At 58.7% G+C, this 57,671-nt stretch carries 47 protein-coding genes and 1 pseudogene (2 of these 48 cut by a window edge); 22 read left to right on the top strand and 26 right to left on the bottom strand.

Going from position 1 to position 57,671, the window contains the following annotated elements; all coding sequences use genetic code 11:
• Nucleotides 1-240, bottom strand: partial view of a purine-nucleoside phosphorylase gene (locus VK574_RS03840; RefSeq protein ID WP_472798486.1) — the 5' portion only. 627 nt of this gene lie to the left of the window's left edge; 240 of the gene's 867 nt are visible here — the first part of the coding sequence; its start codon is at nt 238-240; its stop codon lies beyond the left edge, outside the window.
• 111 nt (nt 241-351) lie between these two features.
• On the opposite strand from VK574_RS03840, the gene VK574_RS03835 reads away from it, so the two are divergent.
• The 3 genes from VK574_RS03835 to VK574_RS03825 all read left to right on the top strand — a co-directional run bounded on the left by VK574_RS03835 (nt 352) and on the right by VK574_RS03825 (nt 1,826).
• Nucleotides 352-633: a DUF2277 domain-containing protein gene (locus VK574_RS03835; RefSeq protein WP_472798485.1), complete on the top strand. Its 282-nt coding sequence runs from the start codon at nt 352-354 to the stop codon at nt 631-633.
• Nucleotides 630-911 carry a hypothetical protein gene (locus tag VK574_RS03830; RefSeq protein WP_472798484.1) on the top strand — a complete coding sequence of 94 codons (282 nt, stop codon included), beginning with the start codon at nt 630-632 and terminating at the stop codon, nt 909-911. Before VK574_RS03835 ends, VK574_RS03830 begins: the two co-directional genes overlap by 4 nt.
• 84 nt (nt 912-995) lie before the next feature.
• Nucleotides 996-1,826, top strand: coding sequence for a hypothetical protein (locus VK574_RS03825; RefSeq protein WP_472798483.1), 831 nt, complete (start codon nt 996-998; stop codon nt 1,824-1,826).
• A gap of 24 nt (nt 1,827-1,850) precedes the next feature.
• Here VK574_RS03825 and VK574_RS03820 read toward each other — a convergent pair whose 3' ends face one another.
• The 6 genes from VK574_RS03820 to cdd all read right to left on the bottom strand — a co-directional run bounded on the left by VK574_RS03820 (nt 1,851) and on the right by cdd (nt 8,351).
• Nucleotides 1,851-2,645 (bottom strand): hypothetical protein, encoded by a 795-nt coding sequence (locus VK574_RS03820; RefSeq protein WP_472798482.1) that lies wholly within the window; start codon nt 2,643-2,645, stop codon nt 1,851-1,853.
• Between the two features lie 116 nt (nt 2,646-2,761).
• Entirely contained in the window at nt 2,762-4,399 is a 1,638-nt protein-coding gene (locus tag VK574_RS03815; protein WP_472798481.1) for an AsmA family protein, read from the bottom strand.
• 203 nt (nt 4,400-4,602) lie between these two features.
• Entirely contained in the window at nt 4,603-5,835 is a 1,233-nt protein-coding gene (locus tag VK574_RS03810) for a NupC/NupG family nucleoside CNT transporter (RefSeq protein WP_472798480.1), read from the bottom strand.
• Nucleotides 5,836-5,995: 160 nt separating this feature from the next.
• Nucleotides 5,996-7,378, bottom strand: coding sequence for a thymidine phosphorylase (locus VK574_RS03805; RefSeq protein ID WP_472798479.1), 1,383 nt, complete (start codon nt 7,376-7,378; stop codon nt 5,996-5,998).
• Between the two features lie 74 nt (nt 7,379-7,452).
• Nucleotides 7,453-7,851, bottom strand: coding sequence for a hypothetical protein (locus VK574_RS03800; protein WP_472798478.1), 399 nt, complete (start codon nt 7,849-7,851; stop codon nt 7,453-7,455).
• A gap of 62 nt (nt 7,852-7,913) precedes the next feature.
• Complete coding sequence (gene cdd / locus VK574_RS03795) at nt 7,914-8,351, bottom strand: cytidine deaminase (RefSeq protein ID WP_472798477.1); 438 nt, start codon at nt 8,349-8,351, stop codon at nt 7,914-7,916.
• 135 nt (nt 8,352-8,486) lie between these two features.
• On the opposite strand from cdd, the gene VK574_RS03790 reads away from it, so the two are divergent.
• The 8 genes from VK574_RS03790 to VK574_RS03755 all read left to right on the top strand — a co-directional run bounded on the left by VK574_RS03790 (nt 8,487) and on the right by VK574_RS03755 (nt 15,995).
• On the top strand, nt 8,487-9,344 hold the full coding sequence (locus tag VK574_RS03790; protein WP_472798476.1) for a TIGR03435 family protein: 858 nt from the start codon (nt 8,487-8,489) through the stop codon (nt 9,342-9,344).
• Nucleotides 9,345-9,996: 652 nt separating this feature from the next.
• On the top strand, nt 9,997-10,755 hold the full coding sequence (locus VK574_RS03785; RefSeq protein WP_472798475.1) for a hypothetical protein: 759 nt from the start codon (nt 9,997-9,999) through the stop codon (nt 10,753-10,755).
• A complete protein-coding gene (locus tag VK574_RS03780) occupies nt 10,752-11,198 on the top strand; it encodes a hypothetical protein (RefSeq protein ID WP_472798474.1) in 447 nt (148 codons plus the stop codon). Before VK574_RS03785 ends, VK574_RS03780 begins: the two co-directional genes overlap by 4 nt.
• Nucleotides 11,198-11,998, top strand: a complete 801-nt coding sequence (locus VK574_RS03775) for a RecB family exonuclease (protein ID WP_472798473.1) — start codon at nt 11,198-11,200, stop codon at nt 11,996-11,998. Before VK574_RS03780 ends, VK574_RS03775 begins: the two co-directional genes overlap by 1 nt.
• Nucleotides 11,979-12,707, top strand: a complete 729-nt coding sequence (locus VK574_RS03770) for a hypothetical protein (RefSeq protein WP_472798472.1) — start codon at nt 11,979-11,981, stop codon at nt 12,705-12,707. The genes VK574_RS03775 and VK574_RS03770 overlap by 20 nt, the downstream gene beginning before the upstream one ends.
• The gene (locus VK574_RS03765; RefSeq protein WP_472798471.1) at nt 12,704-12,937 is read left to right on the top strand and encodes an HNH endonuclease; all 234 of its coding nucleotides are present in this window, start codon (nt 12,704-12,706) and stop codon (nt 12,935-12,937) included. Before VK574_RS03770 ends, VK574_RS03765 begins: the two co-directional genes overlap by 4 nt.
• A 162-nt stretch (nt 12,938-13,099) precedes the next feature.
• On the top strand, nt 13,100-13,507 hold the full coding sequence (locus tag VK574_RS03760) for a hypothetical protein (protein WP_472798470.1): 408 nt from the start codon (nt 13,100-13,102) through the stop codon (nt 13,505-13,507).
• Nucleotides 13,508-14,393: 886 nt separating this feature from the next.
• Nucleotides 14,394-15,995, top strand: a complete 1,602-nt coding sequence (locus VK574_RS03755; protein WP_472798469.1) for a hypothetical protein — start codon at nt 14,394-14,396, stop codon at nt 15,993-15,995.
• A gap of 251 nt (nt 15,996-16,246) precedes the next feature.
• On the opposite strand, the gene VK574_RS03750 is transcribed toward VK574_RS03755, so the two are convergent.
• On the bottom strand, nt 16,247-16,525 hold the full coding sequence (locus VK574_RS03750; RefSeq protein WP_472798468.1) for a hypothetical protein: 279 nt from the start codon (nt 16,523-16,525) through the stop codon (nt 16,247-16,249).
• Between the two features lie 275 nt (nt 16,526-16,800).
• Here VK574_RS03750 and VK574_RS03745 point away from each other — a divergent pair, with 275 nt between their 5' ends.
• The 3 genes from VK574_RS03745 to VK574_RS03735 all read left to right on the top strand — a co-directional run bounded on the left by VK574_RS03745 (nt 16,801) and on the right by VK574_RS03735 (nt 19,459).
• The gene (locus VK574_RS03745; RefSeq protein WP_472798467.1) at nt 16,801-17,871 is read left to right on the top strand and encodes an Abi-alpha family protein; all 1,071 of its coding nucleotides are present in this window, start codon (nt 16,801-16,803) and stop codon (nt 17,869-17,871) included.
• A gap of 109 nt (nt 17,872-17,980) precedes the next feature.
• Entirely contained in the window at nt 17,981-18,148 is a 168-nt protein-coding gene (locus VK574_RS03740) for a hypothetical protein (protein ID WP_472798466.1), read from the top strand.
• Between the two features lie 219 nt (nt 18,149-18,367).
• Nucleotides 18,368-19,459, top strand: coding sequence for an Abi-alpha family protein (locus VK574_RS03735; protein WP_472798465.1), 1,092 nt, complete (start codon nt 18,368-18,370; stop codon nt 19,457-19,459).
• 7 nt (nt 19,460-19,466) lie between these two features.
• On the opposite strand, the gene VK574_RS03730 is transcribed toward VK574_RS03735, so the two are convergent.
• Entirely contained in the window at nt 19,467-22,301 is a 2,835-nt protein-coding gene (locus VK574_RS03730) for an AMP-binding protein (RefSeq protein ID WP_472798464.1), read from the bottom strand.
• Between the two features lie 140 nt (nt 22,302-22,441).
• On the opposite strand from VK574_RS03730, the gene VK574_RS03725 reads away from it, so the two are divergent.
• Entirely contained in the window at nt 22,442-27,436 is a 4,995-nt protein-coding gene (locus VK574_RS03725) for an Lhr family helicase (protein ID WP_472798463.1), read from the top strand.
• Nucleotides 27,437-27,439: 3 nt separating this feature from the next.
• The gene (locus VK574_RS03720; RefSeq protein WP_472798462.1) at nt 27,440-28,306 is read left to right on the top strand and encodes a DNA-formamidopyrimidine glycosylase family protein; all 867 of its coding nucleotides are present in this window, start codon (nt 27,440-27,442) and stop codon (nt 28,304-28,306) included.
• An 11-nt stretch (nt 28,307-28,317) separates the two neighbouring features.
• Here VK574_RS03720 and VK574_RS03715 read toward each other — a convergent pair whose 3' ends face one another.
• The 4 genes from VK574_RS03715 to VK574_RS03700 form a co-directional block, all read right to left on the bottom strand.
• Nucleotides 28,318-30,771, bottom strand: a complete 2,454-nt coding sequence (locus VK574_RS03715) for a transglycosylase domain-containing protein (RefSeq protein ID WP_472798461.1) — start codon at nt 30,769-30,771, stop codon at nt 28,318-28,320.
• A gap of 134 nt (nt 30,772-30,905) precedes the next feature.
• Nucleotides 30,906-32,696, bottom strand: a complete 1,791-nt coding sequence (locus VK574_RS03710) for a proline--tRNA ligase (RefSeq protein ID WP_472798460.1) — start codon at nt 32,694-32,696, stop codon at nt 30,906-30,908.
• A 343-nt stretch (nt 32,697-33,039) separates the two neighbouring features.
• Nucleotides 33,040-33,888 (bottom strand): SDR family oxidoreductase, encoded by an 849-nt coding sequence (locus VK574_RS03705; protein WP_472798459.1) that lies wholly within the window; start codon nt 33,886-33,888, stop codon nt 33,040-33,042.
• 95 nt (nt 33,889-33,983) lie between these two features.
• A complete protein-coding gene (locus tag VK574_RS03700) occupies nt 33,984-34,979 on the bottom strand; it encodes a KpsF/GutQ family sugar-phosphate isomerase (RefSeq protein ID WP_472798458.1) in 996 nt (331 codons plus the stop codon).
• Nucleotides 34,980-35,211: 232 nt separating this feature from the next.
• Between VK574_RS03700 and VK574_RS03695 the strand changes: the two genes are divergently transcribed.
• The 3 genes from VK574_RS03695 (at nt 35,212) to VK574_RS03685 (ending at nt 37,773) form a co-directional block, all read left to right on the top strand.
• Entirely contained in the window at nt 35,212-35,853 is a 642-nt protein-coding gene (locus VK574_RS03695) for a TlpA family protein disulfide reductase (protein ID WP_472798457.1), read from the top strand.
• Between the two features lie 11 nt (nt 35,854-35,864).
• Nucleotides 35,865-36,380, top strand: coding sequence for a disulfide bond formation protein DsbC (locus VK574_RS03690; protein WP_472798456.1), 516 nt, complete (start codon nt 35,865-35,867; stop codon nt 36,378-36,380).
• A gap of 163 nt (nt 36,381-36,543) precedes the next feature.
• The gene (locus VK574_RS03685) at nt 36,544-37,773 is read left to right on the top strand and encodes a caspase family protein (RefSeq protein ID WP_472798455.1); all 1,230 of its coding nucleotides are present in this window, start codon (nt 36,544-36,546) and stop codon (nt 37,771-37,773) included.
• Between the two features lie 8 nt (nt 37,774-37,781).
• Here VK574_RS03685 and VK574_RS03680 read toward each other — a convergent pair whose 3' ends face one another.
• The 7 genes and pseudogenes from VK574_RS03680 to ispD form a co-directional block, all read right to left on the bottom strand.
• Nucleotides 37,782-39,494 (bottom strand): glutamine--tRNA ligase/YqeY domain fusion protein, encoded by a 1,713-nt coding sequence (locus VK574_RS03680; RefSeq protein WP_472798454.1) that lies wholly within the window; start codon nt 39,492-39,494, stop codon nt 37,782-37,784.
• A gap of 62 nt (nt 39,495-39,556) precedes the next feature.
• A pseudogene (gene rnhA / locus VK574_RS03675) lies at nt 39,557-39,985 on the bottom strand (ribonuclease HI); the annotation flags it as partial.
• 28 nt (nt 39,986-40,013) lie between these two features.
• Complete coding sequence (gltX, locus tag VK574_RS03670; protein WP_472798453.1) at nt 40,014-41,507, bottom strand: glutamate--tRNA ligase; 1,494 nt, start codon at nt 41,505-41,507, stop codon at nt 40,014-40,016.
• Between the two features lie 63 nt (nt 41,508-41,570).
• On the bottom strand, nt 41,571-41,891 hold the full coding sequence (locus VK574_RS03665; protein WP_472798452.1) for a hypothetical protein: 321 nt from the start codon (nt 41,889-41,891) through the stop codon (nt 41,571-41,573).
• Nucleotides 41,892-42,121: 230 nt separating this feature from the next.
• Complete coding sequence (locus VK574_RS03660; RefSeq protein WP_472798451.1) at nt 42,122-44,266, bottom strand: PP2C family protein-serine/threonine phosphatase; 2,145 nt, start codon at nt 44,264-44,266, stop codon at nt 42,122-42,124.
• 156 nt (nt 44,267-44,422) lie between these two features.
• A complete protein-coding gene (gene ispF / locus VK574_RS03655; RefSeq protein WP_472798450.1) occupies nt 44,423-45,040 on the bottom strand; it encodes a 2-C-methyl-D-erythritol 2,4-cyclodiphosphate synthase in 618 nt (205 codons plus the stop codon).
• A 32-nt stretch (nt 45,041-45,072) separates the two neighbouring features.
• On the bottom strand, nt 45,073-45,774 hold the full coding sequence (ispD, locus tag VK574_RS03650) for a 2-C-methyl-D-erythritol 4-phosphate cytidylyltransferase (RefSeq protein WP_472798763.1): 702 nt from the start codon (nt 45,772-45,774) through the stop codon (nt 45,073-45,075).
• A 145-nt stretch (nt 45,775-45,919) separates the two neighbouring features.
• On the opposite strand from ispD, the gene VK574_RS03645 reads away from it, so the two are divergent.
• Nucleotides 45,920-47,578 carry a tannase/feruloyl esterase family alpha/beta hydrolase gene (locus tag VK574_RS03645; protein WP_472798449.1) on the top strand — a complete coding sequence of 553 codons (1,659 nt, stop codon included), beginning with the start codon at nt 45,920-45,922 and terminating at the stop codon, nt 47,576-47,578.
• Between the two features lie 21 nt (nt 47,579-47,599).
• Here the strand turns inward: VK574_RS03645 and VK574_RS03640 are convergent, their stop codons facing one another.
• Complete coding sequence (locus VK574_RS03640; protein ID WP_472798448.1) at nt 47,600-48,070, bottom strand: GNAT family N-acetyltransferase; 471 nt, start codon at nt 48,068-48,070, stop codon at nt 47,600-47,602.
• A 142-nt stretch (nt 48,071-48,212) separates the two neighbouring features.
• Here VK574_RS03640 and tilS point away from each other — a divergent pair, with 142 nt between their 5' ends.
• Nucleotides 48,213-49,592, top strand: a complete 1,380-nt coding sequence (gene tilS / locus VK574_RS03635) for a tRNA lysidine(34) synthetase TilS (protein WP_472798447.1) — start codon at nt 48,213-48,215, stop codon at nt 49,590-49,592.
• Nucleotides 49,593-49,860: 268 nt separating this feature from the next.
• On the top strand, nt 49,861-51,783 hold the full coding sequence (gene ftsH, locus VK574_RS03630) for an ATP-dependent zinc metalloprotease FtsH (RefSeq protein ID WP_472798446.1): 1,923 nt from the start codon (nt 49,861-49,863) through the stop codon (nt 51,781-51,783).
• A gap of 587 nt (nt 51,784-52,370) precedes the next feature.
• On the opposite strand, the gene VK574_RS03625 is transcribed toward ftsH, so the two are convergent.
• From VK574_RS03625 to VK574_RS03605, 5 genes are all read right to left on the bottom strand, one after another.
• Complete coding sequence (locus VK574_RS03625) at nt 52,371-53,564, bottom strand: serine hydrolase (protein WP_472798445.1); 1,194 nt, start codon at nt 53,562-53,564, stop codon at nt 52,371-52,373.
• A gap of 59 nt (nt 53,565-53,623) precedes the next feature.
• Nucleotides 53,624-54,325, bottom strand: a complete 702-nt coding sequence (locus tag VK574_RS03620; RefSeq protein WP_472798444.1) for a methyltransferase family protein — start codon at nt 54,323-54,325, stop codon at nt 53,624-53,626.
• Between the two features lie 104 nt (nt 54,326-54,429).
• The gene (locus tag VK574_RS03615) at nt 54,430-54,999 is read right to left on the bottom strand and encodes an outer membrane beta-barrel protein (protein ID WP_472798443.1); all 570 of its coding nucleotides are present in this window, start codon (nt 54,997-54,999) and stop codon (nt 54,430-54,432) included.
• A 128-nt stretch (nt 55,000-55,127) separates the two neighbouring features.
• Entirely contained in the window at nt 55,128-57,038 is a 1,911-nt protein-coding gene (locus VK574_RS03610; RefSeq protein ID WP_472798442.1) for a hypothetical protein, read from the bottom strand.
• 99 nt (nt 57,039-57,137) lie between these two features.
• Nucleotides 57,138-57,671: the 3' portion of an energy transducer TonB gene (locus tag VK574_RS03605; protein WP_472798441.1), read on the bottom strand. Its footprint extends 519 nt past the window's final position; only the last 534 of its 1,053 coding nucleotides appear in the window; the start codon falls outside the window, past its right edge; it ends in the stop codon at nt 57,138-57,140.

Raw genomic sequence — 57,671 nt, 5'->3', positions numbered from 1 at the left:
CTGCATGACCAAAACGGGGGCACCGCCGAGTGTGCCGGCGACGAGGCGGCCGGAGTGCCCCTCCACGGTCGATTTTGGAAAATGGGGAATGTCGTCGTAGGGCACAATCATCCGGTCGTGAACGACATCCGCGGCAGCGCCCAGTCCGGAACCCAGCACGATACCCAGGCGTGGCTTGAGATTGCCCAGTTTCGCGCGCACGAAGTGCGCGGCTTCAGAAACTTCGTCAAAGTAGCTCATGGCTTGTATCGATAAGTCCGTTCCTGCGATTCTACAACTGCGCTTGTTCCCGGTCTGGTATGCGATTCGGGGTTGAAGCGCTGGCGAAGCCTTCGCCCGAGGCAGCATCCCATGTGCCGCAATATCAAAACGCTTTTCAACTTTGATCCTCCGGTCGCTCCGGACGAGATTCGCGCCGCGTCGCTGCAGTTTGTACGGAAGATCAGCGGCTTTGCAAAACCTTCGAAAGCCAACGAGGCCGCGTTCCTCGCTGCTGTTGACGAAGTGACCCAAGTTTCAACGCGGCTGTTGAAGTCACTCGAAACCAATGCACCGGCTCGGACGCGCGAGGAGGAGGCCGCCAAAGCGCGTCTCCGCAACGCTCAGAGATTTCCCGAAAGAATTACGCCATGAAAGAGATCGTCGCTGTCATCTTCGGACTCGGTCTCTTGTGCAATGCCTTGCTGTTTGTGCCACAGGTGCTGGCTGTGTGGCGCAAGAAGACCGATGAAGGAATCTCTCTCATCACCTTCGGCGGGTTCAGCATTCTGCAGGTGATTGGGGTGGTGCATGGGATATATCAGCGGGATCCGTCACTGATCCTCGGCATGGCGGCGAGCTTCGCGAGCTGCGGAACGGTGACTGCCCTGACATGGTTCTATCGGCTCCGGCGCTTGAGAACGCTCAACTGAGGCGGCATCCCGATCGAAAATCGCTGTCCGCTCGAAGTTAGCATCTAATCCATTGTTGGAGGGTCGCTCGACCGGAGGTCCTCTGTGCTCAGGGCTCGGTTATTCACACTCGTAACTCTTGTGGCCACAACTCTTGCCGTTTCCGCGCAATCTCCGCGCGACATTGTCGGGCAGGCCGTTCAAACTGAACTGGCCGCCAGCCGCAACGACCACTCCCACTGGCTCTATTTCGAAATTGACCGGCAGCCCGGCAAGACAGTCAAGCAGTGGGTTGCGCAAGCGCGATCCGTAAGTCTCAACCGCGTGGTCGAGCGGAATGGACAGACTCTTCCGGAAAATGCGCAGCGCCAGGAGATGAACGCCTTCATGAATAACGAAGGGGCGCAAACGAAGCAGCGCAAGAGCGGCCAGCACGATGACGAGCAGGCAGCGGAGCTCCTGCAAATGCTTCCCAATGCCTTCGTTTGGACCGTTGCAAGCGAAAAGGGAGGTGAGATCGTGCTGCACTTCAGACCCGATTCGAAGTTTCGGCCACCGGATCTCGAGGCTCGCGTCTTTGCCGCCATGGAGGGCGATATGGCAATCGACCGCGATCAGCATCGTATCGCCAGTCTCAAAGGGCGACTGATCCACGATGTCAAGATTGCCTATGGCTTGCTCGGGAACCTCGAAGCCGGCGGCACATTTGATGTCGAACGCCGCGAGCTTCGGCCCCATGTATGGCAGATCACCGAAACGCATGTCCACATCCATGGCCATGCCCTCATCTTCAAGAACATCTCGGAGGAAGAGGACGACGTGAAGATGCACTTCGAGCAGATTGCAGATTCAACGACATTGCAACAGGCACAGGCAGAGTTGTTCCATCGAAGTCCCGATCCTGCACAGGACCAGGCGCTACATCAGCCGCGGTGAGCCCGTCGATGAGCTGGCGAGATCTCAGCGTGAACCGATCCTTGTCGAGGATGCGCCCCCTTCAATCGCGCGTTCTGGAACGCGTCGAATCTCGCAAGCAGAAGGAACATTGGCCATTTGTTTGAGAAACACCTTGTATCCAGGCCAACCAGGGCGAAGCGTTGACCAGTAACTTGACGTGGTGATCAAGGGCTTCTTGTGAACGACCAGCTGGCTCTCCAGGATGTTCACGCCACAAAGCAAATTGTTCTCGGGTTGCAGAATCGTTTTGTTCGGATCGTGTTCCTGAAGATTCCTGTCAGCATTCCAGTCGAAGGAGCATCCGTAGCGTTTTGAGTCTTCATAGGTCAGTTGCAGCAGGCCTTCGCTGCGCACCATGCGGTGACTCACTTGATCGGCTACCGCGACTTGAGGCTCAGTATGCTGCACATCGGAGGTGGGTTTGAGGCCTGCCTCTGCACCGGAGAGGGCCTGGAAGAAGTAGGCCCAGAACGCTCGCCGATCCGGTTCGCTCATCGACCGGAACCGCGGACAGAACTGCTGAACGGTTCTTCCCATTTTTGGCTCGAGCAGAACCGCAGGCAATGCCTTCTCGATCGCTGCGTCCCACTCGGGGCGCCAGGTTTCGTCATCGCCGAGTTTGGCCTTCTCTTCCGCGATGGGGGTCGAAGGAGCCGGCTTCAACTCCGGCCCGGGTGGCGGAGAAGCAACGACCGCCGCTCCGGCTCCGGAAGGCTCCCCCGCAATGCGCAACGCCAGCAGCCCTGCTGGAAGCCCGAGGGCGAGCAGGGTTATTGCAATCCGCAGTGTTCTAGGCATCTCCAGGGTGAAAAGCTCCAGCCCAGTGAGATGCACGATCAGCAGGGGACGGTTTGTCCCGCGGCTCCTTCAATCCATAAGCCATTGAGATTCAGTTTGATACATTGCGCGAATATTTATTTGTTGTGCGTAATATCCTGCGTGACGCCATAGTGTCCGGGGGTTCCGGTGACCGCGATCGGGACCACTGCACCGACGTTCTTTTTCCGGAAGAACGGGGCGAGCGGCTTCAGCAAAAGGGATTTGAAACCGGTCGCAGTGTGCGAAATGTCCTTATCCATTTTCAGATCGCCCGTAAGATGCGCGACCTCCCCGTGGAAACGGAATGTTCCCGCAAGCGTAGCCTGCGCCCCGGTGATTTCGAAGATAAGGCGCGATGAAGATGCGACTCCATTCTCGACTTTGACAGGACCCCGGATCGACGACAAAACATCCTTTGACGCGTCAGCTGGCTTATCGTCGGAGTCGACGCCGGTATTGGGCTTGCGATCGCCGCTTGCGCGCTCGCTGAAGGCGGAAAGGTTCTTTTCTGTCTCCTTGTCCGTCAACTTTTCCTTCGGCACATCAAAAGAGCCGGTCACGCGCAAGCGCGCCATGAATCCATCGCCCGGAGGCCCAACATAGGCATGGCTCTTGAGCCACACCGGTCCGGTGACGGGAACTTCACTCTTAACGAAGGGCTGCATGACGTCCTGGGCGCGACCGTTGTCCACGCTGATATCGAAGTTTGTGAGCTTGGGAGCGCCCTTGATGCTGCCCACAGCGTGAATATTTGTTGCTCTGATCTTCACGTCGATGGCTTGTATGTCCATGTCGCCGTTGTCGCCGGAGAGAGTGCTCTGCATCGAAGCGCTGATCGGCGTTGGTTTGCCGTCGTCGACAGCAAAGTCCTTGGACTCCGCGGAAGTCTCGACCTCCATCGACCGCAAACTGCCTTTGAAAACGCCCCGCGCATCGAGGATGCCGCTGATGTCGCCAACATCGTGCAGGTTCACCCCCGTCAAGGCAAAGTTCCCGCTTACCGGCGTGGACAGGAAGTCTTTGCCCACCATCGGTCCCATGCTGCCATGCGCAAGGATGCGCCCGGCAGGTACGGCATTCTGCATATCAACGGCGTAGGTCAATGCCTCGCCCTTGTGCAGGTTCCTGATCTCGAGTTGCTTGATGGGGAAGGAGAGTGGCTTCCCATCCTTGCGGAGGATTTCGAGCAGGCTCTTGTGGACTACGAATCGTTCGATCATTGTTTCTGGACCTTCAAAATCGCTGGCGCTGCCGGGAGGAAAATCTTCGTGGTTTTCCTTGCTGCCGATCGGCGGCACAGCGACGTGCAGTCCGGTGATATCGACCAGTTCAACACGCTGACGCAGCATGACGAGGTCGGACCAGGTGCCCTGCACGATCATGGTGTCCACATGGCCCAGGGGCGGAAGGTCGGGCGCTGACTTGCGGCGCAGGGTGATTCCAGTCGCGACGAATCCGGGTCGGGGAAAGTAAATGCGGTGATAGCCGGTGAACGTCACGTCGCAGGCCAGCACATCCTCAAGCATCGGTGCGATCTTGCGGTGACGGTAGGGCCAGTTGGCGCTAATGATGACGACAGCCGCTGCCAGCACAGCACCCGCTGCGACGATAACGACGTGGACCCACATGGGAGCCTCGTGCCAGATGCTGCGCACTTCACGCCGGATATGGCCCCTTTGATGTGTCGAAGCGTTCTTGCCGGATGGGGGTGGCGAGATAGAAGGATGAGCCATAACCTATGCCTTTGAAGCAGCCTGGAACCTGGGCGCCGTATGTCGAACTGAGGATCATGCGATGCTATATCGCCGCAGAGCCGCGCGAATCTGTCCAGACTGATCGATCAACGCACCGGCGTTTGGGCCCGTGATGCCTGCCTTTTGGAGTGCAGTGTGCCTCTGGAGCGTTGCCCCATGAAGACGTCGAGTTTTGTCGGCGATTATCCGAGGAAAATGCCGGCGATCGACGCTGAAATCAAGTTGGCCATCGTTCCGGCAAGCATTGCACGAACCCCCAGCTTTGCAAGGTCATTGCGGCGTTCGGGGACCAGAGCCCCGATTCCACCGATCTGCATGCCGATCGATCCGAGATTGGCGAAACCGCACAAAGCAAAGGTCGCGATGGTAAAGGCCCTTGGCGTGATCATGGCCTTGTGTGCGCCGAGACCAATGTAGGCGATGACTTCGTTGAGAGCCATGCGGGTGCCAAGCAGGTTGCCGATAAGGCTGCAGTCCTGGGCAGGCACGCCGATGAGCCACGCCACCGGCCAGAAGACATAGCCGAGAATCTCGCCGAGGCTGCCCGGTACCCAGTGGAACCCGGCGTGGATGTGGACCCAACTCAACAGCATGTCGAGCAACGCGACGAGGGCAAGAAAGCTGATGAGCATGATGGCTACATTGAGGGCGAGCTTGCCACCATCGATGGTGCCGCGCGCAATGGCGCCAATGAGGTTTTCGTCTTTGTGTTGTTCATCTTTGGGGATGACGACTTTGCCTTCGGTGGCAGGCACTTCGGTTTCGGGCACCAGCATCTTCGCCATCACGATCGTTCCCGGCGAAGTCATAATTACCGCCGAAAGCAAATGCCGCGCCTCAATGCCCTGTGAAATGTACATGGCCATGATGCCGCCGGAGACGTGCGCCATGCCGCTGGTCATGATCGTCATCAACTCGCTGCGCGTGGCCTTGGAAAGAAATGGCCGAATGGTCAGCGGTGCTTCGGTCTGCCCCATGAAAATGGAGGCTGCAACGTTCATACTCTCTGCGCCAGAGATGCGCATCGTCTTCAGCATCACCCATGCAAGCCCGCGAATGATGATCTGCATGACCCCGATGTGATAGAGCACAGCAAAGAATGCCGAGATGAAGATGATGGTGGGCAGCACCTGGAAGGCAAAGATCGATCCCAACGAGGTGTCTGGCGTGCCAAGCTTACCGAACAGGACCGAGGTTCCTGCCGTCGTGGCGCTCAGCATCTTGGTTACGACGCCACCGGCCCAGAACATGGCTCTCTGTCCGAAGTCGAAACGCAGCACGAGGAATGCGAACACGATTTGGAGGCTTAGGCCCCACCCCACCGTGCGCCAGCGGATGTGTTTTCGATCCGTTGAGCCAAGCCATGCCGCCAGCAAAACGGCCAGTATTCCCAGCACACCCGTAAATCGTCCCAAAGCCTTGCTCCTTCAAAGACAGCTTCTGGCCGTAAGCTCCTAGCTTTGTCTATTGCTTTCGGCTGCGGCTTTGCGGCGTAAATGCGTTTCCACTTTTCGGTACCAACAGGCTAACAGCAGTCGCGGCAAATTGAGGCTGGAAATAGCTGGAGGTTAGAAGCTAGGAACTGGAAGCTGTCTCTCGCAGATATCTCTCAGCGTTTTCGCGTGCAAAAATGTGGCTCACCAGGGGCACCTCATCCGGCGGCTCATTGCTAAATGTGATCGCTCGCTTGATGCGCTCCAACGGTTCGGCCAGCATCGTCTCATTGGTGGCATAGAGGGTGGCAAAGGGCTGCCCTCTTTCCACCTGCGCGCCGCGCCGGGCATGAAACTCGATGCCGGCGTGTGGATCAACGGGCTCTCCGGCTCGCTCGCGGCCAGCTCCCAGGCGCTGTACCGCCCATCCCAGCTCCATCGTGTCGAGTTCGGCAACGTATCCGTTTCTCCACGCCTCCAACACCAACGTTGCGCCGGGCTTGTGTGAAGCTTTCAGGTCATCGAAGACCGCAAGATCGCCGCCCTGCGCTTTTATCATTTCGAAGAAAATCTTCAGTCCTGTACCATCCGCAAGCGCACCGGTCGCAGCCCAATAGCCCTGCTCCGCGGTCTCGGTTTTGCCACCCAGATGAATCATCCAGCCGGCCAGGCGCAAGGAGAGCTCCCGAAGGTCCTCATTTCCTGCCGGGGAGCCGCCACGCAGCAGTTCAACACACTCGGCTACCTCGATCCAGTTGCCGGCAGTGCAGCCGAGGGGCTGACTCATGTCGGTCATCAGAGCCACAGTTCGTGTTCCGGCAGCCTCGGCGGTCGCCACCATCAACGCTCCGAGGAACTCAGCATCGGCGCGCTTGCGCAGGAAGGCACCCGAGCCCGTTTTTACATCCAGCACCAAAGCATTCAACCCGGCTGCCAGCTTCTTGCTCAAGATCGAGGCGCAGATCAGTCCGGGGCTCTCCACGGTTCCGGTACGATCGCGCAGGGCGTACAGGACACGATCGGCAGGAACCAGAGTCGGTGTCTGGCTGACGATGGCAGCGCCGCACTGCTCGAGCACCTCTTCGAATTCGCCAAGCGTCAGCGCCGATCGGAATCCGGGAATCGAATCCAGCTTGTCGAGCGTCCCACCGGTGTGGCCGAGCGCTCGCCCGCTGATCATGGGCACCGCAACGCCGCACGCGGCTGCGAGGGGAGCGACGAGAAAACTGGTCTTGTCGCCCACTCCACCGGTCGAGTGCTTGTCCACAGCTTGCTTGCCCAGTCGCGAAGGATTGAACTTCTCACCTGAATCGCGCATCGCTATCGCCAGCGCTCGGGTTTCTTCGATCGTGAGGCCATTCAGCCATGCTGCCATCAGCCATGCCGATAATTGCTCCAGGGGAATCGTCTCGCTTGCGGTGCCTGCCACGATGAACCCGATATCGCGCGCATCGAGGACGCCGCCATCGCGCTTCCTTCGAATCAGATCAATCATGTGCGGCACTGGAGCGGCTTTTTCAGACATGGGGGGTTCAACCTCAATTCCCGGAACAGAAGAGATTATCGCAGGGAGCGGCGGCGTGGGTTTTGTCTCAGGGATCAGAGACAGGATCCGTTTTGAAACAGGTCGATCTGCTTCAGCGTGTCTCCCGGGGCTGCAACAGCTTGATTCCCATCCACGCCTGCGAACTTGAATTCAACGTAGACATCCCAGTTTCGGCAGACCCATCCCGGCGCTTCGTGCCCTATCCTGGCGCGGTCAGAGAAGACGCCGGCCTCGCAGCAGCTTCTCTGATACTGTGCGCCCGTCTGGCGCAGATACGCTTCCACTTTTTCGCGGCTGATTCCAGGCTTCAGGATGGAACGGTAGACGTCCACCTTCGCACGATAGGTCGCCTGTCGCTGCTGCTCCTTCTGCTTTGCACGCATGAACGAATGAATGTTGCCCAGCGCCAGCACAATCACGATCCCCCATCCAACTACAAGCCAAGGCTTCATTTTCGTGCTCTTTCAGGATTGAAGAAAATCAATTCGAAGAACTGTGCAATACCGCATCTCTGTTATTCCGTGTCTTCTGTCTTCTTCAATCTCATGTCGAAGCCGTGGGGCAGAATCTCTTCGAACGGCATCGTCCTTGTTCCCCCCGCCGCAGGGAAGACGATCGGCGCATCTGGAGCAGCAAACTCAGCGAGCATCTGGCGGCATGCGCCACATGGAGGGCTGGCGGCGTTGTTCAGATTTGCCACGGCTACGGCCTCGATGCGAATGCCGGGGCCAAATTGGCTCACTGCACGAACCAGCGCCGAGCGCTCGGCGCAGATCGTGAGCCCGAAGCTTACGTTTTCCACATTGGTGCCGGTGACTACGGCGCCGTTGTTCAAGCGCAGAGCCGCGCCCACTTTGAATCCCGAATACGGCGAATAGGAGTTCTCCGCCGCTTTGGTTGCCTCTTCCACAAGACTGTCGAGCGCGGCCTGGGCTAAGCTCGTCTTCATCATCGCGTCCTCATCTGCACGCAGGCTGAACCTTGAGGCTAATGCATGACTGCTCCCCATGTACAACGCCAAACTGAGGTGAGGCGGGTTACATTCCGCTTGTGTGTGCGGAGGTTTGCGGCCATTGCAACATTCTGCTTGACCCCATTCGCCATGCCGATTTCGGCGCAGACGCGCACCATGCCGCCTGCAACCGCACCGCAATCCGCGACCACGCAGCAGGCCGATGCCCAGTCCGCGACACTGCCGCCAACGCCAGCCTTCGATGTCGCTTCCATCCACCCCAACAACTCCGTCCACACCGCTCGCACTCATATCTATTCCTACGCGAACCAGGGCCATTTCATCGCCATCAATGCAACGCCCATGCAACTGCTGCAATACGCCTACAATTTGCCCGGCTCGCGCATCCTCGGTTTATCGGGCTGGGCTACGTCAGCCAAATACGACATTGAAGCCAAGTCTGGTCAAGCGCTTGTCGACAGGCTTGCGGTTCTTCCGTATCCCGATGCCAAAGATCAGCTTTTGAAGATGGTCCAGTTGCTGCTCGCCGACCGGTTCCATCTCGCCGCACATCGCGAGTCGCGGGAACTTCCGGTTTATGAACTAGTCGTTGCCAAGGGCGGCGTAAAGTTCTCACCCGTCAAGGACGGACCCAAACACGTCGTCGATTCCAATTCCCGCGCAGGCAATGTATCGATGAGCATTACGAGCAGTTCTCACGCCATGAACGACCTTGCCGAGATGCTCTACCGCTACACTGGACGTGTTGTCTTCGACAGGACTGGACTGACTGGCATCTACACCATCAGCCTCACCTTCACCCCGGACGATTCCCGATCCGCGGTTCCAGACACAGAGACAACCTCCTCGGTCGACGCCAGCCCCTCCATCTTCACTGCCTTGAAAGAGCAGCTCGGCCTTGAACTCAAATCCAGCAAAGGCCCCGTCGATGTTCTGGTTGTGGATCATATCGATCCGCCCACGGAAAACTGACGCGCCACTTTTCTCTCCCCAAGTCTCCGGCTGCGAGTCCGATAAATCCCTTGTGACCCCGCACCGACCTCCATCCGGTGCGGCAGGAAGCATGCGCGACGGACGAATTGGCTCGCGAGTTTCTAATCGAGAGCCAAGAAGGGCTCGATCGCATGGAACGGTGCCTTACTGATCTTGAAAGACGTCCGGATGGGCAGCTGCGTATTGAACGTGAGATTTAGAGTTTAGAACCTCAAGGAAGGCCGATTGGGATGGCCGACCCGGCGGATAAGGTCTTTCTTTTGTTATAGCAAAATTCGACATGAGAGCGTGGGCAGGTGAGGAATCGGTCAATCAGCGTCCAATCTTTTCTCGTTCCGCTTTTTTTTTGCGGTGATCAGTTCCTGTTCATCCCAGAGCTTAGTGAGAATAGTTTCCAAATAGTTTGTGAGTGACCGCCGTTCTTTTTCCGCTTGTTCGATCAGCCTTCGTTTGAATTCTGCAGAAACTCGAAAGTTTAAAGTCTCCTTCTTTTTCATGAGATTAAGTAAAAGCCTCGGCGAGATGCTACCGAAGGCCCCGACGAATGGTCAAGGGGCTGCCCATTTCTTGCTTGACATATGTAATGCATATAGCATCATATATGCATTACATATATCGCCGGAGGAATCACTTGACAGCTTCCACGGATTGCTTATTCCGCCGTAACCGAAGACTTGCACGCCAGAGGTGGGGGCCAGCAATCAATCTCGATCTCCTAGAAACCCTGAAGTCCTTTTCTAAAGAGTTCTGCTTTTCGATCTCCTCTGGGGACCTGCTATTGCTGGACAAGCGCTGGTACGTGACCCATGTCGGCCTCATAAGGCTTGCTCGCCGCAACCGGTGCCATGGAGTCCTAGCGGAGCCCGCGCAAGAGTTTTGTGATCCCAAAGTGGGGCGTTGGGTTTTTCGGGCCACAGTATACAAGTCTAGGACCTGCGGCGGTTTCGTTGGATATGGCGATGCCGACCCCTCCAACGTATCCTCGCTGGTCCACGGCGCCGAAATGCGGATTGCCGAGACCCGAGCCGTCAACCGTGCCCTGCGCAAGGCCTACGGCATCGGCATCTGCTCGGTTGAGGAAATCGGAACCATCCCAATTTCGATTCCGACGGAAAAGTTTCCTCCCGCAAAGGCGAATGGAAGCAGCAACGGCACTGGCCCCAAAGTCCGCGACCGTCTGTGCCAGATCATCCGCCAGCACCAGCTCAACCCCGAGCTGGTGAAGGCCTATGCCATCGACTTCTGCGGCACGAAGACGCTCCGAGAGGCTAGCAGGGAACAAGTTAAGAACTTCGTCTTGCAACTGGCCAAGCGAGCCGAAAGTGACCGAAACGGTCTGCTCGGCAAGCTCAATACCTACACGCACCCGAAGCAGGAGGGTGCCGCATGAACCGCAAAGTCCCAGGCCTCGCCGAAACGGCCCACGATTCTCGTCCGAAGATCCCCGACGGTATCTATCTTGTGCGCGTCGATGGTGCCCAGTTCCGCTGGCATGCCCGCAAGCCGTTCTACGTTCTCCGGCTCTCGGTTATCGAGCCCCGGACACTGGCCGGGCAGCCCATTGTCGGCCGGCTCTACTGTACGCAAAGAGCAATGTGGAAGCTGGGCTGGTTCCTGCGGGATTTTCTCTATGATCCTGAACTTTTGGCCCACGAACAGGTCGATGAGAAGGCTTTGCCCGGACTCCGTGGTGTCGTCAAGATCAGCCATAGCGTGGTGAACGGCATTTCGCTCATCAACCTCGACGGCTTTGCCCCCGCCAGCCAGTGGGAAGAACTCTCCGCGGCGCCGGCATCGAGTGCTTCTCTCTCTAACAATGCGGAGGCGTCCTGATGACCTACTCCTACACACAGATCAGTCAGTATCTGAGCTGTCCGCGCCGTTACCGGCATCGCTACCTCGACGGGTGGCAAGAGAAAGACACGCGCGCTGCCATGTTCTTTGGTCGAGCCTTCGAACAGGCCGTTGCCGCCCTTTTCCGCCGTCAAGACCCGGCGGCTGCGTTGTGCGAGCAGTGGAGCCTGTGCAAGGACATGGGATTAACCTACCCCGGCAACGACACTTGGGACCGGATGCTGCAACAAGGCGTCCAGTTGCTGGAGCGCTTCGTTCAGGACGACCGCGTTTGTATTCGGCGCCCTCATTCAAGCCAGCAGATTCAGTTCAATCGGGTACTTGGTTCGGGCAACAATTTCGTCTCCTACGTCGATGCCATTGGGGAACTGGACGATACGCCCTGCGTTCTGGAATGGAAGACTAGCTCCGCGCGATATCCAGAAACACCGGCCGGCATTTCCGGACTGGACCCGCAACTGGTCTGCTATTCGTGGATGACCGGCATCCAGGAAGTCGCCCAAATTGTTTTCGTGCGCAAGCGACTGGTCGAAGTTCAATACCTTCGGGCCACCATTTCTGAGGAACAGTGGCAGGAGTTCGCAACCCTGGTCGATGACACAGTCCGACGGATCGAGTCCGGATTGTTCCTGCCGCATAGCGGCATCCGCTTTCCACAGAATCCTTGCACAACGTGCCCCTTTATCGGGCTCTGCCTCGATAGGCCTGACTTGGTCGAAACTGCACTTGTGCGCAAGCCCGGAGTAGACCTTGGTCTGTTTGACGAACTTTCGTTTTAGGCCGATGCCGATGGCGCCCAAGCTCAACCACAAGCGTGCTCTCTTTGTTCTGACCAAGATCGACGAGATCCTGGCGTGGGAAAAGCGGAGAGAAGAGGAGCGCGACGTTCGCTTCGTCGATCTGGGCAGGTATTTGTGCGAAGTGCGGGCGGGTCAGTACTGGCGGCTCGAGAACTTGAAATCCTTCGATGAATTTCTGCTAAGGCGTTTTCCCGATTCGCGCCGCACTGCCTACTATCTGATGTCCATTCACGAACACTTGCCGCCCCAGATCCGGCGGGAGTTGAAACAGGTGGGCTGGACCAAGGCGGCGGTGTTGACCAAGGTCGCGCGTTCGGACGGGAAGGATTTCGATTGTGCAGCATGGATGCACAAAGGTCGTTCCTTACCCCGGGATCAGTTCAAACGCGCAGTGGACCAACACCTCACCGGCAAGGATACCGAACCGACCGAGATCATTTACTTCAAGTTTTACAAGAGCCAGATCCCTGTGATTGAGCAGGCAATCGAGACGGCGGCGCTGATGCTGGGCACGGACAAATCCCGCGGCTATTGTCTGGAGATGATCTGCGCGGATTTCCTGGCGGGAGCCAACCTCGACGGCGGACAACCAGACGTGCTTTTGTCCTCGATGGCACGATTTTTCCAGTTCCTGCCTGGCGAACAGCGGCAGGCGTTTGTCGAGCAGATCACCGAGAAAGCGTCATGAACCGGATTCCCGTAAAGAGTTCTCGCCTACGCCTCGCTCCCAAATTGTATGAAGATCTGCGGCAGCAGGTTTTACGCCGGGACGGATGGAGGTGCCAGAGTTGCGGAGCAATGTCGAATCTCGAGGTTCATCATCGAGAATTTCGCAGCCAGTCTGGGGATGATTCAGAGCAAAATCTCATTACACTTTGCACTGCATGCCACTCAATTGTGCATAAGGGAACTGATTGAAGACTGTTTTGCCGATGGGGCCTGGTGCCACTGGTTTATGTACTGCCGAAATGCTGTGCAGTCGATCGAGCTCTCAATCCGACAAAGTACGCGAACTCCACCACCTTCCTCAGGACATGACATTCAACGAGTTGCTAACGGCATTCATGAGAAAGAGCGAAGATGCTTGGCAAACAAATAAATCAGGGACAATCGTTGGTTGGGATTTTCTGGTTGATCGGAGATCGGCTGATCCTCGACACCAGCCCGCTCAGTGAAGCGGAGCCTTATGGCGATTGTTTAGGCCACCGGACGAGTCATATTGACTACTGGACGGCGCAGCAGGGTCTCGGGACCGTGTCGCGCGAAATTGAATACGAAGAGCCTCCACGCGGCCGGGTAGTCTTTAACACAAGAACCCAACGGTTCGCCCTGTACGCCGATCGCTGCATTCTGAAGAGGCAGGCAGTGGTCGAGCGCATTATGGACACGATGCATCTTCCAACCAGCCATACCAACATCGGCACGGACGGCCACTACAAGTGTTCAAAGTGCTTGGAGAGTTCTTGCGCCTGTAAAGATGATTTCTGAGACTGAATTCTCCGCCTTTCCCGGGTTTTTTCAAGAGAAATGAATCATGGTCCGAAATCTGAAATCGCCCGCGAGGCATCAGCCCGATCACTTCGAAATCGCGATGATTTCTGACGCCAACGAACTGTTTCGGGTGGTCGTCGATCTGGATGGCGGTCACGCCAGCTTCCAGCGTTTCGAAAGAAATCGATCCCGGGGACTTTGCAAGTGATTTGAATAGGTCGAACGCTCTTCCGGTGCAGGCTGATTGAACACCCACTCGGCGTCCTGGGGGAATCAGAGGCCCTGGCATCCGGTTAAGCCCTCTACCATCGTGTGGGCCGACAAGGCTGCGTACAGACGGCGACCGGTCGAGGTCCTCGAAACTCAGCACAAAACCCTGCAAGCGCCAGTCGAACCCGTCAGCGAAGCCTTATGACGGAGGGCGGGCCGCAGTGGTGGTCCCAACGGCTTGGCGTCAGGGTCCACTGCCAGATCAAGCCGCGCCCGCTGATCTGATCCCTCCTGGACGACTTCCCCGGGGACCGAGCAAACCGGAATTCAACCCTAGCCTCCGAAAACCCCTTTAAAACAGGCAAATCTGAGTTGAGCGGTTGACGGGCGGCGCAAAAGCGCGCCTCAGTTCGCGGGGTTTTGGTCGGCAAAGATCCAGAATCTTGACCCAAATCGATAATGAAAGTTTTTCCCCGATTACCGAATCCAAGGTAGTTGCCGGAGAACTCAGGTTTTGGTAAATCGTTTTGCTAAATCGATTCATGGAGACAGCAAGAGATGGCTTACCGAGCCGAGTGCCGGCTTGTGAAACAGACCTTGCGCGGAGGACACAAGCTTGCCAACCCGTTCTTGCAGCCACGTTTTCAACCCACGATCTACGGAGGATAATTAGATGCCAAAGCAGAAAAATGAAAGTGCCCCAACTCCCGTGAAATCAGGGATTCCGGAACCAGCTCCAGACGCGGCCCAAGCCTCAGTATCGAAGGATGCGGCCGGCGCAGAAAGCCAAGCTGCGCCCACTGCATCCGACACACTCGAAGATACGGCTCCCACAACACCCGGAACCGCGGCACCAACATCGCCTCATGACGATAAGTCTGAAGCTGGGGCAACGAAGGATGATGCCGGTGCAGAAAGCCAAGTTCACGCAGCCCAGTCCAATATCCCCGAAAACAGCCTCCCGCCGATTGCCGAACCAACTTCTAAGCTCGTTGTCGGCGAATGCGGCGAATGCTTTCAAGCCGTTGTGGCTCCAGCACCGACCCCCAAGCCCAAAACACCCTCCTACATTGCTGCATTCGAACGGTACTGCCGCCAGCTTGGCGGCGGTACCACCTCTACTCATGCCGGTACGGAGACCGGGCTTTCGGCTCCCGCGGAAGACGGAAGCACAGGCAATGCTGAAATGAAACAGCCCCACGAGATTCTCACCGCGCCACTTCCGCCACCTCGGGTCGCCACGGGAGTTGAGCTCTTCACGTGGATCAAGCAGATCATTTTGGCGCAGACGCGCTTACCGGAGGATGCGGCCGAGTTGGGCACTTTCTTTGCGATCTCGACCTGGTTTCAGGACGTGTTGACCATCCTTCCGTGCCTGGTAATCACCGGCCCCGCCCATGACGCAAGAGTCGTTTTGCACGTGCTCCGCCACTTCTGCCGGCAGCCTGCTCTGCTGGCCGGATTCCAGCGAAGCCACCTTTCCGTGCTCCACCGGAACTGTAAGACCATCTTGGCTTCGGAGCCAGACCTCGGCAAGCGGACAGCCGACTTGTTATGCAATCTGACAGATCGGAACTTCTTGGTCGTGGAAGGGGGTTCGTTGGCCTGTTACTCCAAGTCGACGGCGATCTATGCCGGCGAGAATCCACTATCACACAAGATCCAGAACTCCATCCACATCGACATCAGCCCCGCAAACGCAGCACCACCTGCCACTCCGCAAGGGCTGCAAAAAATGATTGCGAGCATCCCGGTTCACTTGGATCAATACCGCAACAAGAACCTCAGTTATGTACACCGCTGTACGTGGGTTCCCTCCGGCTTGTCTTCCGAGACGGAGGCGATTGCGACGTCACTCGGACGTTGCATCGTGGACGCACCCGAACTCCGGCAGAAGCTCGTGGCCCTGCTGAAGACCCAGGATCAGCAGCGTCTCTATGAAATGTCGAATACCACCAAGGCCATCGTCGTAGAAGCGATTTGGGCGTTCATTCGTGAAGGGCGGAAATACGCCTATGCGGGGGAAATCGCGACCAAGGCCAACCGTCTGCGGGAAGCTCGCGGTGAAACGGCACGGCTGGGCCCCGAGAACGTAGGCCACGAGCTGAAGAGCCTTGGTCTGCCTACTCACCGGATATCACAAGCCGGCAATGGTCTGACGTTCGATCCGCCCACCGTCGCCAAAATTCAGCAGCTTGCCGCGATGTACGTGATGGAGGATACGCCAGCGGAGAGCGAGAACCTCCATGGCTCGCAAACTACAGACAATAATTAGATCGAGGAGGTTATGGAGGTTATGGAGGTTTTTGAGCGAAGAGGAGACATAGCCACCGTGGGGTGTCAGCTTTCACCCTCTGCGATACCCCACACGGATCTGCCGAACAGCCTCCGGACCGCTCTCTTTGGACAACCGTTTTTGCGGGCGGTACTTGTCACTCCGGCCGCGGCGCCCTGCTTGAATCTTCTGATCCCCGAGCGTCGTAGGATATCCGGCGCAGGACTTCCGTCACCGTCCGGAAGCCGGATTTACATACCCTGCGTCACACGATGAATAACGATCAGCCCAGCAATGCAGCTTCCCAGCAGGAACGACGACGCTACGAAAGCCGTACGCAGCGGGCTCCCGGGATGGAATCGGCGATGGCTGCGAAAAATGACCGCGATATCTCTCTGCAGCGGGGCGGCCTTCCAACCGCTCAAGCTGCGCCGGATCTCCAGAATCATCGCGACCTCAAGGAGGCAGCAGCACCCCGCGGCGGCCACGCTGCCCGCAGCAAAAACCTCCGACATTAGCAATAAAGACACAGCAACCTCGCAGCAATTCGCCGTATGGTCCGACGGTCAGGTTCTACGGTAAGGAAGTTTCTTGTTATCCAGCTTACCGCAATTCGTCTACCCCCAAAAACCGGCAATGGGTGCCCAAAGTAATGCCCGCCAATCCCACAAAAGTGGGATATAGGGGAGTAAGATTGTGAGTTGTAAGACGCCAGGGCGCTTTCGGGACACAGGCTCGGAACCGGACAACATCTCTTCCCTCCCGACGGAACGCTCGCGCCGAACAGTTATCATCCGAGGGCTGCATGAATCCAACGACTTTCCATTCTGAAGGTTCCCTCACGGCAGAGCGCCGCCGGGCCGAACGGCGGATTTCGCCGTCACTTGCCGCCTATCATTGGAAGGGCGCTATTCCGCGTCAAAACAGTGTCCGCGACATCAGCGCGACTGGTGCGTTCCTCGTAACGCAGGAGCGTTGGGAACCGGGCGAAGTGATCGCTCTGACCCTTCAGCGCAGCGGCCCGCTGGAAAAAGAGAACAGCTTTCTCGTGCAAGCGAAAGCGGTTCGATGGGACGATCATGGTGTGGCCATCTCCTTCGTTCTCCCTCCCGGCGCCGACCTTCGTCTCTGGCAGAGCCCACTGAAGAGTGCGGCCGAGCAGAATGAGCCCGAAGACATTCTGCGCGAATTTCGCGTTGCGCAGGCCATCTCCTTCCTTTCGCGCATTTCGGCTGAGACCAAGGACTCGGTCTGCAGGCTGCTTCATGAAGAATTGAGCAACTACCGTCTTGAAAATGCAGTTGAAATTGCCCTCAAGGCGGAAAAGATGCTGGGAGCATCGGTGGAAGGCGATCACTTGCATGCGCTTCCTCACGTGGCAATGCGCATCGTTGAGGGAGGGTCCTGGTCCTCAGATGACAGGTGGATGCTTCAATTCTGGGCGGGCCTTCTGGCCGCGTCCTGCACCACAGCGGGCGGCGACGAGTCGAGCCTTCTTTTTGTGGACCTGCTCAGCCAACTTAAGGCTCTTCATCTACGCATCCTCGCCGCAGCGTGCACCAAGTCCACCAAGCTTGTTACCGGGCCGGGCATGATGTCTACGCGTCCACTGAACTGGAAAGCAGCGGACCTCATGAAGTATTCAGGTTCCCACGACCTCATCAAGCTGGATCGCGAGCTGAATTACATGGCCGACGTTGGAGTGATCGCATCCCGGGAGCAGTCAGCATTCTTCCAGCAAATGACCGATACAACGGTTGCGCCCACCGGTCTCGGCCTGGAACTGTACGCCCGCTGTAATGGCCATCGCGGCACAGCGCAAAAGTTCTACGGCGTTGGAGTGACCCCTGCCGGCGCCCTTGCTCTCGAGTTGTAACGCCCGCCCATCCTGATCGGAAACGCGACCAGGATGGGTGCGACTCGCCCTTTCAATGCCTGCACTGAGATTCTCTTCCTGCTCCTAATTCCTCATTAGAAATTTCTCTGTGAGCCGTGACCCTCGACACAATCTCCTGCTTTCGCTTCTTGACCAGGCTGTGATTACCCCAACAGAACTGGCGCTCGAACTCTATGCGCGTTGCCACGGTCATCGCCGGCTCGCAGAAGAGTTCTACGCGACTTGCCCCGGTGCGGAGACGGTTGCCGTTGGCTGAGGCCGCGAACCGGAGATGCTTGCGGGACCCCAAGGTTCCCTGTCTATAGAGCTCTCAGGTCCCTCGAATGCCTACTGCCTAAGTAATTACCTCCCCATTACGAAGTGGCAATTGCGGTAGTAGGATGCACTCAGTAACAATTCTCCGTTGGGTCGTGTTCGCGGGCCCTCAGGACCCGCCAGCTCTATCCCGCAGCGGCCGCAATGCAAGGAGGACAGAGTGAAGACTCTGAGGAGCTGGTTTGAAAAGACGTTCCCGCAAACGGAGCCCCAGCGGTCCCGCGCCGAGCGGCGCCCCGTACCCGGCCTCGAAGCCATTCACTGGACCGGAACCTCTCCCGGCCTCGACATCGTAAGGAACATCAGCGCGACGGGCATGTATCTGGTAACGCGTGAACGATGGCCACAGGGCGAGGTGAATCCTGTTCGTCTCGTCTATCCGGAACTGGCCGACGACAGCCCTGATCGCCATGTCACCCTGCAGACAAAGGCGGTACGCTGGGGCGAGGACGGCATGGGCCTCACCTTTCTTCTTCCGGAATGCATGGACCTGTGGCTTTGGAAGACCGACGACCTCATCAAGCCGGAAGATATTCTGAGCGAATTTCGCCTTGCCAGGTCTCTTGCTTTTCTGCGACGTATCTGTCCTTCTGCGACGCAGGAATTGAAGCTCCTGTTTCGCGAAGGGCTTAGCAATATTCGCATAGCAAACGCCATCGGAATCACCCAGCGCGCCGAAGCAATGCTCGCCGCCGAGCGCGATTTCGACAGGCTGCGTGCCCCACAAAATGTTGTCATGCGTGTCGTCCAGGAAGGCTCGTGGGCTGAAGACGGCATCACCCAACAACTTTGGGCAGGCATCCTCTCAACCTCCTGCACTCTCATGGGTGACGACGAATCAAATCTCCCTTATATTGACCTTCTTGCCGAACTCGCGGCCATCGATGGACGTCTCTTTACAACGGCCTGTACGAAGTCCCCAAAAGTGTTTGCAACTTCCGGCGCTGTGTCAGCCCAGGCGGTTATGTGCACGCCGCAGGAACTGATTGACATTGCGGGCGCGCACGATTTGATGAAGATCGATCGAAACATCTTCCAACTTGCCAACCTCGGCCTCCTCGAGCCTAGGTTGAAATCGAAATACTTCAACTTCGAACAGGATGCGAACCTGACGCCTACGGCACTCGGGTTGGAATTGTTTGCCCGTTGCCAGGGCCACCGCGGTGCCCCACATGACTATTACGCTTCCGCCCAAGGCGCGGGCGCTTCCCGTGAGAAGCCGCAGCCACCTTCTCAAGCCGCAGATCACTGAACACTTTTTACTGAATCCTGTTTACGGTTGACGGCTTCGTTTCCATCAATTCGGCCACCGTCGCATGCAAGGTGTCAGTGATGGCCGCCTCGCTGTCGGTCGGATCGAAACGCACCAGCTCTCCCACGCGTATGTGAATCTTTCCTGATCGGAACCATCCGCGGCCCCTCTCCTTTAATTCGCCTAGTCCCAAAATCGCGATGGGCAGCACCGGCGCATGAGTCTGTTTCACCAGCAGTCCGATTCCGGGCCTGAACGGGGCAAGTTGTCCCGCATCCGATCGTGTGCCTTCAGGGAACACGAGCACGTTGTAACCGCGGTCCATTGCCTCGCCCGCGTGGGCAAAGCTCCGCTGAAATCCGCGCCGGCGCGGCAGCGGGAAGACGTTGTAGAGTGCGGTCAGCAGCCAATACGCGGCAGGGCCAAACAGCATAAAACGCCGCGTATCCGGATCGCGGAAATGCCGGAAGTCCTCCAGCATTTCGCCCAACATCGCTGCAGCAACCCAACGTCGCATGCGTCCTGGAAGAGCGTACTCGACGAGCGCGCCATCATAGGCAGTGACGTGGTTGCAGATGATCAGCACGGGCTCGTCGATTCCCAGGTCACGCGGCAGTGAAACTCGCGGTGCTCCAAGAAACCAGACAAACGGTTGTGCAACCAATTCAAGAAACGCAGCCCGCAACCACCGCATAGGCCGCCACCACGGCCACAACGGATATTTGAATTCCGGCTGGGGTTGCGAGCTGGTCGCGGTTGTCGTACTTGCCACTGCCTTGTCAACACGAACCAACTCCGCTTGCTGTGTTGGGAAGGTGCGTGCATCTGCATTTCGATCCTCAGTATCGAATTCTTCCTCCTGATTCGCGTGCCCTTCGGTTGGATTCCGCCTCGTAAGCTCAGAACTGCGGACACCACCGGCGATCCGCCTCAAATCTCCCAGGGTCTTCGCCGCATCGACCACGCCTTCTCTGGGAGAATCGGTCAGCCGCTCTTCCAAAGCTACCGCAACTTGCACGCGACCCAGGCTGTCAAGATGAAAGTCTTCGCTCAGTCGCAATTCGTCTTCTCCCGGCGGACGCTCGCCGGAAATCTCCGCTACCAGCGCATACAGCCAATCTCCGCTGCGCTCGCTCTGCAGTGTTGTCGCACTGTTTCCGCGGTCCGCAGCAGTTTCAGCCAAATGTTTTGCGACCCACTCGGCAACCGGTTTTCTCCGCACTTTGCCCGTCGACGTTCTGGGCAGATCTGGTTCCGGCCACAATATCCAGCGCTGGATGTGCTGAAACTCCGCAAGGCGCGTATTGGCCCGTTCCACTGCTTCAGCCGCCTGCTTTTGACCACCGCGTACAACGAGTACCGCGCAAGGCTCCGGCCCCGACGCCGTTTCTAAGGCGACCACCGCACTTGCCGCTATTTCGTGCTGCTCTTCAAGTGCGGCTTCGAGGTCCTCAGGATGCACATTCACTCCCGCAGCGGTAACGATGGTCTCGCTCTTGCGGCCCATGAAGCGCAACTCACCGGTTGCCTGTTCTTCTGCCAGGTCCCCCGTAGCCAGCCACTCATTTTCGCGCTGGCGAAGCTCGCCGCCGCTCCAGGTTGCGGTCGAAATCATCGGTCCCCTCACCAGCACTTCGCCATCCGGACCGATCTTCACATCCCGCCCCGGCAGAGGCTTTCCAATCGTTCCGCTCGCTACGTGAAACGGATGATTGAGAGTGATCAGCGCGGTGGTTTCCGTCATGCCGTATCCCTGTACTACGACAAACCCGAGCGCGTTCCAGAACTGCTCCAGCGTCCCCACGAGCGCGCCGCCCCCCGAAATCAAAGCCCAGAACTTGAAACCAAGGGTGTGATGAACATCGCGAAAAACCCACCACCTCTTCCACGCGGAGATGCCCTTTGAAGCCGTCACACGCTCGACCAGCCCGGGAACTGTGTTCTCAAGGTGAGCCTTCAGCAGTTCCATGACGCGCGGCACCGCGGCCAGCACCGAAATGCGCTCCCGCTTGACCGTTTCCACTAGCTTCGGCGCCACGAGGCGCGTTTCAAAGTGCACCTCCGCCATGAAGATGGGCGGAATCCATATCCCCATGGTCTGTCCGAATACGTGACTCAAGGGCAGCGTGTGCAGAAATCGCAGCGGATGGAAGAATTTCTCATACCGCAGATATCCCTGAGCGGCGTGCTCAATGGGCCCCACACTCGCCAGCACGTTGCCGTGCGTGTGCACGATGCCTTTCGGATCGCCCGTTGTCCCCGAAGTAAATAGAATTTGCAGGGGCGTTTCATGCGACAGTCCCGGCGCCGGCCCCGCTTCGCGCCCAGGAAGGGAAGCCGACCAGCCTTCAAACGCGATCGAAGGCGTGTCAGGTGCCTGCAGCTTTTGGAGCAAACCCGCGTCTCCCACTGCCAGTGCCGGCTTTACGTCGGTCGTGATACGGCTGGCGAAATCGGCACTCCCGAATGCATCCAGCGGAACAGCCATCACCCCGCGCAGCAGGCAGCCATAAAAGGCTGCAACCCATTCCGCACTGTTTTCGCCCCATAGTAAAACGCGGTCACCCATGCCAATTCCGCGGTCTTCGAGCAGCGCCGCGAACCGGCCGGCAAGGCGAGCGAGTTCACCATACGTCGTCAACCTGCGCCGCACACCCTGGTAGCGCACGATTGCAATCTCGCGCTTATGTTTCTTGAAGTCGTCCAGCAGCGTCGCCAGGTGCTCGCGCACGTAACTTACTCCTGAATCGAATCCTAGCAGCGCCGCATGACCATCGCGTGTCCCACTGTGGTACTTCCCGAACTGCCACACCATTGCCTGTCTCGCCCGATGGACGGGCATCGCAGACTAAATCTGATGCCGCGCCGCCGGACACAATCGAAGTTCTCGGGGTTTCGCTCAAAGTTAATCTTTCGCAGAGCTACTTCTTCGCCTTTTCTTTCCCCTCTTCGCGCGTTATGCTCTAAAGAGCGTCAATGGAAATGATGCCTCCCCCTTCGCCCAACTCGACACCTGAATCGGATAGCTTTGCCTGCTTCCACCCGATCACCGCGGAGTGGTTCCGCACAGTGTTCGACGCACCGACGGCACCGCAGCGGCTGGGCTGGCCCGTCATCGCCCGGGGCGAGAGCGCATTAATCCTGGCGCCCACCGGCACCGGCAAAACCCTTGCGGCCTTCCTCTGGTGTCTTGATCGCCTGATGTTGCAGGACGTAGATAACGAGAAGAAAAAGGGCTGCAGAATCGTCTATGTTTCACCGCTAAAAGCGCTCGCAGTCGACGTCGAGCGCAACCTTCGCTCTCCCCTGGTGGGCATCGCCAACCTGGCCCGCCGCAAGGGTGTGCCGTTTCACGATCCTGCCATCAGCGTTCGAACCGGTGACACTCCGCAGCAGGAGCGCGCCCGCTTCCGTCGCGATCCGGCCGACATTCTTATCACCACTCCAGAGTCGCTCTACCTGCTGCTGACCTCGCAGTCTGCCGAAGCACTGCGCACAGTCGACACGGTCATCGTCGACGAGATCCACGCCCTCGTGCCGACCAAGCGGGGAGCGCATCTCGCCCTGACACTCGAGCGGTTGGAATCTCTTACAGGGCGCCGCCTCCAGCGTATAGGTCTCTCCGCCACGCAAAGGCCGCTAGAGGAGGTCGCCCGGTTTCTTGGTGGAGTTGAAGTCGCATCGAGCACTCCACTTCTGGTAAGGACGCAGCCCAAGGAATTGGAAAGTCCGACTTCAAGTCTCGGTCGGCAAACTATTCTTGTAGAAGGACAAAATAACTCAGGAGATCGTAACGGACAGGTTGAATTTTCCGGCTCGAAAGAGTCTGCCGCGAACTCGGAACCCGTCGGTCAGGTCGATCCATCTGAATTGAACGCGGACGATTCTTCCCTGCAGGTTACGGAAAGCGAGAGCTCACTGCGTTTTCGTCCAGTGACTATTATTAATGCCTCTGCTCGCAAGCAGCTGAAGCTACGGATTGAAGTTCCGGTTGAGGATATGGCGCGCCTCCAGACGATGGAGGAAATCCCTTCCGGGCCGGCTTCGCAAACGCCGCGCAGAGTTTCCATCTGGAACGCGATTCATCCGCGGCTGCTGGAACTCATCCGCGAGCGTCACTCCACCATTCTCTTCGTAAATAGCCGTCAGGTTGCCGAGCGGTTGGCTGGCGCGCTCAACGATCTGGCCGGCGAGCCAATCGCGCGAGCGCATCACGGTTCGCTCGCCGCCTACCAGCGCTCGGTGATTGAAGAGCAGCTCAAGGCCGGACAGATCAAGGCTCTTTGCGCCACCTCGACGCTTGAACTCGGCATCGACATGGGCGCCGTCGATCTCGTCATTCAGATCGAAGCGCCGCCCTCGGTTGCGAGCGGCATGCAGCGCATCGGCCGCGCTGGCCATTCAGTCGACGCAGTCAGCGAGGGTATACTCTTCCCGAAATACCGCGCGGATCTTGTTGCCTGTGCCGCCGTCACGCGCGCCATGCACGAGGGGCACATTGAGTCCACCCGATTTCCCCGTAATCCCCTCGACGTTCTCTGCCAGCAGCTTGTCGCTATCGTTGCCCACCCGCCCGGCTACAAGCCTCCCACTCGCCCCAAACCCCTCAAGCGCCGGATTGCCGGTTCTCGTTCCACCCGCAACCTGGATGCCCCAGGGTTGGATTTTCAGACCTGGGAAAGCGCGAACTCATCAGAACAGGAGCCGAAGCCAGAGCTTCACGTTGACGCCCTTTACAATCTGGTCCGCCGTGCCGCGCCGTTTGGTGCTCTCACCCGCGCAGCTTTCGATGGCGTTCTCGACCTGCTCAGCGGCCGTTATCCCTCTGACGAGTTCGCCGAACTCCGCCCGCGTCTTACCTGGGATCGCATCCGCAATGTCGTCACGGCCCGCGACGGCGCGGCGCGTCTCGCCATCCTCAACGCTGGCACCATCCCCGATCGCGGACTGTACGGCGTCTTTCTTGCGCACACCGAAGGCAAGTCCATTCGCGTGGGCGAACTCGACGAGGAGATGGTCTTCGAATCGCATCCCAACGAAACGTTCATCCTTGGCGCTTCCACCTGGCGTATTGAAGACATCACGCACGACCGCGTGCTGGTTGTTCCTGCTCCTGGCGAACCGGGCAAGATGCCGTTCTGGAAAGGCGACGGTCCCGGACGGCCGCTCGAGTTTGGCCGCCGCATCGGTGCGCTGGTCCGCGAACTCCGCGCGCTCCCCAAGCCGGCAGCCCTCACGCGCCTCGTGACCGATCACGATCTCGACCCCGGCGCCGCTGAAAATCTTCTGCAATTCCTCGAGGATCAGCAGGCCGCGACCGGGCAGGTTCCGGACGACAAGACAATCGTGATCGAACGGACCCGCGATGAGTTGGGCGATTGGCGCGTGTGCGTGCTGACGCCCTTCGGCAGCCGCATCCACATTCCCTGGGCCATGGCGATCAGTGCACGTATCCGGGCCACGGGCGGTCCTGAAGTGGAGACGCTTTGGGGTGATGATGGATTTGTTTTGCGTTTTCCCGATACCGACGAGCCGCCCGATCCTGACTGGATCCTGATTGAATCTGCTGAAGCGATGCAAATGGTTCTCCGCCAGCTTGGGTCGACCGCGCTGTTTGCCGGCCGGTTCCGTGAAGCCGCCGGTCGCGCGCTGCTGCTGCCGCGGCGCCGTGCCGATCAGCGCTCACCTCTTTGGCAACTGCGCAAGCGATCCTACGATTTATTGAGTGTTGCCTCGCGTTATCCGTCATTTCCGTTACTGCTGGAGGCCTATCGCGAATGCCTGCACGATGTTTTCGATATGCCGGCGCTCATCGAGACCCTACGTGCCATCGAGCAGCGCCAGCTTCGCGTGCATGTGGTCGAGACGCACAAGCCTTCGCCATTTGCATCGTCGTTGCTGTTCAGCTATGTCGCGAACTTCGTCTATGACGGCGATGCGCCGCTGGCCGAGCGCCGTGCGCAGGCTCTCACCATCGATCAGGATCAGCTTCGCGAACTGCTCGGCGAAGCCGATCTGCGCGAGTTGCTCGACGCCGACGCCATTGCCGAAGTTGAAGAAGCAGCCCAGTGCCTCACCGAATCGTATCGCGCCCGATCTGCCGATGGCATTCACGACTTGCTGCTCAGGCTCGGTGATCTTTCCCGCGCAGAACTTGCCCGCCGGGTTGTCGATTCTGTGTTGCTCGAATCCCTTGACCGCCTGCTGCGCGCGCGTCGCCTGCTTGAACTGCGCATTGCCCCAAACGGTGAAAACGCCCGCCGCCTCATCGCCGTGGAAGATGCCGCTCGCTACCGCGACGCGCTTGGCATCCCGCTTCCACCTGGCCTGCCCGTTTCGCTGATCGAGCCGGTGGCGCAGCCGGTTCTGGAACTCGTGCGCCGTTACGCCCGCACGCATGGCCCGTTCACATTGAAGGAAGCAGCCGAACGGTTCACCCTCGACTCTGCCGCCGTTGAGAATGCCCTGCATCAGCTGACGGTCGAGGGGCGCGTTCTTGAGGGTGGTTTCCGTCCCGGCGGTTTGCATCGCGAGTGGTGCGACGCCGAAATTCTTCGGCAGATTCGCCGCAAATCACTGGCCAGGCTTCGCCGCGAAGTCGAACCGGTCGAGCAGCACACACTGGCACGATTCCTCACGCATTGGCAGGGACTGGTCTCGCCCCGCCGCATCTCACATGCGCATCTCGACGTATTGCTTGATACGATCGAGAGCCTGCAGGGCGCTCCCATTCCCGCGTCGCTGCTCGAAAACTCCATCCTTCCTGCACGCGTCGTCGGATACGAATCGGCAGGGCTCGATACGCTGATTGCCGCGGGTGAAGTTGCGTGGGCCGGAATCGATCCCATCGGCGAACGAGACGGACGCATCGCACTCTTTCTCGCGGACAAGCTGCCGCTGCTTGCTCAGCAACGGCCGCTCGCCGAACCCCTCATCGAGCGCGAGGAGAAAGTCCTCGCGATTCTCGAATCTGCTGGAGCCAGCTTCTTCGACCCGCTGCATCAGTCGGTAGGCGGCGGATATCCGGGAGAAACGATCGATGCATTGTGGAGTCTTGTGTGGCGCGGCCTGGTTACAAACGATTCGCTCCACGCCCTACGCGCTTACATCGTGCGACCGGATTCCTCGCGCCCGCAGCGCCGCTCGCACACAGGAATGGTTTTCCGCTCCCGCCGCACCACGCCGCCAAACGCGCAAGGCCGCTGGTCGATGTTGCCACTGCGTTCAAAGATCGCAACCGAAATTGTTCCCACCCAGACCGAAGCCAGCCACGCCCTGGCTCTGCAACTGCTCAACCGCTACGGCGTTCTTACACGCGAAGCGGTTGGCGCCGAAAACATCCCCGGCGGTTTCAGCGCCGTCTACGACGTGCTGAAGGCGCTGGAGGAGGGTGGTCGCATACGCCGCGGCTATTTTGTCGCCGGCCTTGGCGCGACTCAATTTGCATTGCCAGCTGCTGTCGACCTCTTGCGCCAACTGCGCACCGAGCCTCCCGCCGAGAAGCCGGAGTTCATCCAGCTTGCCGCGACCGACACAGCCAATCCGTATGGTTCGGTCCTGCGCTGGCCCGATCTGCCGGTAATAGATGAGGACTCCGAATCGGCACCACGCGTTCTCACCCGCGCCGTCTACGCTGAAGTCATCCTTCGCAATGGGCAACTCGTCGCTTGGCTGCGCCGCAATAATCCCAACATGCTCGTCTTTCTCCCCAGCGACGAACCGGAGCGATCGCAAGTATCCTCAGGGCTTGCGCACTTCCTCTCTGCGCGCGGACAGGAGCGCATGCGCTTGAGCAGCCACGAGGGCGTGTTGATCACCACGATGAATGGCCATCCTGTCGCTGCCCATCCCATGACGCGCTTCCTGATGGATGCCGGCTTCCACCCCGGACCGCTCGGCCTGCATTTGCGTCGCATTCCCATTCCAATCCATCACGATTCGCACGCCGCGGACCCAGTCCCCGAGGAACTGCAATAGATCATGCCTGAGGGCGATACCATCTTCCGCACGGCGCGCTCCATGGGTCGCGCACTTATCGGCAAGCCGATCACAGGCTTCCGATCCAATTACCCGTTGCTCACGCGCTTCCACGACGACACGCCAATTACCGGTCAGACCGTCGATCGCGTTGAATCTCGCGGCAAGTGGCTGCTGATTCATCTCTCGGGCGGAGCGACACTTGCTACCCACATGCTGATGAATGGATCATGGCACCTTTACCGCATTGGCGAGCGCTGGCAAAAGCCATCGCGCGATATGCGCATCGTGCTGGAAAATCGCGAGTACCAGGCAGTTGCTTTCACAGTCCCCGTCGCCCGTATCTACTCCGCGCAGGCCTTGGAGCGCGAGACGCGCATCCCGCAGCCTGGTTCGGACGTACTTAGCGAAGACTTCGATCCGAGCACAGCGGCGGCACGCCTTTGCGCATGTGCCGGCGAAGAAGTGGGTGATATTCTGCTTCATCAGCGGGTGCTGGCTGGGGTAGGAAATGTCTTCAAGTCAGAAGTCTGCTTCGTGGAGAGTGTAAACCCGTTTTGCCTGGTTTCTGCGCTAAACCATGAGCAAGTCGCCGCGCTCGTTCGTACCGCCCAGCGCCTCGTCGCAGCCAACGTGCTTGTAGACTCGGCAGATCAAATCGTCACCTATCGCGGCAACCAGCGGCGCACAACACATCACTCTGATCCGCGCGAAAGTCTGTGGGTATACGGCCGATCCGGTGAGGCTTGCCGCCGCTGTGGGAACTCGGTTCGCCACCGCCTGCAAGGCCCCGATGCACGCGTCACCTTCTGGTGTCAAACCTGCCAGCCCATGCCCGATGGTTGCGAGGTCGATGGAATCCAACGTTGAAGTGCCGAGAGTCAGTTCCCGGGTTTACCCAGTCCGAATATCTTCTGCAGGATGTTGCGGTGGTCGGTTGGGTGGTCGCAGGTGTCGGTAGGAGCGGTGCCGTCAAGAAAGGCCGCAGTGTAATCGTCTGGGCATGCCGGGTCGGCAAGCAGATTCGTCGCCTTGTCGAGAGTGACAAGCTGCACGCCATCTGGCGGGGTGAATTCGTTGGTGTCGGAGTATTGCGGCAATTGAACTGCCTGCTTCATAAACGCGGCCCAGATGGGTGCTGCGACGGCTGCGCCTTCGAGCCCGTGCGCCAGGGGTGTGTAGTCGTCGTTGCCTACCCACACAATGCACAACAGGCTGCTGGTGAATCCGGCGAACCATGCATCGTGGCTGGTGCCGGTCTTTCCCGCCGCTGGAGCCCTGAAGCCCATGTTGCGGACGCCGGCGCCGGTGCCGCAGTAATCCAAGCCATTCACTTTGCAGCCATCGCTCCCGTTGCCTTGCAGAACAGCCTCCATCATGTAAGTGGTCAGGAAGGCCACGCGCGGGTCCAGAACCGGTTTGGTTGTGGGTGCGTAGTCGGAGATGACATCTCCGGTAGGTGTGCGCACGCTGGCTAGCGTCCACGGATCGATGTGGACCCCGCCATTGGAGAAGACCGTGTAGGCGCCCGCCATGTCGAGCGGGGTCGCGTCATATGAGCCGATGGCCATGGAGGGCGTGGGCTGTGCACTCTTGATGCCTGCGTCCCGGGCCAGTGCCGCAACACGATCGAACCCGACCATCGAAGCCAGTCCGATGGTGGCGTTGTTGTCCGATCGCATCAGAGCCAAGCGGGCAGTCATCTCGCCGTAAAACTCGCCTTGATAGTTGCGCGGAGTGTACTCGTATTGCGTACCTTCGCCGTAGGTGGCCTGTTGATCGTTCAGCATGGTTACCGGCGAAAACAATGCGGTCTGTCCGGGCAGCATCGTGCCTTCAATGGCGGTTTGAAACGCCGTTGCATACACAAATGGCTTGAAGATGGAACCTGTTGGCCGATGCGCAACCGCATGATCCACCTGCGACTTGCCGTAGTCGCGGCCGCCCACCAGAGCAAGAACCTGGCCGGTGCGTGGATTGAGCGCAATGAGCGCCACTTGCGGGTAGGTGACAGGTTCATTGAGTTTCTTCAGCCTGGCGTGCCGTTTTTCTACCTGCTCGTCGATCTGGGGGAGCGTGGAAGTTACGGCGTCTGTTGCAACGCGTTGCAATTCGGGATCGAGCGAAGTGTAGATATGCAAACCTTCGCGGTTGAAGTCGCGATCGCCAAGTTTCTGCACGAGTTGGTCGCGCACAAGGTCCACAAAGTAGGGAGCCTCGCTGGCATCCACGCTGCCGGGCGTAAGATGCAGTGGCTCGTCCTTGGCGTGTTCGGCTTGACCCTTGCTGATGGCGCCGGTTTCCACCATCGAATCGAGCACAAGATTGCGCCGTTCGATCGTCCGCTCGGGATGTCGAAAGGGATTGAAGTAGTTTGGCCGCTGGATAATGCCCGCCAGCATCGCGCACTCCGCCAGATCCAATTGCCGAACATCCTTGTCAAAGTAGGATTGCGCGGCTTCACCAAATCCTTCAATCGAGAAGCTGCCCCGTTGGCCCAGGTTGATCTGATTCGCGTAGGCTTCAAAAATCTGCTTCTTTGAGAAGCGATTCTCGAGGTGGAACGCCATCATGATCTGCGTGACCTTGTACTTGATGGTGCCCGTATCAGCCACAAAGAGCAGCTTGGCCAATTGCATGGTCAGTGTCGAGGCGCCGCCGCGATGTTTGCGATCGCCGACCATGTCGTGCCATGCCCAGCCAATCATGCTGGAGTAGTTCACGCCGCCGTGCTCAAAGAATTTGCGATCCTCGATGGCAAGAACAGCCTGCACGAGGTTTGGCGGAATCTCATCGTAGGTCAGCAGGCGGCGCTTGGTGCGATTGGCGTCTTCGCTCAGCCCCGTAATCAGTAATGGCTCCAACTCATAGCTTGAGAGCGATTGTCCGCGCTCGTCGGTGATGGTATCCACTTCACCCTTGCGCGTGTGAATGGTGGCGGAATCCGGTGCGTGATACGACTCAGGACCAGGGTGAACGGTTATCGAATCCGGGGTCTCTGTGAATGTGCCGATCTTCGCAGGATGAGAAAGTCCATCGAGCGAGTAGCCGGCCGCCCGTAATTCTGAGGCGATGAGATGGGCGCTCATCTTTTGTCCCGGGCGCACCTCGCGCGGCGCCGCATAGATCTGGGCAGTATTGGCAAACAGCGGCTGCTTCAGTCGTACATCAACAATGCGGGCGTACTTGTTGTAATAGAAGGTGAAAACAGAGAAGCAGATCAGCGCAACCAGCAGGACACCGCCGAGAACGCCGCGAACCAGCCACGAAGACCAGGAGAGCTTCAAATTCGAGAGCTTCAAATTCTGTCTCTTCAGCCTGATCTTTAATGCCATTCCCAATCCCTCAATTCACCTACGCATGATCCAAACATTTGTTCCATCACGGTCTGATTGGTGACCCGCACAGACCCGGGTATATCCCATCCTTGGCGCGAATTGCCGACGATGGGAAACCATTGGCCGATTGTCTAGGAACTTTCATCCAATAGCTTTTCTTCCAGCACGCGCTGCTTCACCTGCGCCACAACCTCAGCAAGCGCAACATCCACACTGGTCGCCTTTGCGCGCGACACCAACTCTACCTGGCCGCTCGCCGTCTTTTTGCCCACATTGATCCGGTAAGGAATCCCCACGAGGTCGGCGTCTTTGAACTTGACGCCCGCGCGCTCGTCTCTGTCATCAAGCAGCACGTCAAGGCCTGCGGCCTCAAGGTCGACTGCAATCTTCTCGCCCGTCTCGCGCAGCAGCGGATCCGCAACGTTAGTTACCGTGATGACCACAGTGAATGGCGCGATCGACGACGGCAAGCTGAAGCCGTTTGCGTCGTTCGATTGCTCGATAGCCGCAGTCAAAATTCGTTCGATGCCGATGCCGTAACTGCCCATGATTGGCATCACTTCTTTGCCGTTCACATCCAGTACGCGCGCACCCATTGACTCGGTGTACTTGTAACCCAGCTTGAAGATGTGGCCCACTTCGACAGCCTTGCCCACCACCAGCTTGCCGCCGCGATTGTCTTTGGGACATGCTTCGCCTTCATTCACACTGCGAATGTCTGCCAGCATCGTCCAGGTGAAATCGCGGCCCGGAACCACATTGCGCTGGTGATAGTCGAGCTTGTTGGCGCCGCATACCATGTTCTTGCGCCCTTCGAGCGACTTGTCGACCACGACCGTCAGCCCTTCACCAAGCGGCTTTTCATCATGCGTCAGTCCCACCGGTCCGAGAAAGCCTGCGGGACCCTTGAAGTATTGCTCCAACTCCTCGGCCTGCATGGTGCGGAGTTCCGCTCCCTTGATCGCTCCGAGAAGTTTGGTTTCATTCACCTGGTGATCGCCGCGCAGAAACACTGCAACACCGTGCCACGTATCTTTTGCTTTGCCGGCACCGCGCTTCAGCGCCATATACGCTACACACTTGATGTCCGATGCAGGTGAAATCTTGAAGAATGCGGCGACATCCGTGATGGCTGCACATCCGGGCGTGTAGACCAGTTCAGGCGTGCCGTCTCCAGTGGCAACCATCTCGTCCACAGGTTCAAGCCGTGATACGGCCTTCTCGAGATTGGCAGCGTACCCGCATACCGGGCAGCTTGCGATCAGGTCCTCGCCCGCCGCGGTATACACCATGAACTCCTGCGACTGCGATCCGCCCATGGCGCCGGAATCGGCTTCAACTGCGACAAACTTCAACCCGCATCGCTTGAAGATGGTGCGATACACCTCATCGTGCAGGTCAAAGCTCTTGTCGAGCCCTTCCTTGTTCAGGTCGAAGCTGTAGCTGTCCTTCATGATGAACTGGCGTACGCGCATCAGGCCGGCCTTGGGCCGCGGTTCATCGCGAAACTTGGTCTGTATCTGGTACCAGATCTGCGGCAACTGCTTGTAGCTGCGCAGCTCGCTGCGCGCAATCGTCGTCATGATCTCTTCGTGCGTCATGCCCAGGCACAGATCGGCGCCCTTGCGGTCTTTCAGCCGAAACATGTTGTCGCCCATGCCCGTCCAGCGGCCGCTCTCTTCCCAGGGTTCCCTGGGGAGCAGCGCCGGCAGGAAGAACTCCTGCCCGATCTTGTCCATCTCTTCGCGCACGATGCCGATTACTTTGTTCAGCGATCGCTGCCCGAGAAAGAGATAGCTGTAAAGGCCCGCGCCGAGCTGTCGGATATATCCGGCCCGCAGCAGGAACTTGTGACTGGCCACTTCGGCGTCCGTCGGCGCCTCGCGAAGGGTAGGAACAAAGAGCTTCGACCATCGATGCATAAATAAGGGTTTACGAGCTTTCCCGTCCGCTTGAGTGGGGCACAATGGAATATTGGGCCGCCGGTTGGGCCTCGGACGCAAGGCGTTTGGATGTAGCAGCATCCATTCTAAATGTTCGTAGTCTTCCGGGTATCGTGGGGGAGCCTGTGCGGTGCCTCCCAAAGCAAACCACGTTGCGACCGACGTTTCCATGGCCCTGCTCCTTCTTCGTCTGCCCTGCCCGATGGAAGTGCAGGAAAAGTGCCATTCTCGGCAACTGAAAACAAAGAACCTACACATGGTCCGCATGGAGCTGTCGTGTTAGGAGTAACACAGGTGTAGACCAGATGACACGCGCGCGAGGTCAGCCATCCATTCCCGTCATCTTGATGATCATGCGCTCGAAGACGCTCTGCGGCAGAAGGCGACGCATCAGGAGCGTGATCCGCGCGTCGTTACCAACGACACAACGGAGCTTCGGCTTCGGATTCTCAAGGATTCCTGCGATCGAATCTGCAACAGCCTGCGGATCGGCTCTCTTCTTTGCGCTGTGCGCCAACTTGGCGCGCCACTGCGCCACTCTATCCGCATTTGCCGATGCGGGATCCTGAAGACCTGCAGTCTGCTTTGCATTGCGCGTCCAGATGTCGGTCTCGAATGAGCCCGGTTCCACCAATACCACGAGGATGCCCAGCGGCAGCATCTCGTACCGCAAGGTCTCGGTCCATCCCTCGAGTGCAAATTTCGAAGCTGCATAGCTGCTGACACCTGGATAACCCATCCGCCCCGAGATCGAGGTCACCACCACGACGTGTCCAAACCCTTGCCGCCGCATCTGCGGCAGTAAGGCGCGCGTCACCGCGGCCGTGCCGAAGAAATTCGTATCAAACTGCTCGCGCAACTCCGCGTCGGTTACATCCTCTGCAAACCCCGCCACGGCGACGCCGGCGTTATTGACGAGCGCATGCAGTGGCTCTCCCCGCCCAGCCACCATTTCAGAGATTTTGGCGATTTGCTCAGCATTCGTAATGTCGAGCGCGTGAAACTCGATCTGCTCCATAACGCCCGCATCCCGCGCTGCGGCTTCCAGCTTCTCGCGCCGGTTAAGATCGCGCATCGTCGCCAGCACGTGCCATCCGTGCTTCGCCAGCGTGACCGATGTCAGCAAGCCAAAGCCGCTGGATGCGCCGGTGATGAGGGCAGTCTTGTTCACGTTTTGAGCACTGCTAGCGAGTAGGAAGTGACCAGCCTGTCGAACACTGAGAAGTGAAAAACTAAGACCCGCAAACTCAGAACTTTCAGCGGCTTCTAAATCAACTCGACGCCCCACAGGTCATGCAGATGCACGACGCCTTCGACCTTGCCATTAGCATCGACAACGACTAGCGACGTAATCTTCCGCTCCTCCAGAATCGCCAGAGCCTTCGCCGCTAACTCACCGGCAACAATCGTTCGCGGTTGCGCGTTCATCGCATCGCCGGCTGTCTTGCCGAGCGCTGCGCCCCCCTCGCGTACGAGCAGCCGCCGGAGGTCGCCGTCGCTGATCACGCCGCGCAGCCTGCCTGCCTCCTGCACCGTGGTCATCCCCAGCTTCTTCGATGACATCTCGTAGATGACGTCGGTCATCGGCGTTGACATCTCAACCACAGGTACACCGTCGCCCCCATGCATCAGGTCGCGGACCTTGGCCAGTTGTTTTCCCAGCTTTCCGCCCGGATGCAATTCCGCAAAATCCTCGGCCTTGAACCCCTTGCGCAGGCTTACCGCAACGGCCAGCGCATCGCCCAGCGCCAGCATCGCCGTGGTGCTCGCCGTGGGCGCAAGATTCAGCCCGCATGCCTCGCGCTCGACCGAGCAATCGAGCGCAACATCGCTGGCCTGCGCTAGCGTTGATTGCAGATTGCAGCAGAAGCTCACCAGCGCATCGCCCTTACGCTTCAGCGTTGCCAGCAGGCGCAGAATCTCCTCCGTCTCGCCGCTCGCCGACAAGGCAATCACCACGTCGCCCGGCATCAGCACGCCCAGATCTCCGTGCACGGCCTCGGCAGGATGCAGAAACAGGGCAGCAGATCCCGTCGAACTCAGCGTCGCCGCAATTTTTTGCGCGATGATGCCGCTCTTTCCCATACCGGTGACGACGACACGCCCGTTGCTCTCGCCACAATGCACAATGAGATCGACGGCCTGTTCGAAATCCGCCGCCATCGCGCCGTCCAGCCGCGCAGCCAATCCCTGCAGCGCCGCAGCTTCTGTACGCACCAACTCTCCCGGCGTCAGGGGGTTCTGGTCATCTTTCCGGTTCATCGGTTTCTGATGGTAACACCGGTGGGCAGTGGACAGTGCACAGTGAACAGTGGTCAGATGCTGCGCGCATCCGGAGAGAGGACCGCAGGAAGCGACCATGTTCCTTGAATGGCATGATGTTGCGTTACCGGTCAGTATCACCTGGCTGATGTTCACTTTTGACTGGGCACTGTCCACTGTTCACTGTGCACTAACTTCCCTCGTACAATAGGCAGAGAGAGGTTTTTCCCCCGTGAAGCGCAATACCATCGTCCTTGGCGTCACCTTGTTGATTCTGGCCACCTTTGCATGGGCGGGCTGGGCTAATTGGCAGTATCGAAAACAGGCCGCTGAACGCGCGCTGGCATCCGCATCCCATGCCGAACTCGTTCCCTCAGTTGCAGGCGACGTTCCGCAGAGCCAGACGTCCCTCGTAGGCAAGCCGGCACCCGACTTCGTGCTCAATAACTTGAGCGGCCAGACCGTCTCGCTCTCCAGCTTCAAGGGCAAGCCCGTTCTCATTAACTTCTGGGCAACGTGGTGCGGCCCCTGCAAGATTGAGACTCCCTGGCTCATTGAGCTCCAAAACGAATACGCCTCAAAGGGCTTCCAGATCGTAGGCATCTCGACGGAAGGCGATGACCTGCAGCCCGGCGACAAGGAAGGCTTGGCGCGCGACAAGGCGGCGATTGCAAAGTTTGTGAAGGAATATCACATGCAGTATCCAGTCCTCGTCAATGGAGACAGCCTGGCCGATAAATACGGTGGCCTCGACGCCATGCCCACATCTGTATACGTAAATCGCGAAGGCAAAGTGGTCGCCATGCAGCTCGGCATCACGTCGAAAGAAGACATGGTGGCCAACATCGAAAAGACGCTGGCCCCGGGGAATTGAGGAGCAGGGAAGTGAACGCTTCGAGAAATCACCGTGTTGCCGTTGCGATTTGCAGTGCGATGGGCTTGGGCTGCGCACTCGTGAGGGCGCAGGATTCGCTCACCGAATCGCCGCACAAATCAACGTCGAAGATGCAGGCGGTCCAGTACCTCTACCCTGAACAAATCACTGTCCCCGCCGACAAGCCCACCGCGCTCAAGCTCCACTTTCGCATCCAGCAAAACCTGCACATCAACTCGCACACACCGCGTGAGCAGTACCTCATTCCCACGGTCTTCTCGATTCCGGAGGCCTCGGGCGTGCGCCTTGCCGCTGCCACCTATCCCGCCGGCGCAGACTTTACGCTTCCCGTTGATCCCAGCCAAAAGCTCTCGGTCTACACCGGCGAGTTCACCATCGACGCGCGCATCGTTGCCACCCTCGGTGACCATCTTGTCGAAGCGAAGCTCCACTATCAGGCTTGCGACCAGAACGCCTGCCTGCCCCCCAAGACCATCACCGTGCCCATCGATGTTGTCGGGAAGTAAAGGCGGGATCGGGTGACAGTAATCCCGGAAACCGGTATCCTATTCCCACTTTCCCGGAATGCTTCCCGCTCGTTACCTTGAGATGGCAAAATCAGCAACCAAGATCGTGAATCCTTGGATACGACTTTGCTTTTGCACTGTACTCGCGATCGTCGCAATCAGTTTGATCGGTGCCCCGCCCGCAGCGCGCGCCGCCGATGATACTGCTCGCTTTTTCGGACAATGGAAAATCATCGTCTCGGGCAACGGCCAGACAGTCGTCATTATTTCGGTTCACGATTCTGACGGTTTCAAGAATTACGTTCAAACGCCAAGCGGCTTCCTCTTTGCGGGCTCGGGTGCATTTTCGGCGTCGAATGGAATTTGGTTTGCTGCCGCGCCTCCGCCTAACAATGGCGGAACGTATCACTTCGTGAATGTGGATACGGTCGTTTGCAACAATGCGCTGGGTCAAACTGTGACCTGGAGGCGCGACAAGACGCCTCTGGGACCCGCGTCGGCTTCCCATGCGCAGCCGGAACCTGCCGAGCCGCAACCGTCGCGGCCCTCAAGTCACGATACAAGCGTGCCCTCACCGGATCGGCATAAACGCGGCCTCTCCGCGGAGTCGGAGACCGACCAGGGCCCCATTCAACCTGGAAATAACTTTGCCCTCGTGATCGGTATCGATGACTATCCCGCGCCTCTGCCCAAACTGAAGACAGCCGTCAACGATGCCAAATCGTTTGCGGGCCTGTTGACCAGCAAATATGGTTTCCAGGTCACCACGTTGCTGAACCAAGACGCCACACGCGACAAGATCCTCGGCGCCATCACTCACTTCCGCAAGAGCCTCGCTGAAAATGACAGCTTTCTGATTTACTACGCCGGTCACGGTTCGTTTGATCGCGCGACCGACAAGGGCTATTGGCTGCCCGTGGATGCGGACTCCGATCCGCTCATCACGTCACGCGACATCTCGGCTGACGACCTGATCACGGAGGTGCGTGGATTGGCCGCGCGCCACGTCATCATCATCTCCGACAGCTGCTTTTCCGGCGACCTCACGCGCGACGCGGGCGACTTTTCGCCTTCCGATGGCAACCAGGCTTACATCCATCGCATGCAGCGCGCTCCCTCGCGGACTCTGATGGCCAGCGGTAGCGACGAGCCCGTGTCCGACTCTGGATCGCAGGGGCATTCCGTTTTCGCCGCGTTACTGCTGCAGGCCATGCAATCGCGCGGCGGGCAAACCTTTACGGCCGACGATCTGTTCGTTTCCATTCGGAAAGGTGTGCTCGCGCGATCGGGGCAAAGTCCGCAGTACAGTCCGTTGCGCGGGTCGATCCGGCCATCGGCCAGCCTCGACACCGGCGACTTCGTCTTCAGCCCCAAAGGATCGGCGTCCAAATAGCAGGGGTATTACGCCCCCGCTTTTTTCTCGATCTTTGCCCACGAGTCTTTCAACGGAAGCGTGCGGTTGAAGACCAGCTTGTCTTCCTTCGAGTCGGAATCGAGGCAGAAATATCCCACGCGTTCGAATTGGAAGCGGTCTTCGAGTTTGGCCTTCGCAAGTGACGGCTCAAGCTTCGCTCCTTCGATGATCTCGAGCGAGTTGGGATTGAGATTGTCGAGGAAGGTCTTGCCTTCTTCCACGTCCTGCGGGTCCGATTTGGTGAAGAGCTTTTCGTAGATGCGGACTTCGGCGGAGATCGCGTGCTTGGCCGAAACCCAGTGCATGGTGGACTTGACCTTGCGTCCGTCAGGAGAGTTGCCGCCGCGGCTCGCAGGATCGTAGGTGCAGTGCACCTCGCTGACATTGCCCTCCGCGTCCTTCACCACGCTATGAGCAGTGATGAAATAGGCGTTGCGCAGGCGCACTTCCTTGCCGGGTGAGAGGCGGTAGTACTTAGGCGGAGGCACTTCGCGGAAGTCGTCGTGCTCGATGTAAATCTCGCCAGAGAAGGGAACCATTCGCGTGCCGGCCGAGGGGTCTTCAGGATTATTGGAGACTTCGACCATCTCTTCCTGCCCGGCTGGATAGTTGTCGATGACTACTTTGAGCGGGTGCAAGACCGCCATGGCGCGCGAGGCGCGGTGGTTCAAATCACCGCGCTGGAAGTGTTCCAGCATCTCGATATCCGTCGAGCCATTGGTGCGCGATGCACCGATCGCAGCGCATAGGGCGCGCAGGGCCTCCGGCGTAAAGCCGCGGCGGCGAACGGCGGAGAGTGTGGGCATGCGCGGATCATCCCAGCCTTTGACGTGCTTCTCCTGCACCAGTTGCAGCAGCTTGCGCTTCGAGAGCAGTGTGTAGGTAATGTTGAGCCGGTCGAATTCAATCTGCTGCGAAGGGAAGATGCCAAGTTGATCGATATACCAGCGGTAGAGCGGCTGGTGGTCGGCAAACTCGAGCGTGCACATCGAGTGAGTGACGTGCTCAATCGAATCCGACTGTCCGTGGGCATAGTCGTACATGGGGTAGATACACCACGTGTCTCCGGTGCGGTGATGCGTGGCGTGCAGGATGCGATACATGACCGGATCGCGCAAGTTGAGGTTGGGCGAGGTCATGTCAATCTTTGCTCTGAGGACACGCGAGCCGTCGGGGAACTCGCCGTTTTTCATGCGCACAAAGAGATCGAGATTCTCTTCGACGGACCTGTTGCGATAAGGGCTGTCCTTGCCGGGCTCGGTCAGAGTGCCGCGGTGCTGGCGAATCTCGTCGGCGGTCAGGTCATCTACATATGCCTTGCCGTCCTTGATGAGCTTTAACGCCCACTCGTAGAGTTGGGGGAAATAGTCTGAGGCGTAGCAGAGCCGCTCCCAGTCGAAGCCGAGCCAGTGGACGTCCTTTTGAATGGAGTCGACGTACTCCTGCTCTTCCTTTTCGGGATTGGTGTCGTCGAAGCGGAGGTTGGTCTTGCCGCCAAAGTCATCGGCGAGACCGAAATCCAAACAGATGGCCTTGGCGTGGCCGATATGGAGATAGCCGTTGGGCTCGGGTGGGAAGCGGGTCTGTACAACTGCGCCGCCGTATTTTTTGGTGCGGACGTCTTCGGCGATGATGTCGCTGAGGAAGTTGGAGATGCGGGTTTCCGGGGTTTCCGCGTTAGAGCTGGTCGTGGCTGCCATGATTCTATTGTTCCACGGATGTGCCCGGTCCAGCAGGGAGAGTCGGAGTATGCGAGAGCTTGAGCTTCTGCCAGTTGATCGCACCTCTCATTGTCTGCATGGCCCGAATGGCCCCTCACCCACTGTCCGCGAATCTTGTGCTTTTCAGCAAGTGCATCAAGTTCCTGCCACAGGTCTACGTTTTTGACCGGCCTCTCCTCCCCACTCCTCGTTGGCTTCCTCATCCATCCGTTTTTACGCCAATTGAACCGCCAAGACAGAACACCTTCCAGAAGGTACTGACTATCGGAGATGAGCAGGACCTCGCAGGGCTCGCTGAGAACCCGGAGGCCCTCGATCACCGCTGCGATTTCCATCCGATTGTTCGTTGTATCGCCTGTGCCACCGGCGCTTTCCACTGAGTGATCAGGATAGCGAAGGATGTAAGCCCATCCTCCCGGTCCGGGGTTCCCAATGCAGGCTCCGTCAGAAATTAGCGTAACTTTCTTCACGATTTCGATTACCCCCTCGAAACAGCGGCTAAACGGCAGACCCAAGCTTCGATTCGGCCTGGCGAATGCGCTCCATGCAGACGTCGCGGCCCAGGACGATCATGGTTTCAAAGAGGGGCGGCGCGTTTTTGCGGCCGCAGACGGCGACGCGGATGGGCTGGAACATGGGGCCAGCCTTGAGTCCAAGCGAAGTGGCCGCGTCACGCAAAGCCTTATCGAGCGAATCGTGATCGAACGGAGTCGTGGGCAGAAGTTCGAGCGCGGTTTGAAGAACGCGGCGGGCCATAGCGGCGTCGCCTCCCTTCGGCGGGATCAGTTCGGCAGGGTCGTACGGCGGGAGCTGGTCAACGAAAAAGAAATCCGCGGCAGAGACGGCATCGCGCAGCAGCTTGATGCGCTCGCGGATAAGTGGAGTCACAGCAAGCAGTTTTACTGGCGAAGCATGAAGCCCCGCCTGATCGAAGAAGGGCTGGAGACGCGCGCTGAGTTGCTCGACAGAGAGGGCGCGGATGTGCTCGCCGTTTAAATGGACCGCCTTAGCATCGAAGGGATCTTCCTCGGTGAAGTTGACGACGGCGTTGGAGCGATTGACGTTTTCGAGGGTGAAGGCAGCGGTGAGTTCTTCGAGAGTCAGGAACTCGCGGTCGTCTTTGGGCGACCAGCCCAGCAAGCAGAGAAAGTTGATGAATGCTTCGGGGAGGAAGCCGGCATCGCGATAGGTGGTTACGCTGACGACGGGGCCGTGCTTGCGCTTGGAGAGTTTAGTGCCGTCGGGCGCTACGAGCAGGGGCAAGTGCGCAAATTGGGGCGCGGCAAGACTGCCTTTCTCTGGGCCGAGTCCTTCGAAGATCAGCAGATGCTTGAAGGTGTTGGTGAGGTGGTCCTGCCCACGAATGATATGGCTGATGCGCAGATCGGCGTCGTCGACGCACGATGCAAGGTGATACGTCGGCATTCCATCCGACCGTAACAACGCAAAGTCTTCCACCTCGTCGGCCAGTTTCGACTGGAATCCGTAAACGCCATCTTTGAAGCTAAGGGTGCGATCCGTGCCGCGGGGCACACGATAGCGCAGGGCGAAGGGTTCGCCTGACGCGGCGCGACGGTCGCTCTCTTCATTAGACAGTTCGCGCATCCCGGGATTGAAGAGCCATGCTCCCTGCGAGCTTGACGCTTCACCCTCGGCGGCATGGGCCGGCGTGAAATCACGATAGGCAAGCCCCCTGGCGAAGATAGCTTCAGCCTGCCGGCGGTGAAGGGCCAGTCGTTCGGATTGCTTGTGCTCTTCGTCCCAGGAAAGTCCCAGCCAGCGCAGTCCCTCAAAGATCGATTGAACGCTGGCATCGGTGTTGCGCTCGACATCCGTGTCATCCAGCCGCAACACCATGGTTCCGTGGTTGTGGCGCGCGTAGAGCCAATTGAAGATAAACGTACGGGCGCTGCCGACATGCAGAAAGCCGGTCGGCGAAGGAGCGAATCGAACGCGAGGAGATAGAGATTGTGAGGGAGTCAGGTCCGACATCGTGTCAATTACTTTCCAATGACGATGCTAGCATCTGCTCCCTGACGAATCAGGTGAGCTGTCTCACGCCTGAGGCGTATACGGCGGCGGTGGTGGAGGAGGATATGGCGGCTGAAATCCAGCCTGCGGCACTGGAACGACCTTCCACTCAGCAAACGCCAGAACATACAGCAAGACCAGCGTGCCCAGTGACGGTATAAGGCACAGCAAGCAAAGCCACGGCGAGAACCCCGCCTTTTTCAGGATGAACCAGCAGGGGATCATGACAATGGCAATCGAGATGACGATGAGGATCGGAATGATCGCCATCATCGCCATCACCATGTTCTTGACCATTTCCGGATTTGGCTGGTTCTCCTGCAAAAACATCGCGAGCAGATGCATACAAGTACTCCAAAGATGGAATAGAACTCTGAGTCAAGCTACGTCGAATCACCGATTTTCGCAATCAGATTCTTTTGAGGGGGTGGAACCTTGTTAACATTCTGCCAACCGAAGCTTCGCCCAAAAAGGGCAACTGCAGGTTCCTCCGCTCCCCTTCACTGCGCTCAGGGTCGGTCGGAATGACAAGGGGGTTTCAGAGGAAGCCGGGGGCGAGAGAGGGGGCAGCGTCTCTACGCCACTTCCGATTTCATAGGCGGGGTGGCGGAGACTTCGCCCTCTTTTTCCTGCGCCACGCGCGAGATCGAGACCACGGTAATGTCGTCTTCCTGGCCGAAGATCTCCGCTGCCTTGACGATGAACGCCGCGGGCAAGTGGCTGATGGAGCGCGCACGGTTGAAACCGAATAGCTCGTTCTTCGCATTCTTGGCTTCAATCACGCCATCTGTGATCACCAGCAGCCGGTCCTTCTGCTTCAGCTGGATGGTTACCTGGTCGAAGGTGACGGAGGGATTCAGGCCCAGCGGCAGGTTGCCCGACATCGTGAGTTCCTTGCCGTTCAGGTAAGGGGCAATGTGTCCGGCGTTCGCGATAATGGTCTTGCCATCGGCGGCGATTTGCATGGCTACGCAGGTTGCATACGATTGGCCGCGACCGCATAACCGACGGTTCAGCGCTTCAAGAACCACGTGCGGCTCGTAGCTTGTTTCCACGATCGTGCGAATGGCTCCGACAATCAGAGCCACCTGCATGCCCGCCTGCAGACCCTTGCCCGTCACATCGCCCAGCAGAATCAGAACCCCGCCGTGTCCATCCGGCAGAATCTGGAAGAAGTCGCCTCCCACCTGTTGCGCGGGCTTGTACTCGGTCTCGAGCACATATCCAGGAATCGTGGGAATCGCCTCGGGAATCAGCAACTGCTGAATCTGCCGTGCCTGGTCAATCTCCGCCTCCCACTGTTGCCGAAGTTTCAGTGACTGCAGGAAGCGCCGCATCAGCAGGATCGTGATGATGATGAGTGATACAACGACCGCGATCTGGCTGATTCCCACTGCCATCCCAAACGGGAAAAAATGCAGCGGCATGTGCAGCACCAGCAACTCCTGCTGATACAGCGACACGATCACCAGTCCCACGGCAGGCATCGCGAGCCATGCCCCGGTATGATCCTTGCGCATGCCTTCCCATGCCACCCACAACAGCAATCCGCCGAGGAGCAGCTTGAGGAAGACAGTCAGCGGCGACAGGAACGCTGTTGAATGGATGGGAATCAAGTGCCCATACAGAGGCGCGCGCATCATGGCGATGGTGATTGCAAGCGCCACGGTGAAACCCCATACCATCTTGTGCAGCCGCGGCATGCGCCCCATCCGGAACCAATAGGCCCAGAAAATGATCCAGAGCCCGATTACTCCGGGAACCAGAATGGCATCCGAAAGAAGGAAAAAAGTTGATGCAGGAACAAGCGCTGTGTAGTTCCCAATCATGGTCACGATGGTCTGCATGGCCACACCTGCGCAAGTGATCGCAAGCCACAGATAAGCCTTCTCTTTGCGATCCAGCCAAAACAGGACCATCGCCACTGTGATTGCCAGCAGCAGCACCGCAAGCTCGAGGAATCGGCTCATCTGGGAACGAGTGACGGAATCCCAATCCAGCCGGAGCATGCGCTCAATCGGGCCAGCCTGACCCAGAATCGGTGGTCCGTGCAAGCCGCCGGCATCCGGGTTCGTCAGGGTGGTCGATGGGTCCATCCATACGCGGATCGCGATCGTGACCTGCCCGCTTTTGATTCCCCTGGGCAACGCGAAGGTACGCGGCAGCGTGAGGTACGATCTGACACCGTCCTGCGTAAACTTTCCAAGTTGCCCCAGCATCTCCCCATTCACGAAGACCTGGTAGGCGTCGTCAACGTCGTCTGGCATTTTGATCTCAAGGCCGCCCTCAGAGAGCCCGGGATCATATTGAACATTGACCTTCAGCCGATACCACGCGTATCCCGAGTAGCCCGCATCTCCCAGAACAGTCCATCCCGGCATGAATCCGGTGGTGCCCAAAAACGGGTCGTAGGATCCGGCTGGCGGAGTCAGATCCATCGATGACCAGCCGGCGTCGTTGTAGTCGGGCTGCGCCCACTCCATGCTGTCGCCCTTATGGAATTTCCACGGGCCGGTCAAATCCACGGTCGAGGATCCGAGAACGACCTGTTCTGCCCACTGTGAAATTGATGTCGGGGTCGTGTCGGATGTAGAAGGATTGCTGCTCTGGTCTGCATGTGAAGCGTCTGCACGCAGGGCACAGCACATCGTGCCAAGTGTGATGGCCGCGACGAGTATGGATATCTTCTTGCTTGTAACCGATAACCGAAACACGCGCATCTGGGAAGTGGCCTCGCCCCACCGAGGTCTTTCATTCTTTGGCCCAATTGGTATGCCGGGAGGATACGCGTTTCAGCCGCGTTCCGGCAACACAAATTGACCCGATCCGACTTGTGCTGACAATATCTTGCCATCGACTTTTCGGTCGTATGGCTGTTATGTGATGTCTTCTGTATCGTACACGGGATTGATGGGTCGTTTCTTCGGCAGTCCGTGAACGGAAGCGAGCAGATCGTCCACCACATCTTCAAGCTGTTTCTGGCTTTCGATCACGGCGCTCATGCTCTTCAATTCGTCCGGTTCGATCGCCCGCTCCACCAGCACAACCGCATGGCACTGCGCTACATGGTCCAAACCCAAACCCTCGGGCGTCTTGGCTTTGATGCTGACCTGCTCCATCTCAATGCCCAGCAAGTCTGCCACCGTCGATCGCATCTCGCCGGCGACCGGCGCAATTTTCGGTGCAATCATAATCAGGGTCGTATCCACATTCACGATGCGAAATCCAGCGTGTTGCAATTCCTCCATTGCGAGTTTCAGGAAGATGGCCGAATTCGCATCTTTCCAGCGCGGATCGCCCGGCGGAAAGAAGCTCCCGATATCGCCGGCAGCGACGGCCCCAAGCAGGGCGTCGGTGACGGCATGGAGCAACACGTCGCCATCGGAGTGCCCGGCAAGGCCTTCGGGATGATCCAGTGTCATGCCGCCGATGCGCAGCGGTATGCCCGCCTTGAACGCGTGCGAATCCCAGCCAAATCCGATTCGTGTTTCCATGGTCTCCGTGCCTGTTCGTGGTTTCGCCGGACTCAGCGAGCGCGCTGGTGCAAGTAGAACTCCGCAAGCTCCAGATCGCCCGGCTGCGTAATCTTCAGATTAACCTGAGAACCGTGAACTACGGCCACCGGAAGTCCCGCACGTTCCACAACTGAGGCTTCGTCCGTCCCTACAAACCCGTCCGCCGCGGCGTCTGTCATTGCTTTGAGCAACAGTCCAAACCGGAATCCCTGGGGGGTCTGGGCCTGAACAATAAACTCGCGCGGGATCGTTGACGTGACGATTGCACCATGCGCGGTGCGTTCCACCTGCTTGATGGTGTCAGTCGCCGGCATGCCGACAATGGCGGCGCCATGCTCGACGACCGCATCGATGGTCCGATCGATCGTAGCTGTGTCGATCAGTGGGCGCACTGCGTCGTGCACGAGGATCACATCGTTGGGTTCGGCATGAACGGCATTCAGCGCGTGCATCACCGACTCCTGGCGCGTGTCCCCGCCTTCCACCACGTGCACGCGGTCAGTGCAACCGTACTCGGCGATCTGCGCCTGCACGCGCTCTACCTCCGTCTTGCGGACGGCTACAAACATCTCGGTCACACGCGGGACTGCGGCAAACGCGCGGAGGGAATGAATCAGTATCGGGATTCCATCGAGCGAAAGGAACTGCTTTGGCTGCGGACCGGCCATGCGAGTGCCCAGTCCTGCAGCGGGAAGGATTGCAAATACCTGCATAACTTGGCGAGTATACAGCTTTGCGCCGCGATGTTCAGCGCGCATCTCGGAATGTCACTTCGAACTGGTTCTCTGTCTGCCCGGCCGGCGGGCATAGAATGATCGCGTCGCCGATTTAGCCATGATTGTGCAAAGGATGAACGCCATGCGGATTCTTGCGGTTCTCTCTGTCTCAGCCTCTTTGCTCATGTACGGCAGGGTTGCCGTTGCGGCGCCTGCGGGCGCAATGCAGGCCCAGAACACTGTGCCGGCTTCGAACGGGAACTGCGAGCGGCTCGCCAGTCTGGAACTGCCCAACGCGAGCATTACCAGTGCAACGGCAGTGGCTGCGGGTACGTTCGACGGACCGCGACAAGCCTTCACCGGCGCAGACATGTCTGCCCTGTACAAAATACTGCCCGCTTTCTGCCGAATTGTAGTGCAGGCCAAGCCTTCCGCGGATTCGAACATCGGCGTAGAGGTGTGGATACCTCTTCACGGCTGGAACGGAAAACTCCAAGGGCTTGGCAACGGGGGATTCGCGGGAATTATTGATGAGGTCGGACTTGGAGCGGCCCTGGCCAAAGGATACGCAGTAGCTGCCACCGACGCTGGCCATTTGGGATCGCCTATCGAAGCGGCCTGGGCCCTCGGACATCCTGAAAAAGTCGTCGACTTCGGCCATCGCGGGATCCACGAAATGACACGCATCGCCAAGATTGTTGTGCAGCAGTTTTATGGCACCGCTCCAAAACGCTCCTACTTCGACGGATGCTCGGATGGCGGTCGCGAAGCGCTCATGGAAGCCCAGCGCTATCCCGACGACTACGACGGCATCCTTGCGGGCGCTCCAGCCAACTACTGGACCGGGCTGCTGTCCCTCGCCGTCGCCGACACGCAGGCCTTGACTGCGACCCCGGCAAGTTTCATTCCCCCGGCAAAAATTCCCACCATCTCCGCTGCTGTACTCGCAGCCTGCGACAAACTCGACGGGGTGGACGACGGAATCCTCAACGATCCGCGCCAGTGCCATTTCGATCCGGCTTCGATCGAGTGCAAGGCCGGAGAAAACTCGGACAAGTGTCTCACCACGGAACAAGTCTCCACGCTCAAGCAGATTTACGCGGGGATCAGTGACTCGAAGGGCCACGCAATTTTTCCCGGATATCTGCCGGGTGCCGAGTCCGGAGATGGCGGCTGGGGCCTCTGGATCACCGGTCCAGCTCCTGCGAGAAGCTTGATGGCCATGTTCGGCATCGGCTACTACTCCAACATGGTCTACGAAAAATCTGACTGGACCTACAAGTCATTCACACTGGATAGCGGCATGCCGGCGGCAAAAGGGAAAACAGCTGCGGCACTCGATGCCGTGAATCCCGATCTGAGTGCATTCCGCGCTCATGGCGGCAAGCTGATTCTCTATCACGGCTGGGACGATCCCGCGATTCCCGCTCGCAACACCGTGAACTATTACCAGGATGTGATCGCCAAGATGGGCCGCGCCGATACGGATTCCTTCGCGCGCCTCTACATGGTGCCAGGGATGCAGCACTGCGGCGGTGGTCCCGGTCCAGACACCTTCGGCGCCTTCGCCGGCTCATTGTCCAATGATCCGCAGCGGAATATCGTTATAGCGCTTGAAAACTGGGTGGAGAAGGGAACCGCACCCAACACGATCATCGCGAGCAAAACGGCCGACGGGAAACCGCAAGGAGCTGTCACGATGACGCGGCCTTTGTGCCCGTATCCCAAGGCGGCGAGGTACAAGGGCACCGGCGATACAAACAGCGCGGAAAACTTCATCTGCGCGGGTCCGGACAAATAATCGCGATACCGACGACGCAAACTACTCAATCACACGATCCACGAAGAGCATCTCGTTGCTGGTCGTGAATCCCAGCTTCTCGTAGACCGGCTGGCCCTTTTGGGATGCATGCAGCGCCACCACGCGAATGCCGCGACGCCGGGCTTCATCCATGCATTCGCTCATCAGCGCCTGCGCCAGCCCGCGCCTCCGATACTCCGGCTCGACGAATACGTTGAGGATGTAGGCGCGCTGTTCTCCGGTTGGATCGAGGAAGTGCGGCGCCCAGTCCAATACCAACAGCCCTGCTGAGGCAATATCGCGGTCTCCATCGCTGATGATCCAGCCGGCATATTTACCGCTGGCGAGCATGCGGAGAACCCACAGTTCGAAGTGCCGGGCCATCTCCTCCAGAGGCGGCTCTGGGGCGTCTCTCATATCCGCAAACATCGCCTTGCGATGGCGCGTGATCAACTCCGCATCGTCAATCGTGGCTCTCCGCGTTTCGAGCATGACCCGAGTATAGGCAATTCACTTTGAGTATCGCTGTGCGTTTGTTGAGCAGGCCTTCTGCAGAAACCTATCCGAGCCGTATCATCCATTCGTGCGTACCTCGCAGCCACTTCCGCTCGACACAACTCTCCTGAAGCCCGGCATGCGACTTGCAGTCGGTCTCTCCGGCGGCGCTGATTCCGTCGCGTTGCTGTGCGCTCTTGTCGAACAGGCCAGGGAACTCGGCCTCGTCCTCCACGCCGCCCATCTGCATCACGGCCTGCGCGGTGCAGAAGCCGATGCCGATCTTGAGTTCTGCCGCGACCTCACTGCCGGATTCGATCTGCCCTTCCATGAATCTCGCGTAGACACCGCCGCCGAGGCGCGCCGGGCGCCGAAATCCCTCGCGGATTTGTCTGATGCCTTTCCCAGCGACTCCATCGAAGGCACCGCTCGCCGCTTACGTTACTCGTGGTTTCGAGAGCTGCTTTCCGAAGTCCCCCTTGATGCCGTCGCAACTGCTCACACGTTCGACGACCAGGCCGAGACGGTCCTTGCGAAGTTTCTTCGCGGCGCGTGGACGGAGGGTTTATCCGGCATTTATCCAAAACTTGAGACCCCGGAGGGGGGCGCGATTCTCCGCCCGCTGCTCCACACCACGCGTGCCGAGATTGAAGCCTTTCTCCACGCGCGCAAGCAGCCCTGGCGCGAAGACTCCACCAACCGGCACCTCACATTTACGCGCAACCGCATTCGACACGAACTGCTTCCGCAACTCACCACCTGGAACCCGCAGCTCCGCGATCACCTGGCGCAGATGGCCGAGCTAGCCCGTGACGAAGAGGCCTGGTGGCAGTCTGAAGTCACCCGGGTCGCCTCCCAGGTCATTCTTCGCGGCCGCCCCGTCCGCGGCGGAGGCCGCGCCACCACCAAGGCCGACGGCGTTGCCCTCGACATCGCCCGATTGAAAGCACAGCCGGTCGCCATGCAGCGGCGCATGTTTCGCTTTGCCGCCGCGCAACTGGAATCCGCCCTCGACTATGCCGCGACTGAGGCGCTCCGCAGTTTGACCCTGACCGGCAGGGCAGGCCAGAAACTCGAGCTCGCCGCGGGTCTGCGCGCCGACCGCACCCACCGCGAAATTAGCCTGACCCGGACCCCCAAACCCGCTTCCGTCGACGCTGGCAGCAAAGTCGAACGGTACGAATGTGTTATCCCCGGGGAGGTGATTGCCCGCGGATTTGCATGCCGCATTTCACTCGAACCCGTTGGCGGTTCCAAGGTATCGGGCTCTTCCGATGGGGAGGCGCTGAAGGCGGTTGTTCGCTCTTGGAAGCCCGGCGACCGGGTTCGGCTGCGCTACTCGTCCGGTCGTCGTAAAGTGAAGGAAGTGCTTGAACGGATGAAGGTTACGGGAGACGATCGTGCCCATTGGCCAGTGCTTGACGTTGCCGGGAGGATCATCTGGATGCGGGGAGTGGAGCTCGAGCCCGACCCCGATGTGCGCGTTTCAGTCAGTGAACTCCCGCCTGTGTCCGGTTAGCGGCCGCGCAAGAGGGCAGATTGGGCTCGGGGAATTCCCGTTGACGGAGCGGATTCCCACGGTTCGAGCCCGTACACATCTTCAAACTTCATTCATCTTCGGAGTACAATCGGAGTTACTGCACATCCGCGCGGTAAGTGCGTCGTGTCTCCAGTCAAGAGAAGGTGCACTTTCTGTGACTTCAAAGACTGCGCCGGCGTCTAAAGGATGATGTAGGCGGTGTTGGAAGTTCAAGAGCGGCTTCTCCCCGCCGGGAAAGAGGATCCTGGTGAATTCGACCGTCAAAACGATCATGTTCTGGATCTTTATACTCGTCTGCCTTGTGCTGCTGTGGGCTGTTGTCCAGCGCGGCACGATCGGTGCGGGTAAAGACACAGAAATCAACTACTCCGAGCTATACGACAAGGTGCAGCAAGGCTTGGTTCTGGACGCGCAGATCCAGGGAACGGACCTTCGCGGGCACATGAAGGCCACGCCGAAGGAGCAGTTCCATACAACGGTCGGAGACAATCACGAAGACCTCGAGAAGGCGATGCTGGCTGGACATGTCAACTTCTCGAAGAAGGACGCGCAGAACAATCTGCTGCTCCCGATCCTCTTCAACGTGGGCCCCTTCGTTCTGCTCGGCGCTATATGGTTCTTCATGCTGAGGCAGATGCAATCTGGCGGCAACAAGGCCCTTTCGTTCGGCAAGAGCCGCGCTCGCCTGCTGTCGATGCAGCAGAAGAAGGTCACGTTCAAAGACGTGGCCGGCGTGGATGAAGCCAAGGAAGAGTTGAAGGAGATCATCGAATATCTGCGCGAACCGCAGAAATTCCAGAAGCTCGGCGGACGCATTCCCAAGGGCGTGCTGCTCGTCGGGCCTCCGGGAACCGGCAAGACGCTGCTGGCGCGCGCGGTAGCCGGCGAGGCGAATGTTCCGTTCTTCTCCATCTCCGGTTCGGACTTTGTTGAAATGTTTGTCGGCGTCGGCGCAAGCCGCGTGCGCGACCTGTTTGAACAGGGCAAGAAGAATGCGCCCTGCATCATCTTCATCGACGAAATCGATGCAGTCGGCCGTCACCGTGGCGCTGGCCTCGGCGGCGGACACGATGAGCGCGAGCAGACGCTGAACCAGTTGCTCGTCGAGATGGACGGGTTCGAGTCGAACGACGGCGTGATCCTCGTCGCTGCGACCAACAGGCCCGACGTTCTCGATCCTGCGCTGCTGCGCCCCGGCCGTTTCGATCGCCGCGTGGTGGTGGGACTGCCCGACGTTCGCGGGCGCGAAGAAGTTCTCCGCGTTCACGTGAAGAAGGTTCCCGTTGCAGACGACGTCAATCTGAACATTCTTGCCCGTGGAACACCTGGTTTCAGCGGCGCCGACCTGGCCAACATGGTCAACGAGGCAGCGCTGAACGCAGCCCGCGTCAATCGCAAGCAGGTCGTGATGTACGACTTTGAACTTGCAAAAGACAAGGTGCTGATGGGCGCGGAACGCAAGTCGATGCTGCTTACCGATGAAGAGAAGCGCGTGACGGCCTATCACGAAGCCGGACACGCACTCGTCTCGATCAAGCACGATCATTCCGATCCGATCCACAAGGTCACGATCATTCCGCGCGGGATGGCGCTCGGCGTGACGATCTTCCTGCCCGGCGATCGCCACAACTACACGCGCGAATATCTCGAAGCGAATCTCGCTATCGCTTACGGCGGACGCACGGCTGAGGAGATCTTCCTCAACCAGATGTCCACTGGCGCCGGCAGCGACATTGAGAACGCTACCGACCTCGCCCGCCGCATGGTGTGCGAGTACGGTATGAGCCGCCTCGGTCCGCTAACCTTCGGCAAGAAGGAAGAGCAGATATTCCTGGGCCGCGAGATCGCACAGCACCGTGACTTCTCTGAAGAGACGGCGCGACAGATTGATCTGGAAGTTCGCCGCCTGATCGACGAAGCTTACCAGTCAGCGCACGGCATTCTCGAAGCGCACAAGGACGCAATGCATCGCATTGCTGCAGCCCTGCTGGAGCGCGAGACCATCGACGCTGAAGAAGTGAAGATGCTGATCGACGGTAAGGAACTGCCCCCGATGCGCTCTATCCTCGCTTCACCCAGCGATGGCAGCGGCACCGGCGGACAGCAGGTGCTGAAGCCCGACACACGCGGCGGCGGTGGATTCCCTGAGGGTTCGCCGTCCCCGGCCTAAACCAGGCGAACTTCGAATGAGTCAGGGCCGCTCCTTGCATTTGGGAGCGGCCCTTTCCTTTGGGGTCGATCGGCCGGGTGCGAAAGGGCTGGGCCTGGATTGCGCGTTCGCAGGTCACCGGTAACCTTCTGGTTACGCAGGGGTACGAAACAGACCCGGCACCGTTGCCGTGCGACTTGTCGAGGCGTTAGACTTCTGCTCATCGTTCATTGACAACCGATTCCCCAATTCTGTCGCCGAGCGGACTCGGATTCTTTTGGGCCCCCAACTGGGAATGCAAAGCGCAAATTGTCAATTCACTTGACGGTGAAATGGGAATCACATGCCCTCGCTGGAGATTGCTACAAAGAGGAAGAGAACTAGCAGGCACAGACGCCGCACGCGGACTCTTTGGATATTGGCCATCGTGCTCGGCTCGATCGTCGTCCTGGGAGCATTCGTGCTCGCATCCATGGATGAATCCAACTGGCTGAACGATCGAGATGGCTCTTCTCCATCGAATTCGATCCATCCGTAGCTTTGCGATTGCCCGAGCTACAGAGAATTTCGTCATCCTCGGCTTCGGGTTTTGGCCCGTCGTCACCGCTTCATTTGCAGGTTTTTTCGCCGGGGGCGGCGCATTTGGCGTCGAGCACCATTTCGAGGATCGTCATATAGGTTGGTCCGGAAATGCTGCGCGATTCGTCCTGGTCGATGTTCACCTTGTGTGCGACCACGATGTCGTTCATTGGAAACACGGTGATGTACTGGCCACCGGAACCCATGGCAGAAAAGGCACCCTGAAAGGGCCCTGTCATGATGTCGCCCGGATATTTCGGGGCATCCCAAGCCCACCAGAGAATCCCGTAGCCCCAGCGACCGGTTGTGCCGGGAGACCAGTACCAGTCGCCGATCTCATTGAAGTGGGTTGTGGGATACGTGCTGAACTGAATGGTTCCCGGATCGCCCCATACCGTCTTGCCCCAAGCTCCACTGCGCAGTGCGAATAAGCCGAGCCGGGCCATATCGCGCGTCGAGAGATACGTGGCGTATTCGAAGTGAGTCGAGCCTGTCTGAAGGTTTTTCTTTTGACGCGAGCGATCGAAATCCTGGAAGCGAAGTGGAATCGCGAGGTCATCGCGCAGAGCATCGAAGATGTCTTTGTGCGTGAGTTTTTCAAAGGCGATTCCGGCGGCGTCAAAGTCCCAGTTGTTATAGAAGAAGCGCGTGCCCGGGTAGGCCGAGCCGCGTTTGGGAAGGATCTTTTCCTGACCCTCATTGCCACTGGGGAGATAAATTCCGGACCGCGACATCATGATCTGTTGAAGCGTCGCGTGTTGCTCAAGGTCGTTGAAGGGAATTTTGTCTTGCAATCCAAGTTGAACGACGGTCTGGTTCATGGCGTCGTCGAGTTTCAAACCGTGTTGGGCTTCCACCGCGAACAACAGGTCGAGCACACTTTTTCGGACCGATGCCACCTTGCTAACCAGCGCGAGATCGCCATATTCGAAGACAACGCGGCCGCGCGCGACGATCATCATTCCGTCGGTCTGATGCGTTTTGAGGAAAGCGCGCAAAGCTTCGAGCCGTGTTGGAGAGAAGCCTTCCGACTCCGGTGTAGCGTGCGCCCAATCAACGCCGGGCACCACGTATCCGTGTCCATCATCGAAGCCTTCAGGCGGCAGGAGCGGTGTGGGTTTTTCTGTTGTGGAGGTAGCCTGGCTCACCGTGGTCTGAGCGTTCAAGCCAGCTGTCGCCAGCAATCCGCAAACGACAACGACGAAAACAGCATTTCGGATCATGACAAAGAATCCTAAATGCTCTGGCCAAATACGACGGAAGATTTAAGCGTTATCGCATTTCAATAAATTCTCGGCACCAGTGCCCAGGTGTCTTCGCGATAGGCGTTGTACTTTTCGCCGAAGGCGGTGACGAGGTTGGCTTCTTCCATACCCGTCTTGCGGAGATAGGCGAGGATGCCAACGGCCAGTCCGAGCAGTGCGTGCACCTGGCCGGAGACGATCGCCGTTCCGGTGTACATGGCGAGCAGGGCAGTATAGATGGGGTGGCGGATCACGCCGTAGGGGCCGGTACGGACCAGTTCGTGATCGGCCTTGATGGTGATTTCGCCGCTCCAGTTGCGGCCCAGGATGCGCCGGGCCCAGATGGCCAGGGCGAGGCCGGCGCATTCTGCCGCGAGTCCGATGAGCTTGACGATCAGAAGATCCGGCAGGAAGCGCTGGTTGAGCCCACGAATGGGCACGATCATCAAGAGCAATGCGATATTGGCGAGAACGACGTGGATGCCGCGCGAGAAGTGCGACTCCGACTTGATTGCCGGTGCGGAGTTTTTCGCTGCGATTTCCCAGTAGATGCTGAAGATAACCCACGGCACGAAGGCTGCGAGATTGGGCCAGCCGCTGGCAGGAGAGAACGCGGATAGGCGCTGGTCAAGCCAGGGCTTGATTACGGGACGGGCGAACAGCGCCCCGATCATCGCGCCGATGAAGGCGGCGTAGCGGACAGCCTGGTTTGTGCTCTTCGCGGGGGGATGGTCGGGCATTTTGGTTTCAACAGGGTAGCATGGCGTCGCAAAATCTTGCAGCGGAAGAAAAAGCAGTTCCTTCACTCCGCTTACCCCATGGACACAGCGTTGGAACTCAGAACTCAGAAGATTTTGTAGGCTATGCCGGCGCTGGCGCCATAGGGTTTCAGCACGTCGTTGTTTACCCAGTTGGGCCAGAATTGGTACTCGAAGTCGAAGGGGCGGACGACGACGTGTTTGCTCAGTCTCAGATCGACGCCGCCGCCGACGGCGACATCGGTGAAGCGGCCGTAGGCCTGGTTGAACTCGAAGTTCATCCTGCCCAGTCCGACGAGTGCTTTGCCGTAGGGAGTGATGCCGAGCCGCTTGAATTCATGAATAGGCACGCGCGGCCCGATGAGGTAGTTGTCTTCGGTGATCTTGAGGTAGGAATTCTGACGCAGCCAGCGCGCTTCACCCTCGATCTGTATCCAGTGGGTGAACTTCAGGTCAACAAACGTGCCGAATCCATAGAGCCGCTGCGGACTGGACTGCGGAATGCCGCCGCCCGCGTAGTCCGGCTGGAAAACAGAGCCCATTCCACCAGCGGTCAGCGACAACTGGCCGCGATAGGCTGAAGGGACCACTTGCGCATGCAAAGAAGCAGCAGCGCAAATCAAGAAAATAAAAACAGGAACCGCAATTCTTCTCATGGGAAGGGGAATCGTCCACTCCTCGCGGTGAATCGGTTGACCATACAACTCGCAATCGGCACTCAGTATAAAGGCCCAGGGCAGATAGCGGGATTCCGCTATCTGCCCTGAGCCCGGTGAGACTGAACTTACTGCTGCGGGTTCGGCTGCTGCGGGTTCGGGGAACCGCCCGTCTGTTGCGGCTGGGGGCCCTCAGCCTGGGAAGGCGCCGGCTGATCTGAAGCGGTTGGCGGTTGTGTTCCACCCGTGGACTGTGGTGCCGGGGCCGGGGGAGGCGGATCGCTCACTGCGGGCTGTGCTGCTGCGCCTGCGTTTGGTTTGGCCGCGGCGGCTGCATTTGCAGCCTGGGATTGGGCTTCGTCGTAGCGTTGCAGCCTGAAGTAAACCGGTGTCACTTCGAGCGGCATCTTGTCGCGCGGATTCAGCGGAGCATACAGCTTGGAGTTCAGCTGATGCACATGGTCATCCCACGGATCTGTTTTCAGCCAGCTTCCCAGAGGAAGAGCCGGACTCTGCGTCAAGTCGTCCCAGTTGATCTTGGGAGCGCCGTGGGCCAGCGTGGTCATCCAGGGCGTGCCGTCGGTTTTGAGCAACGAGTCGCCAAGTCTCGGCGAGTTGAGCCCCTTCAGCACCTGGCCGCGATCGGCAACCTGCTCCCAGAAAAGGCCGGCGTTCGACAACTTGTCCTTGTACATCGAGGCGTCGAGGTAGGCCTGCGCCTTGGCGGCAGCTTCCTGGTTGTCGTGATCGTTGTGGTTCATGTTGATCTTGCGGAACGACGCCTCATCGGGGAAGAGAAGCCGATCGTTGAAGGCATAGCGGGTGTCGATGTGGTGGCCGAGCGCGATGTGCGCCAGTTCCAAGGAGATGACTGAGGCGATGGTTGCCTCATCGCGGGGCATGGTGTCGATCAGGCCCTTGCTGAGGAGGATGGTGTTGCCCACCGTGGTGGTCTCGATGGTATTGGTAAGCATGATGCGGCAGTGCACCGGCATGCTCAGGGCAATGTTATTCGGCACGACGAGGTTGGTGACGATCTGATCGAGCACCGTCTGCTCAAAGCCATTGGGGGTGAGAGGAGCGACAAGGCCGGCCTGCTCGAGGCGATCGATCACGTTGTCCTCGGCCTGCAGAACCCACTGGCGCGAGGCCTGCAGCGGGCTCACGTCCTGCGAGTCGTCGCTCTTGTCTTCGGCGTCTTCCACTTTCATGCTCACACTCTCGCTGTCACGCGTGGGCAGTTTGAGGCTGTATCCCCAGAAGTGGGTCTGTGCCTTGAGGCCTTCATTCTTTTCGCCAGCGCGGGTTGACTCTTCGACGTAGATCGCGACCGGCAGCCAGATGCCCGGCTGCACATTCATGCGCCAGCTGTCGAAGTGGAAGTAATAGCGCGAATCATCTTCTGCCCGCGGCCCGGTGTAGGTTCCGTTGAAGCGGACAACGTTGCCGTCCTGATCTTCGATCCACACGCGGCCGTAGAAGCGGCCCATGCCAGGAACCTTCGGATGCACGTCGAAGACCCAGGTCCGGACGGAGCCGAGGAATTCGCGGCGCACGTAACTGAACGCGTAGTGCTGCTGATCGAAGCCCGTCGGATCGAGGAACATCATCTGCATGAAGCCGGTCGGGTTATAGGTGAAATGCTTGTCGAGCCCGAGCGCCTTGGTGAGCCCAGTGATGGCCCCAAACGAACCCTTGAACCACCCCTTCTTGCCGCCGGCGCTATCCTTGGCTTCATAGGTCTTGTCGAAGAAACCCTTGCCGAAATCGACGCGGCTCAGCGTGTACTGATCGCCGACGGGGACCTGGTAGAGCTTCACATCGGGACGCGTGTCCTGGATGTAGGTCTCCACAAGCGGCGTGCGCTGCTGGATCGCCTTGATCAGGATTTTTTCCTGCCCGATGGCCTTCTGCACAAGAGCAGCCTGATCCGGGGTCAGCTGGTGTGTCTGCTCGTAGAGCGGAGTCTTTTTCGCATACGCCCCGGAGGTCCCAAGAGCCACGGTGAGGAGGGTGAGGGCGATCTTTCTGTACATCATGTCATCTCCTAGGATGATTAGATCTTGCATTTCTAAGACAGTGTCTGAGTCCCATGCTTCTGCTCACGCACTGTGGTGATCATTGGTGCAAATTGGACGTTATGCCAATTGAAACGTGATGGTGATGTTGGTTGTTAAATCCACTGCCTGGCCATTACGCGTGGCGGGGCGAAAACGAATTTGCGAGGCCACGCGGCGTGCCTCTTCATCCAGTCCGTGACCGAGCCCGTGAACGACATCCTTGATGATGACCTGTCCCGCGGCGGTAAAGGTTACGCGCAGAATCACATCCCCCTGAACCCGCAGTTGGCGTGCCTCCGACGTATATTGAACCGCCGGCTTTGACAGCACTTCAAGGTTGGTGGGCGCCACTTCACTGGGCGAATGCTGCATCGCCGGAACGGTCGCCACTTGTGTCTGGATTCCTGCGGCGGCTACTTTGCCGCCGGTCGCATACCCTGCGGTCGCAGTACCCGTTCCGCCGGGGATTCCCGCCTGCGCAACCTTGCCGACCGTGCCGGCGTTTGAACCGGATTTGAGCCCATTGCCGATTCCGGCAGAGCCCACGACACCGTGAGGAGCGACCGCAGGGCCCTGCATGCCGCCATAGGGATTGCCAATCGCGGCCACTGT

This window comes from Occallatibacter sp., from assembly GCF_035317045.1.
Taxonomy (GTDB): Bacteria; Acidobacteriota; Terriglobia; order Terriglobales; family Acidobacteriaceae; genus Telmatobacter.
This window is presented reverse-complemented; position numbering and strand designations above follow the sequence as displayed.

Bases quoted from the DNA above. Each gene is read 5' to 3' on its own strand.
- VK574_RS03835 (WP_472798485.1), top strand. From the start codon at position 352: ATGTGCCGCAATATCAAAACGCTTTTCAACTTTGATCCTCCGGTCGCT.
- VK574_RS03830 (WP_472798484.1), top strand. From the start codon at position 630: ATGAAAGAGATCGTCGCTGTCATCTTCGGACTCGGTCTCTTGTGCAAT.
- VK574_RS03820 (WP_472798482.1), bottom strand. From the start codon at position 2,645: ATGCCTAGAACACTGCGGATTGCAATAACCCTGCTCGCCCTCGGGCTT.
- VK574_RS03815 (WP_472798481.1), bottom strand. From the start codon at position 4,399: ATGGCTCATCCTTCTATCTCGCCACCCCCATCCGGCAAGAACGCTTCG.
- VK574_RS03805 (WP_472798479.1), bottom strand. From the start codon at position 7,378: ATGTCTGAAAAAGCCGCTCCAGTGCCGCACATGATTGATCTGATTCGA.
- VK574_RS03800 (WP_472798478.1), bottom strand. From the start codon at position 7,851: ATGAAGCCTTGGCTTGTAGTTGGATGGGGGATCGTGATTGTGCTGGCG.
- cdd (WP_472798477.1), bottom strand. From the start codon at position 8,351: ATGATGAAGACGAGCTTAGCCCAGGCCGCGCTCGACAGTCTTGTGGAA.
- VK574_RS03780 (WP_472798474.1), top strand. From the start codon at position 10,752: ATGAACCGCAAAGTCCCAGGCCTCGCCGAAACGGCCCACGATTCTCGT.
- VK574_RS03775 (WP_472798473.1), top strand. From the start codon at position 11,198: ATGACCTACTCCTACACACAGATCAGTCAGTATCTGAGCTGTCCGCGC.
- VK574_RS03765 (WP_472798471.1), top strand. From the start codon at position 12,704: ATGAACCGGATTCCCGTAAAGAGTTCTCGCCTACGCCTCGCTCCCAAA.
- VK574_RS03760 (WP_472798470.1), top strand. From the start codon at position 13,100: ATGCTTGGCAAACAAATAAATCAGGGACAATCGTTGGTTGGGATTTTC.
- VK574_RS03755 (WP_472798469.1), top strand. From the start codon at position 14,394: ATGCCAAAGCAGAAAAATGAAAGTGCCCCAACTCCCGTGAAATCAGGG.
- VK574_RS03745 (WP_472798467.1), top strand. From the start codon at position 16,801: ATGAATCCAACGACTTTCCATTCTGAAGGTTCCCTCACGGCAGAGCGC.
- VK574_RS03730 (WP_472798464.1), bottom strand. From the start codon at position 22,301: ATGCCCGTCCATCGGGCGAGACAGGCAATGGTGTGGCAGTTCGGGAAG.
- VK574_RS03725 (WP_472798463.1), top strand. From the start codon at position 22,442: ATGATGCCTCCCCCTTCGCCCAACTCGACACCTGAATCGGATAGCTTT.
- VK574_RS03720 (WP_472798462.1), top strand. From the start codon at position 27,440: ATGCCTGAGGGCGATACCATCTTCCGCACGGCGCGCTCCATGGGTCGC.
- VK574_RS03715 (WP_472798461.1), bottom strand. From the start codon at position 30,771: ATGGCATTAAAGATCAGGCTGAAGAGACAGAATTTGAAGCTCTCGAAT.
- VK574_RS03710 (WP_472798460.1), bottom strand. From the start codon at position 32,696: ATGCATCGATGGTCGAAGCTCTTTGTTCCTACCCTTCGCGAGGCGCCG.
- VK574_RS03700 (WP_472798458.1), bottom strand. From the start codon at position 34,979: ATGAACCGGAAAGATGACCAGAACCCCCTGACGCCGGGAGAGTTGGTG.
- VK574_RS03680 (WP_472798454.1), bottom strand. From the start codon at position 39,494: ATGGCAGCCACGACCAGCTCTAACGCGGAAACCCCGGAAACCCGCATC.
- gltX (WP_472798453.1), bottom strand. From the start codon at position 41,507: ATGTCGGACCTGACTCCCTCACAATCTCTATCTCCTCGCGTTCGATTC.
- VK574_RS03665 (WP_472798452.1), bottom strand. From the start codon at position 41,891: ATGCATCTGCTCGCGATGTTTTTGCAGGAGAACCAGCCAAATCCGGAA.
- VK574_RS03660 (WP_472798451.1), bottom strand. From the start codon at position 44,266: ATGCGCGTGTTTCGGTTATCGGTTACAAGCAAGAAGATATCCATACTC.
- ispF (WP_472798450.1), bottom strand. From the start codon at position 45,040: ATGGAAACACGAATCGGATTTGGCTGGGATTCGCACGCGTTCAAGGCG.
- ispD (WP_472798763.1), bottom strand. From the start codon at position 45,774: ATGCAGGTATTTGCAATCCTTCCCGCTGCAGGACTGGGCACTCGCATG.
- VK574_RS03645 (WP_472798449.1), top strand. From the start codon at position 45,920: ATGCGGATTCTTGCGGTTCTCTCTGTCTCAGCCTCTTTGCTCATGTAC.
- VK574_RS03640 (WP_472798448.1), bottom strand. From the start codon at position 48,070: ATGCTCGAAACGCGGAGAGCCACGATTGACGATGCGGAGTTGATCACG.
- tilS (WP_472798447.1), top strand. From the start codon at position 48,213: ATGCGACTTGCAGTCGGTCTCTCCGGCGGCGCTGATTCCGTCGCGTTG.
- VK574_RS03625 (WP_472798445.1), bottom strand. From the start codon at position 53,564: ATGATCCGAAATGCTGTTTTCGTCGTTGTCGTTTGCGGATTGCTGGCG.
- VK574_RS03620 (WP_472798444.1), bottom strand. From the start codon at position 54,325: ATGCCCGACCATCCCCCCGCGAAGAGCACAAACCAGGCTGTCCGCTAC.
- VK574_RS03615 (WP_472798443.1), bottom strand. From the start codon at position 54,999: ATGAGAAGAATTGCGGTTCCTGTTTTTATTTTCTTGATTTGCGCTGCT.
- VK574_RS03610 (WP_472798442.1), bottom strand. From the start codon at position 57,038: ATGATGTACAGAAAGATCGCCCTCACCCTCCTCACCGTGGCTCTTGGG.